The 57,671-nt window shown below is 53.6% G+C and carries 49 protein-coding genes (2 of these 49 only partly in view); 21 read left to right on the forward strand and 28 right to left on the reverse strand.

Annotated elements, in window-relative coordinates; genetic code table 11:
* Positions 1-432: the 5' portion of a peptidoglycan editing factor PgeF gene (pgeF, locus tag ABJI30_RS16215; protein WP_348017847.1), read on the reverse strand. 327 nt of this gene lie to the left of the window's left edge; only the first 432 of its 759 coding nucleotides appear in the window; its start codon is at positions 430-432; its stop codon lies beyond the left edge, outside the window.
* A 16-nt stretch (positions 433-448) separates the two neighbouring features.
* Positions 449-3,061, reverse strand: a complete 2,613-nt coding sequence (pepN, locus tag ABJI30_RS16220) for an aminopeptidase N (protein WP_348017848.1) — start codon at positions 3,059-3,061, stop codon at positions 449-451.
* Between the two features lie 79 nt (positions 3,062-3,140).
* On the opposite strand from pepN, the gene ABJI30_RS16225 reads away from it, so the two are divergent.
* Entirely contained in the window at positions 3,141-4,445 is a 1,305-nt protein-coding gene (locus tag ABJI30_RS16225) for a M48 family metallopeptidase (protein ID WP_348017725.1), read from the forward strand.
* Positions 4,445-5,248, forward strand: a complete 804-nt coding sequence (locus ABJI30_RS16230) for an SDR family oxidoreductase (RefSeq protein ID WP_348017726.1) — start codon at positions 4,445-4,447, stop codon at positions 5,246-5,248. The genes ABJI30_RS16225 and ABJI30_RS16230 overlap by 1 nt, the downstream gene beginning before the upstream one ends.
* Here ABJI30_RS16230 and ABJI30_RS16235 read toward each other — a convergent pair.
* Together ABJI30_RS16235 and ABJI30_RS16240 are read right to left on the reverse strand one after the other, a co-directional pair.
* Positions 5,215-6,177, reverse strand: a complete 963-nt coding sequence (locus tag ABJI30_RS16235; protein WP_348017727.1) for an EamA family transporter — start codon at positions 6,175-6,177, stop codon at positions 5,215-5,217. The genes ABJI30_RS16230 and ABJI30_RS16235 overlap by 34 nt on opposite strands.
* Positions 6,174-7,175: a beta-eliminating lyase-related protein gene (locus tag ABJI30_RS16240; RefSeq protein WP_348017728.1), complete on the reverse strand. Its 1,002-nt coding sequence runs from the start codon at positions 7,173-7,175 to the stop codon at positions 6,174-6,176. Before ABJI30_RS16240 ends, ABJI30_RS16235 begins: the two co-directional genes overlap by 4 nt.
* Positions 7,176-7,341: 166 nt before the next feature.
* On the opposite strand from ABJI30_RS16240, the gene ABJI30_RS16245 reads away from it, so the two are divergent.
* Complete coding sequence (locus ABJI30_RS16245; protein ID WP_348017729.1) at positions 7,342-7,737, forward strand: hypothetical protein; 396 nt, start codon at positions 7,342-7,344, stop codon at positions 7,735-7,737.
* Positions 7,738-7,897: 160 nt separating this feature from the next.
* Here the strand turns inward: ABJI30_RS16245 and ABJI30_RS16250 are convergent, their stop codons facing one another.
* The 3 genes from ABJI30_RS16250 to ABJI30_RS16260 all read right to left on the reverse strand — a co-directional run bounded on the left by ABJI30_RS16250 (position 7,898) and on the right by ABJI30_RS16260 (position 10,282).
* On the reverse strand, positions 7,898-8,467 hold the full coding sequence (locus tag ABJI30_RS16250; RefSeq protein ID WP_348017730.1) for a hypothetical protein: 570 nt from the start codon (positions 8,465-8,467) through the stop codon (positions 7,898-7,900).
* Between the two features lie 109 nt (positions 8,468-8,576).
* The gene (locus tag ABJI30_RS16255; RefSeq protein WP_348017731.1) at positions 8,577-9,692 is read right to left on the reverse strand and encodes a hypothetical protein; all 1,116 of its coding nucleotides are present in this window, start codon (positions 9,690-9,692) and stop codon (positions 8,577-8,579) included.
* Positions 9,689-10,282, reverse strand: a complete 594-nt coding sequence (locus ABJI30_RS16260) for a sigma-70 family RNA polymerase sigma factor (protein WP_348017732.1) — start codon at positions 10,280-10,282, stop codon at positions 9,689-9,691. Before ABJI30_RS16260 ends, ABJI30_RS16255 begins: the two co-directional genes overlap by 4 nt.
* A gap of 151 nt (positions 10,283-10,433) precedes the next feature.
* Between ABJI30_RS16260 and ABJI30_RS16265 the strand changes: the two genes are divergently transcribed.
* The 5 genes from ABJI30_RS16265 (at position 10,434) to ABJI30_RS16285 (ending at position 15,906) form a co-directional block, all read left to right on the forward strand.
* Positions 10,434-11,312 carry an autotransporter domain-containing protein gene (locus ABJI30_RS16265; protein WP_348017733.1) on the forward strand — a complete coding sequence of 293 codons (879 nt, stop codon included), beginning with the start codon at positions 10,434-10,436 and terminating at the stop codon, positions 11,310-11,312.
* A gap of 138 nt (positions 11,313-11,450) precedes the next feature.
* Positions 11,451-12,917 carry a sodium/solute symporter gene (locus tag ABJI30_RS16270; RefSeq protein ID WP_348017734.1) on the forward strand — a complete coding sequence of 489 codons (1,467 nt, stop codon included), beginning with the start codon at positions 11,451-11,453 and terminating at the stop codon, positions 12,915-12,917.
* Between the two features lie 4 nt (positions 12,918-12,921).
* The gene (locus tag ABJI30_RS16275; protein ID WP_348017735.1) at positions 12,922-13,965 is read left to right on the forward strand and encodes a UDP-glucose--hexose-1-phosphate uridylyltransferase; all 1,044 of its coding nucleotides are present in this window, start codon (positions 12,922-12,924) and stop codon (positions 13,963-13,965) included.
* Complete coding sequence (gene galK, locus ABJI30_RS16280) at positions 13,962-15,128, forward strand: galactokinase (RefSeq protein ID WP_348017736.1); 1,167 nt, start codon at positions 13,962-13,964, stop codon at positions 15,126-15,128. The genes ABJI30_RS16275 and galK overlap by 4 nt, the downstream gene beginning before the upstream one ends.
* 4 nt (positions 15,129-15,132) lie before the next feature.
* Entirely contained in the window at positions 15,133-15,906 is a 774-nt protein-coding gene (locus ABJI30_RS16285) for an NRDE family protein (protein WP_348017737.1), read from the forward strand.
* A gap of 25 nt (positions 15,907-15,931) precedes the next feature.
* Here the strand turns inward: ABJI30_RS16285 and ABJI30_RS16290 are convergent, their stop codons facing one another.
* The 5 genes from ABJI30_RS16290 to ABJI30_RS16310 form a co-directional block, all read right to left on the reverse strand.
* Complete coding sequence (locus ABJI30_RS16290; RefSeq protein WP_348017738.1) at positions 15,932-16,618, reverse strand: SOS response-associated peptidase; 687 nt, start codon at positions 16,616-16,618, stop codon at positions 15,932-15,934.
* 75 nt (positions 16,619-16,693) lie between these two features.
* Positions 16,694-17,200 (reverse strand): DUF3617 family protein, encoded by a 507-nt coding sequence (locus ABJI30_RS16295; protein ID WP_348017739.1) that lies wholly within the window; start codon positions 17,198-17,200, stop codon positions 16,694-16,696.
* 67 nt (positions 17,201-17,267) lie between these two features.
* Positions 17,268-18,080, reverse strand: coding sequence for a hypothetical protein (locus ABJI30_RS16300; protein ID WP_348017740.1), 813 nt, complete (start codon positions 18,078-18,080; stop codon positions 17,268-17,270).
* A gap of 25 nt (positions 18,081-18,105) precedes the next feature.
* Positions 18,106-18,852, reverse strand: coding sequence for an alpha/beta hydrolase (locus tag ABJI30_RS16305; protein ID WP_348017741.1), 747 nt, complete (start codon positions 18,850-18,852; stop codon positions 18,106-18,108).
* A gap of 36 nt (positions 18,853-18,888) precedes the next feature.
* A complete protein-coding gene (locus tag ABJI30_RS16310; RefSeq protein ID WP_348017742.1) occupies positions 18,889-19,236 on the reverse strand; it encodes a hypothetical protein in 348 nt (115 codons plus the stop codon).
* A 207-nt stretch (positions 19,237-19,443) separates the two neighbouring features.
* On the opposite strand from ABJI30_RS16310, the gene thrS reads away from it, so the two are divergent.
* From thrS to infC, 3 genes are read left to right on the forward strand one after another with little or no spacing between them, the layout of a single operon-like run.
* Positions 19,444-21,444 (forward strand): threonine--tRNA ligase, encoded by a 2,001-nt coding sequence (thrS, locus tag ABJI30_RS16315; RefSeq protein ID WP_348017743.1) that lies wholly within the window; start codon positions 19,444-19,446, stop codon positions 21,442-21,444.
* A gap of 1 nt (position 21,445) precedes the next feature.
* Positions 21,446-21,922, forward strand: a complete 477-nt coding sequence (locus ABJI30_RS16320) for a DUF305 domain-containing protein (protein ID WP_348025463.1) — start codon at positions 21,446-21,448, stop codon at positions 21,920-21,922.
* Positions 21,923-21,966: 44 nt separating this feature from the next.
* On the forward strand, positions 21,967-22,560 hold the full coding sequence (gene infC, locus ABJI30_RS16325; RefSeq protein ID WP_348017745.1) for a translation initiation factor IF-3: 594 nt from the start codon (positions 21,967-21,969) through the stop codon (positions 22,558-22,560).
* Positions 22,561-22,622: 62 nt separating this feature from the next.
* Here the strand turns inward: infC and ABJI30_RS16330 are convergent, their stop codons facing one another.
* The 7 genes from ABJI30_RS16330 to pabB all read right to left on the reverse strand — a co-directional run bounded on the left by ABJI30_RS16330 (position 22,623) and on the right by pabB (position 32,607).
* Positions 22,623-24,677, reverse strand: coding sequence for a S9 family peptidase (locus ABJI30_RS16330; RefSeq protein ID WP_348017746.1), 2,055 nt, complete (start codon positions 24,675-24,677; stop codon positions 22,623-22,625).
* 444 nt (positions 24,678-25,121) lie between these two features.
* Entirely contained in the window at positions 25,122-25,859 is a 738-nt protein-coding gene (gene msrA, locus ABJI30_RS16335; RefSeq protein WP_348017747.1) for a peptide-methionine (S)-S-oxide reductase MsrA, read from the reverse strand.
* Positions 25,860-25,866: 7 nt separating this feature from the next.
* A complete protein-coding gene (locus ABJI30_RS16340; protein WP_348017748.1) occupies positions 25,867-26,025 on the reverse strand; it encodes a hypothetical protein in 159 nt (52 codons plus the stop codon).
* 162 nt (positions 26,026-26,187) lie between these two features.
* Entirely contained in the window at positions 26,188-27,390 is a 1,203-nt protein-coding gene (locus ABJI30_RS16345) for a pyridoxal phosphate-dependent aminotransferase (RefSeq protein ID WP_348017749.1), read from the reverse strand.
* Between the two features lie 233 nt (positions 27,391-27,623).
* Positions 27,624-29,417, reverse strand: a complete 1,794-nt coding sequence (locus tag ABJI30_RS16350; RefSeq protein ID WP_348017750.1) for an NAD(P)/FAD-dependent oxidoreductase — start codon at positions 29,415-29,417, stop codon at positions 27,624-27,626.
* A 100-nt stretch (positions 29,418-29,517) separates the two neighbouring features.
* Positions 29,518-30,807 carry an O-acetylhomoserine aminocarboxypropyltransferase gene (locus tag ABJI30_RS16355; RefSeq protein WP_348017751.1) on the reverse strand — a complete coding sequence of 430 codons (1,290 nt, stop codon included), beginning with the start codon at positions 30,805-30,807 and terminating at the stop codon, positions 29,518-29,520.
* 30 nt (positions 30,808-30,837) lie between these two features.
* Positions 30,838-32,607 carry an aminodeoxychorismate synthase component I gene (pabB, locus tag ABJI30_RS16360; RefSeq protein WP_348017752.1) on the reverse strand — a complete coding sequence of 590 codons (1,770 nt, stop codon included), beginning with the start codon at positions 32,605-32,607 and terminating at the stop codon, positions 30,838-30,840.
* A 74-nt stretch (positions 32,608-32,681) separates the two neighbouring features.
* On the opposite strand from pabB, the gene ABJI30_RS16365 reads away from it, so the two are divergent.
* The 5 genes from ABJI30_RS16365 (at position 32,682) to ABJI30_RS16385 (ending at position 38,788) form a co-directional block, all read left to right on the forward strand.
* Positions 32,682-34,640 (forward strand): prolyl oligopeptidase family serine peptidase, encoded by a 1,959-nt coding sequence (locus ABJI30_RS16365; RefSeq protein ID WP_348017753.1) that lies wholly within the window; start codon positions 32,682-32,684, stop codon positions 34,638-34,640.
* Positions 34,637-37,258, forward strand: a complete 2,622-nt coding sequence (locus ABJI30_RS16370; protein ID WP_348017754.1) for a DUF2339 domain-containing protein — start codon at positions 34,637-34,639, stop codon at positions 37,256-37,258. The genes ABJI30_RS16365 and ABJI30_RS16370 overlap by 4 nt, the downstream gene beginning before the upstream one ends.
* Positions 37,259-37,310: 52 nt before the next feature.
* Complete coding sequence (locus ABJI30_RS16375) at positions 37,311-37,742, forward strand: LuxR C-terminal-related transcriptional regulator (protein ID WP_348017755.1); 432 nt, start codon at positions 37,311-37,313, stop codon at positions 37,740-37,742.
* A 100-nt stretch (positions 37,743-37,842) separates the two neighbouring features.
* Positions 37,843-38,373 carry a DUF4199 domain-containing protein gene (locus ABJI30_RS16380; RefSeq protein ID WP_348017756.1) on the forward strand — a complete coding sequence of 177 codons (531 nt, stop codon included), beginning with the start codon at positions 37,843-37,845 and terminating at the stop codon, positions 38,371-38,373.
* A gap of 37 nt (positions 38,374-38,410) precedes the next feature.
* The gene (locus tag ABJI30_RS16385; protein WP_348017757.1) at positions 38,411-38,788 is read left to right on the forward strand and encodes a VOC family protein; all 378 of its coding nucleotides are present in this window, start codon (positions 38,411-38,413) and stop codon (positions 38,786-38,788) included.
* Positions 38,789-38,803: 15 nt separating this feature from the next.
* Here ABJI30_RS16385 and ABJI30_RS16390 read toward each other — a convergent pair whose 3' ends face one another.
* Entirely contained in the window at positions 38,804-39,307 is a 504-nt protein-coding gene (locus tag ABJI30_RS16390; protein WP_348017758.1) for an Lrp/AsnC family transcriptional regulator, read from the reverse strand.
* A 47-nt stretch (positions 39,308-39,354) separates the two neighbouring features.
* Here ABJI30_RS16390 and ABJI30_RS16395 point away from each other — a divergent pair, with 47 nt between their 5' ends.
* Positions 39,355-40,527: an indoleamine 2,3-dioxygenase gene (locus ABJI30_RS16395; RefSeq protein WP_348017759.1), complete on the forward strand. Its 1,173-nt coding sequence runs from the start codon at positions 39,355-39,357 to the stop codon at positions 40,525-40,527.
* Positions 40,528-40,598: 71 nt separating this feature from the next.
* On the opposite strand, the gene ABJI30_RS16400 is transcribed toward ABJI30_RS16395, so the two are convergent.
* Positions 40,599-41,288 carry a PEPxxWA-CTERM sorting domain-containing protein gene (locus tag ABJI30_RS16400; protein WP_348017760.1) on the reverse strand — a complete coding sequence of 230 codons (690 nt, stop codon included), beginning with the start codon at positions 41,286-41,288 and terminating at the stop codon, positions 40,599-40,601.
* A 389-nt stretch (positions 41,289-41,677) separates the two neighbouring features.
* Between ABJI30_RS16400 and ABJI30_RS16405 the strand changes: the two genes are divergently transcribed.
* Positions 41,678-41,995 (forward strand): DUF4212 domain-containing protein, encoded by a 318-nt coding sequence (locus ABJI30_RS16405; RefSeq protein WP_348017761.1) that lies wholly within the window; start codon positions 41,678-41,680, stop codon positions 41,993-41,995.
* A gap of 11 nt (positions 41,996-42,006) precedes the next feature.
* Entirely contained in the window at positions 42,007-43,782 is a 1,776-nt protein-coding gene (locus ABJI30_RS16410) for a sodium:solute symporter family protein (protein WP_348017762.1), read from the forward strand.
* Between the two features lie 27 nt (positions 43,783-43,809).
* On the opposite strand, the gene ABJI30_RS16415 is transcribed toward ABJI30_RS16410, so the two are convergent.
* On the reverse strand, positions 43,810-44,979 hold the full coding sequence (locus tag ABJI30_RS16415; RefSeq protein ID WP_348025341.1) for an alanine racemase: 1,170 nt from the start codon (positions 44,977-44,979) through the stop codon (positions 43,810-43,812).
* 169 nt (positions 44,980-45,148) lie between these two features.
* Positions 45,149-48,199 (reverse strand): TonB-dependent receptor, encoded by a 3,051-nt coding sequence (locus tag ABJI30_RS16420; RefSeq protein WP_348017764.1) that lies wholly within the window; start codon positions 48,197-48,199, stop codon positions 45,149-45,151.
* A gap of 226 nt (positions 48,200-48,425) precedes the next feature.
* On the opposite strand from ABJI30_RS16420, the gene ABJI30_RS16425 reads away from it, so the two are divergent.
* On the forward strand, positions 48,426-49,343 hold the full coding sequence (locus ABJI30_RS16425; protein ID WP_348017765.1) for a LysR family transcriptional regulator: 918 nt from the start codon (positions 48,426-48,428) through the stop codon (positions 49,341-49,343).
* Positions 49,344-49,364: 21 nt separating this feature from the next.
* Here the strand turns inward: ABJI30_RS16425 and ABJI30_RS16430 are convergent, their stop codons facing one another.
* From ABJI30_RS16430 to ABJI30_RS16450, 5 genes are all read right to left on the reverse strand, one after another.
* Positions 49,365-50,783: an aspartate ammonia-lyase gene (locus ABJI30_RS16430; protein WP_348017766.1), complete on the reverse strand. Its 1,419-nt coding sequence runs from the start codon at positions 50,781-50,783 to the stop codon at positions 49,365-49,367.
* Positions 50,784-50,826: 43 nt separating this feature from the next.
* Positions 50,827-51,543, reverse strand: coding sequence for a Type 1 glutamine amidotransferase-like domain-containing protein (locus ABJI30_RS16435; protein WP_348017767.1), 717 nt, complete (start codon positions 51,541-51,543; stop codon positions 50,827-50,829).
* A 62-nt stretch (positions 51,544-51,605) separates the two neighbouring features.
* Positions 51,606-52,838: a DUF819 family protein gene (locus ABJI30_RS16440; RefSeq protein ID WP_348017768.1), complete on the reverse strand. Its 1,233-nt coding sequence runs from the start codon at positions 52,836-52,838 to the stop codon at positions 51,606-51,608.
* A 2-nt stretch (positions 52,839-52,840) separates the two neighbouring features.
* Positions 52,841-54,955 carry a S9 family peptidase gene (locus ABJI30_RS16445; protein ID WP_348017769.1) on the reverse strand — a complete coding sequence of 705 codons (2,115 nt, stop codon included), beginning with the start codon at positions 54,953-54,955 and terminating at the stop codon, positions 52,841-52,843.
* A gap of 222 nt (positions 54,956-55,177) precedes the next feature.
* The gene (locus ABJI30_RS16450) at positions 55,178-56,230 is read right to left on the reverse strand and encodes an alpha/beta hydrolase (protein WP_348025464.1); all 1,053 of its coding nucleotides are present in this window, start codon (positions 56,228-56,230) and stop codon (positions 55,178-55,180) included.
* A gap of 141 nt (positions 56,231-56,371) precedes the next feature.
* Here ABJI30_RS16450 and ABJI30_RS16455 point away from each other — a divergent pair, with 141 nt between their 5' ends.
* Positions 56,372-57,671, forward strand: partial view of a PQQ-binding-like beta-propeller repeat protein gene (locus tag ABJI30_RS16455; RefSeq protein ID WP_348025465.1) — the 5' portion only. It continues 584 nt past the right edge of the window; the window shows 1,300 of its 1,884 coding nt (coding positions 1-1,300); it begins with the start codon at positions 56,372-56,374; its stop codon lies off the right edge, out of view.

Consider the following 57,671-nt stretch of genomic DNA (forward strand, 5'->3'; position numbering starts at 1 on the left):
CAGCGCTTCCATGGCTGCGATCACATTGTCCGTGACGCCTGCGATCGCGCCTTTCCAGCCCGCATGAGCGGCACCGGCAACATGCGCATCATCGTCAAACAACAGCACCGGAACACAATCGGCTGTCAATATTCCCAGCAACAGTCCGGGCTCTGCCGTGACCATGGCATCCGCATGGGGACGCTGGTCGAGATCAAACGGATGATCAACCGTGACAACATCCGCGCTGTGCACCTGATGCAAGGTCACCAGTTCGCTGTCCGGCAATATCGTCTGTTTCGCCCGTTGACGGTTTTTCAAAATGGCTTCGCGATCATCATCACTGCCCAGGCCGACATTCAGTCCAAAATAGATGCCGTCAGAAAACCCGCCGTCGCGACCCAAAAAACCGTGTGCAGCCCCATCCAGCAGCGGCGATGTGACCACATCCACCGCAAGTTCCGTGCGGTCAGGCAAGGCTTTTGCTCACTTGTTCGCTGACGTCTCTCGACAAATCGGGAGAAGCGGCGATTTTTTCGAGTGCCGCACGCATCAGATCAGCCCGGCCACGTTCATATCGCCGCCAGCGCCCCAGTGGAGGGATGAACCGGGCCGCAGTCTGGGGATTTTGACCATCGAGTGCGATCACCATATCCGCGATTATCTGATAGCCCATCCCGGATGGATCGTGAAAACGTACAGGGTTCGCTGTAAAACTGCCGTATAGCGCGCGTACCCGATTGGGGTTGGACAAGGTAAAGTCCGGATGTCCGGCAAGCTTTCCGATCCGCTTCAATGTATCTGACCGCTGAGACAGCCCTTGCAGTGTGAACCATTTGTCCAGCACCAGCGCATTGTCCTTGTAACCCTTGTAGAAATCGTCAAGCGCCCAGTCGCGTTCTGCCGCATCCATATGGGACAGCACCGACAGCGCGCCCTGCTTGGCTGTCATATTGTCCGCTTCGCGATATTGTTCATATGCCAGTTCCGCGGCGTCTTCGGCATGCGAGGCCGCAATATATCCCAGCATGACATTGCGCAATTTGCGCGCGGCCCTCGCCTCTGGAGCGAGCGAGAATTCACCGGGCACACATTGTTTGTAGCGCCGCCGAAACTGCCGTTCGAATTGAACAGCGATTTTACCACGCAGCTTTTCACGCGCATCATGAATGGCTTGCGGGTCAACCGAGATCATCTGGTCTCCCAGAAATGCCTCGCTGGGCAACAGGATCAGTTCGGCGAGAAACGCGTTGTCGATAGACTTGTCCGCAAGAACGGCACCGATGGCATGCAAGATGGTATCCCGATCAGCCGGGGTTCCGTTCACCTGAGCCATCAGATAATGTGTCATCAGTTGCTGCATGGCCTCAAACCTTGCAAACGGGTCATCATCATGTGCCGACAAAAATGCCAGTTCTTCGGACGTTCGACTGCTTTTTATGATGATTGGTGCAGAAAACCCGCGATTGACCGAAAGGATCGGGTGCTCCTTTTGCCCTTCAAAAACAAAGCTCTGTTCTGGTTGATCAAATTGAAGCAACTGCTCTCCGTCATGTTCGCCGCTGTCGGGATTCAGCAATGCGATCTTTAGCGGGATCACCAGATTTGACGGCTCCGGCTTTGCGCCGCCCTGCCCGACCTGCTGGGACAGATGCAAACTGGCTTTGCCGGTTTGCGGATCGTGGTCGAGCTTTGCCGAAACATGGGGCGTACCCGCCGTTTCATACCAACCGCGAAATTGATTCAGATCAATCTTGCCGCCGTCTTCCATCGCGGCGACGAAATCTTCGCAGGTTACAGCTTCCCCATCGTGGCGTTCAAAATAGAGGTCCGTGCCTGCCCGAAATCGATCTGCTCCCATCATGCTGTGCATCATGCGGATCACTTCTGCACCCTTGTTGTATACGGTCGCTGTATAGAAGTTGGAGATTTCCTGATAGCTTTCCGGCCGGATCGGATGCGCCAGCGGTCCCGCATCTTCCGGGAATTGGGCCGCACGCAAGATGCGGACGTCTTCAATACGCTTCAGCGCGGGCGAGCCCATGTCTGCAGAAAAGCTCTGGTCACGAAATACTGTGAATCCTTCTTTCAGAGATAGTTGAAACCAATCCCTGCAAGTAACTCTGTTTCCAGACCAATTGTGAAAATATTCATGGGCCACCACGCCCTCAATACCATCAAAATCCGCGTCGGTAGCCACTTCAGAATCCGCCAGAATATAGCGGGAATTGAAGATATTCAGGCCCTTGTTTTCCATCGCCCCCATGTTGAAATCACTGACTGCAACAATGTTGAACAATTGCAGATCATATTCCCGGCCATAGGTTTCTTCATCCCATTGCATCGAGTCTTTCAATGCCTTCATCGCATGACCGGTTCGGGACAAATCTCCATCCCGCACCCAGATATTCAGCTCGACTTCTTTGCCGGAACGCGTGGTAAAACTGTCCGTATTGGCCACCAGGTCGCCAGCGACCAATGCAAACAAATAGCTCGGTTTGGGCCAGGGATCGTTCCATTCTGCCCAGTGCCGGTTATCGCCGGTATCTCCGATTGCGACCTTGTCGCCATTGCAGAGCAGGATCGGAAAAGCGGTTTTATCGCCTTCCATCCGGACTTGATAACGGCTTAAAATGTCTGGGCGATCTGGGAAAAAAGTGATCCGGCGAAATCCTTCGGCTTCACATTGGGTACACAGCATTCCGCCCGAAGCGTATAGTCCCATAAGCTGGGTGTTGGTCGAAGGATCCAGCTCGACGACAATTTCGACAATATGGGCTGCACCGGTCAGCGGCAGGGTGAGAGAACCGTCAACCAGTGTCCAGTCTGTCCAGGGTTCTCCGTCAACCTGGACTGAAACGGGAAGTAAATCGTCGCCATCCAGCACCAGTGGCTCCTGGAATTTTGCACTTTTGGAACGCCGGACGTCGAGCCGGGAATGAACCACGGTCTTCTCAAGACCAAGCCTGAAATCAAGTGAGATTTCCGGGATAAACCAGGCTGGAGGACGATAGTCTTCCCGGCGGATGGTCACAGGGTCGCTGGACGCCATCGCAGCGTCTGTGTTTTGGATATCGAGCATGATCACAGCCATAAGAGCCATTTGCACCCGGTGCAATTGTGATTATGGATGTAGGCCAAGGTTTCAGGGGGAACGGGTTGTGACACGGATTATTATGATGGCAGTGGCAATGCTCTTGGCATTGGGGCTGCCCATGGATACCGGCTTTGCGCAAGAGGGCACTGCAAGCGCTTTTGATGTTGAACAGGCCAGCCGCGCCTATATCGACACGCTCAAAGGTGAGGATCTCGAAAAATCAAACAGCTATTTCGAGGGAGGATACTGGCTCACTCTATGGGGGGCGGTCGTCGGATTCCTTATCGACTTTTTCCTTTTGAAATCACGACTTACATCCAAATTCAGACAGTGGGCGGAAAGAAAATCCAAGCGTAACTGGGCCGTAACATGGCTGACAGCCATGCCCTACCTGGTCGCCAGCTTTGTTCTGAGCATGCCCTGGTCAATCTACACCGGATTTGTACGGGAAAAACAATATGATCTTGTCAGCCAGGGATTTGGTACGTGGGCCGGCGAACAGCTCATCGGCTTTGTGATCAGCCTGTTCATCTTCCCGCTATTGATCATTGCCATTTTTGCGGTGATCCGGCGAGCTCCGAAAATCTGGTGGCTGTGGGGCACGGGCATTGTCGCAATTTTCCTGTTTATCGGGCTGCTCCTCGCGCCGGTATTTATCTCTCCGCTGTTCAACGACTATACCGAAATGGAAGAAGGTCCGGTCCGCGATCGTATCGTTGCCATGGCCAAATCCCATGATGTGCCTTCGGAAAACATCTACGTGTTCAACCAGTCCAAACAGCACAAGCGGATTTCCGCCAACGTATCCGGTGTCGGTCCGACAATCCGCATTTCCCTGAACGACAATTTGCTCGAACGGACGGCCCCGGAAGAGGTGGCGGCGGTTATGGGGCATGAACTGGGACATTATGTACTCGGGCACACTTGGCGTACGATTCTGATCATTGGGCTGATCATCGCCATCGGCCTGTTTCTTATTTCGCGCATCGCGCCGCGGTTGATCCAGCGTCATGGTGAAAAATGGGGCGTGCGGTCAGTGTCGGATCCCGCGGCCCTGCCGCTGTTTGGCATGCTCCTGACCATCTATTTTCTGGCCGCAACTCCCGCTTTGAACACCCTGATCCGTGTAAACGAAAGCGACGCGGACCTGTTCGGGTTGAATGCCGCCAAGGAACCCGACGGTTTTGCAAAAGTTGCGATGCGCCTTTCCGAATATCGCAAGATCGAGCCAGGCCCGATCGAGGAAATGCTCTTTTTCGATCATCCCAGCGGGGCAACACGGGTCCGCATGGCCATGCAATGGAAAGCCGACAATGTCGAAAACCCTTCCATGGTCGAGCCGGGCGATCTGGAAGCCGGCACAGAATAGTGCCCCATATGTTGATCTTTGGACTGGGATATACCGCCACCCGGTTAGCGGACCGGCTGCGATCCGACGGATGGCAAGTCACCGGCACCCGCCGCGAGGCTATTGACGGCGCCGTCGCGTTTGATGACAGCGAAGCCGTTTGCAAGGCGATTGCCGAAACTACCCACGTCATCTCGTCCGTTCCGCCTGCGCGTGACGGCACAGAACCCGTTCTGGCAAAATATGGCGATGCAATTGGTCAGGCAACGCTGCAATGGAGCGGATATCTGTCTTCCACCGGCGTTTACGGGGATGCCCAGGGTGCCTGGGTCGACGAAACTGCTCCCATCGGTAATGGCCGCAGAAAAGCCCGAAGCGAGGCAGATTTGCAATGGCAGAGCTTGCGCCAGGACATGCGTATATTCCGGCTTCCCGGCATCTATGGCCCCAGACGAAGTCCGATTGATCGCGTGCGCAAAGGCACGGCAAAACGTATTTATGTACCCGGTCAGGTGTTCAGTCGGATTCATGTCGATGATATTGTCGAAGCGGTTATGGCTTCCTTCACGGCGCCATCCGGTGTCTACAATATCGCCGATGACCTGCCTGCGCCGCAATCAGACGTGCTGGCCCATGCAGCGCGGTTGATAGCTGTCGAACCTCCGCCGCTAATGTCACTGGACGATGCGGGTCTGTCTGCGGCTGCACGGTCATTTTATGACGAGAACCGGCGGGTTGCCAATGGCAAAGCCAAGCGCGAGCTCAATTGGAAACCGCGTTATCCTGACTATCAATCCGGTCTCGCATCCTTGGCAGACGCCTGAACCGGCGGCAATTTTGGCTTGCCGGAACGTAGTGCGACCAGCAACCCGGCCATTGCCAGCGCCGCCCCACCAGCGGCCAATGTCGTCCATTGATAACCTTCAAACAAGGTCGATAATATCATCGCCACAACCGGAACCAAAACGCTGGAATAGGCAGCCTTGCCCGCTCCCATTTCCCGAACCAGCGCGAAATAGAGCGGAAAAGTCACAACGGACCCGATAATCGCCAAATACACAATTCCACCAATATAGGACGGACGCGTCTCGAATACCGGCGGCCCAACCGTGACAAATGAAACCAGCATGTTGATCAGCGCGCCCCACAGCATGGCCCATGCGAGCAACGTGATGATCGGATAGGATTTCGGTTTGGGCAAGGCCTGCATCACATTGGCTGCGGACGCCGACAATATGCCCCCGATGGTCAGCAATATACCAAGTATCACCTGCCCTGAAGCGATCGGAGAAGTGCGATATTCATGGAGAAACAACAACCCGACACCCACCGTCGCGATTGCGGAACCAATCAGAAACCCGCCATTGATACGCTGGCCCAAAAACACACGGCCAAAGATCGCATTGGGGATCATCAACAAGGCGAAGAGCACTGCAACCAGTCCCGACGTTATGTATAATTCGGCATTGTAGACAAAGTTGAAATTGAACGAGAACTGGAACACGCCAAGCAGGATCGCCCAGAAATGGCCGCCCCTGTCTAGGGTGAAGGGCAATCTCCGAAGCATAACCAGCATGAACATGGCAGCGGCAGCTATGATGAAGCGATAGGTCACCGACCAGATCGGAGGAACTTCGGATATTTGATCCCGGATAACCAGCCAGGTCGACCCCCAGATCAGGGAGACGAGCAGAAAAGGGATCAAAATCCGCGGGTTCAGAAAACTGGGCTCCCCGCCAGGCGAGCTGGTCATAGCGCTGCGATCGCCTCAGCCAACGGCCGGATATCATCTGCACTTTGGTTCCAGCTGGTCACCAGCCTTGCCTGACCTTCGCCCCAGTCATAAAAATCGAAACCGGACGCCCGAAGTTTCGCCGCCTCTTCTGCAGTCAATCGAATGAAATTCTCGTTTGCTTCAACGGAATGCATCAGCCGCCCCTGCGCGGCTTCCGCGATAATCCGAGCACCTGCATTGGCAGCGCGGGCATTTTCCAGCCAGAGATCATTGTCCAGCATCGCAAGTATCTGAGCCGCGAGATACCGGCCCTTGGATTGCAAATGCCCGGCCTGCTTGCGCCGATAATGAGTCTCTCTTGCCAGATCCTTGTCAAAAAAGACCAGAGCTTCTGCGCCCATCCCGCCATTTTTGACGAACCCGAAACTCAGCACATCAACGCCCGCTTTCCATGTCAGATCTGCTGGCTGGCAATCCAGTCTGGCCACGGCATTTGCAAACCGCGCCCCATCCATATGCAATCGCAATTTCCGCTGACGGCACACGTCAGCAAGGCTGGCGACTTCCGCGGGGGAATAGACAAGCCCATATTCGGACGCATTGGTGATCGACAAAGCCGCAGGCTGCACCTGATGCACGTCGTCGCGAATTGCGGCGCAATGCGCTTCGATAGCGCTTGCTTCAAGCTTCGCGCCCTCACCTTCGAGCAGCATCAATTTCGCGCCGCCGGTATAAAATCCGGGCGCTCCGGCTTCGTCCTGTTCGATATGTGCTTCACGGTGGCAAATGACGCCTTGGTGAGACTGGCACAATGCTGCGAGCGCCAAAGAATTTGCTGCTGTTCCCGTCGCCACCCACATGGCTTCGACTTCAGTTCCGAAAACATCAGAAAGTGCGCCATTCAAACGGGCGCTCAAGGCGTCCCCGTCATAGGCTGTGTCCTGATGGTTGGCCTGGATTAGTGCATCCATCACCCGGGGATGAACAGACGCTGCATTGTCGGAAAAAAATCGCATGCCCAGCGCATGGATTGCGCGCTGAGTTTCGTCAAGATACTTGCTGGCCTTTTGCGCGGACAAGTCTGCTGGAGGGTTCGGTTACAGTTTGCGACATTTTTTCAGGTGCCAGAATGTCAATTTGAGTCTAGTTTGAAGTTGGGGCTAGTATTTTATGAGGTGATTCATGATTCCTGCCCGTTTGATTCTCTCGTTGACATTGCCCTTCGCACTTTTGGGTTCTCCGGTATTCGCAGCCGCAGAAGCAGCAGACGCACCCGAAAGATTTTCAGTCCTGCTCACTTATGGCGATGATGAATGTCCCGAGCCGGTGGGCGACGAAATCGTGGTTTGCGCCAATCAGCCGGAATCAGAACGTTATCGTATTCCCAAAGACCTGCGTAGAACCGAGGATGAGCGCGCTGCCGAGCAATCCTGGACCTCACGCGTTGAGACACAGGATGAAATAGCGCGATCCAGCCGTCCGGGCAGCTGCTCGGTGATCGGCACGAACGGGTTTTCCGGCTGTCAGTCTGCCGCAATCCGCAGATGGTTTGAAGAAAGAAGAGAGGCCGGCAACTAGGCCTTGAGCCTCCCCTACAAAACAATGGGGAAGCTGTGTCGTTGAGAGTACACAGCTTCCCAGTTAGACCATCATGTCACGCAAAACCGTTTCATGACGGGTCGGGATATGTCCGTACGGGGGGAGGACGGACATATGGCTTGGGCCAGGCGCGCCGGATTTAACGGCGGCGGGGCCGTATGGTTTTAGGGCGCAAAGGCTTTACGCGCCTCGGCTTGAAATTGGCATCGCGGCGCACTTTGACCTTGCGGCTGACACCTCCGTCAGTGCGTTTCACCCGAACCTTTTTGCCATAAACAGTTTTGCCATCACTGTCGGTTACCCGGCGACCGGCAACATAGCCATTTTCCGTCCGACGCCGACCAGCGTCATAGTCATAGGTTTCCCCGCGTCTGGTCGTGGCCGAGCCATTGGCACGAAATCCGTTCTCGGTGCGCTCGCGCTGATAATCAAAGCTGCGGGTACGTCCCTGAAAGTCGGTCTGTGCTCCATTGGCAACCCAGCCGTTTTCGGTGCGGGAGCGATTATAGTCACTGGTGGCGACGGCACCATCCCGTTTTCTCGTAAGTTCCGCACTGTTGCTGTAATCACCTGCGGCACGATCGCGCGTGATGGTTTTTTCACCTTCAAATCGCGGTGTGTCAATCGTGACGGTTTTGGATTGTTCCTGTGCCAGAAGCGGGCTGCTGACAGCCAGTCCCAGAAGCGGCAAAATTATAAGATGTTTCATGTCATTCTCCTTTACGCATTTACTTTTCGGAACGCTTTTCTTCGTTCTCCAACAAGTAAACGCGCCAGGAGGAAAAACCCTTCGCATTAAGGTCGATTAATCGCGGATACTATCTTCCAGAACGCCGCATATCACGCAGCCGCTGGCGTGCATCGCGCATGGTCTGGCCGTTCTGCCTGCGTAATTTGAATTTGCGCAGCATTTGCCGACGCTCGGCCGGACTGGCTTTTCGCAATCGTTCTTTCAGGGCCGGTGGCAACCTGTCTTTCAAATCAGCAATATCGGCGGCGGCGATGGCGGTTCTTGCGATGTCATTCTCGACACTGTTCTGATTGCTTGCCGGCTCTGCATTTGTAATCGGTTCAATTTCGGGATCAGATGCTATTGGTTGTTCAGATGTCGTAACAGACGAAGTTTCAGCGACGGTCATGTCATCCGGCGGATTGACTACCCCTTGCTCGGGCGCATCTGCAATGCCTGATGCCGCCGCCTCTCCGATATCGCCTGTATCCGGTCGCGCGGCTAGTGACGGACCGGCGGTATTTCTGCCTGCTCCAGCCTCGTTCCGCTTGCGTGCAATTGCAGAACGTCGCAACGCACGCCGGACTGATTGTCTTGAAATATCGCCATTTCTAACTGCGTTTCGGATCGCCGCACGGCGTTTTCGCAATTGGACCTCGGTCAGCGGAGGCAAGCCTCTGTCCGCACGGCGTTGCTGAACTCGCGCCTCATTTTCCTGCACGTGCTCTTTGATCACCGCAATCTTGCCCTCACGATCCAGATCTCTCCAGCGCGGCCGCTCGCCGTCCACATTTAACCCCGCATCTTCGAGTGTGTCGGAAACATCAACCGTCGAGGTATCAACCGGTTGAGCAGTTTTCACTGGCACTACCGCTACCGCAGAACGGGGAAGAACTGTTTCCACCAAGTCGCTGACAACCGGAATGCGATACGGAATTTCCGCTATGGAAAGAGCAGCTGCGGCAGCTGTGCTGAGCATTACCAGCCCGGCAACACCGGACACCAGCAATCGACTGCGTTTCCAGGGACTGTTGCTGCCACCGGGCCGGCTTCCGCTCCAGGGAACGAATTTTGGATTTGGTGCGCCCGTTTCAGCCTGCGCAGTTGCAGCCGACACGATGCGATCCGTGAAACCTGCTGGCAACGCCGGAACGGTGTAAGCATCGAGAACGGGTTCAATATGGGATGGAAATCCGCTGCTCATGAGCTTGTTTCCCTTGTAACATTAACAAGATACGGACTCGACTCCAGACAGTCTTTCAATGCCCCGCGCGCCCGGTACAACAGGGATTCAAATCCTTTGACTTTCATATCCAGCACGCCTGCAGCATCTTTGTTGGACTGCTCTTCATAATAAGTCAGAACCACAGCAGCACGCTGTCTGTCTCCCAGTTTTCCGATACAATCCTTCACAGCCATTTCCTGTCGCGATCCATCTACCAGTTCATCTGCCGCCGGGGCATCGTCCATCTGTTCGGGCACCTCGTCATCTGCCATCCGCTTTCTTTTGCGCAAGCGGTCGAGGCATAAATTGGTGGCGACCCGGCGCAACCAAGCTTCCACTCCAGAACTGCCCGTGATCCAGTTTTCGGCATTGTTCCAGAGCCGCAACAGACTTTCCTGCGCAATATCTTCTGCCTCCACCGGGTCTTTCATCATCCGGCAGCCAATCGCGAACGGGATCGCCGCATGACGATCCACCAGCATGCGAAAGGCATCCGCATCCCGATCGCCCACGCGCAGCATCAGGGCGTCATCATCGCCTATCCCCGCTGCTTTTTCTGGCTCTACCATTTGCATACCAGGCCTGTCTGTGCCTCCCCCGACACTGTTACTCGTCACTGATCCTATAACGCAGCAAAATGAACAACCCTTCGCCTCCAACGAAGGTTTTTTCCGAGCCGCACGTTATATCAGTGTAACAGACTAGAAACGGGGCTGGAATATGCGACTTAAACCATTGTTTTTTATAATTTTATCTCTTTCCACATCGAATAAGGCCTATGCGCAGGAACAGATCAAAAAAAATCCGGAGACCAACTGGACGATAGGAATATCCGGCGGCGCTACGGCTATTGAAGGCAATAGTGACCAGCATTTTGGCAGTTTTTCCGTGTCCCGTGATTTTGGCGATGCCTATGCAGGCATATCATTGACCCACGTGGACAGCGGCGATGTTCCGGGTCTGATCAATGCAGTTCCCGCATCGACTACCGAAGTGGGACTGAATGCCGGCACCAGTTTCGAGGCGCTTTCATTTGATGTCTACCTGTCTGTCGGCAAACGGAATTTCGACGTAGAGTCCATAGAACGCAACGGGTTGATGGCGAGTATATCATCCAGCGGAAATGCGTTTGGTATCGGCGGAGCGGTAAATTATGACATTCCGCTTTCAACCAGCATCTTTCTGACGCCAAGTATTGCGGTCGACTATAATGAGCTCGATACCGCGCGAATTGTCCAGGGACCGACCGGGCAGCAAGTGGCGATCGAAAACAATGAAAATGGTGTAACCGGGACATTTGGTCTGGCTGCACAAAAGATTTTTGGAAATGACAGTGACCATGTGGGTGCAATTCTGGCGAATGTCGTGACGACATCAAACACAACATCGTTCAATCCGGGGACCAGTCAGTCGGCAGTTCTGCGCGCATTGGCTACACGAGATCAGCCTGGACAAAAAGACAGCTGGGCCGAAATCGGGGGCGCGGTGTCGCTCGCTGTTGCGCCGCAGCTCCGGCTCGATATCTCTGCGCTTCAAACCATCGGATTTCTTGATACCGATGCGACCTCTGTCTCGGTGGGGCTGCGCTACTCGTTCTGACTGACACCCTATCCCCGCCCCGCTGCGGTCTGCTATCAACAGTTTGTTCAATGACCATGCTTGCGTTTGCAACGAAGCGGGTTAGGCTGCATTTCGAGGCCAACAGGCATTGTTACAATTTCGCATCGGGGTGCACAAATGCTAGCGAATTTACCGACGGCCAGTGGCATACAAATTCTGGTCTGTATCGCGCTGACCGCCATCATTGGCGTCGCGACCTGGGCAAAGGTTCGCCAGGCCAAGTCCCATGACGGATCAAGCAAAGATGTTTTCCTGGCCGGTGGCGGACTTAGCTGGCTGTTTGTGGCCGGTTCCATCACGCTCACCAACTTGTCGACCGATCAACTGGTCGGGATGAATGGCAATCAGATGTTGCTGCTGGCCTGGTGGGAAATATGCGGCTTTGCGGGATTGCTGATACTGGCGTTCGTTTTCGTACCCATCTATTACAGGAATAACTGCACCACAGTCACCGAACTCCTGGAAAAGCGCTATAAAGGCAAGAGCATCCGGACGCTGATTTCGGCCTTGTTCCTGTTCGGCAACATTCTCATCTATCTTCCCGCTGCGCTCTATTCAGGCGGACTGTTCATGCAATCCCTGTTCGGTAGCAATCTGCCGATTATCTATTTTGCCGGAATACTTGCGGCGATATCTGCAGCCTATACGATATTCGGCGGTTTGCGCGCAGTTGCGGTCATGGACACCTATTCCGGCATCGGAGTGCTGGGACTCGCCATGTTGATCGTCATTCTTGCTGTCGCTGCCGTAGATTATGACATTGTCACCGATGTTCCGATGGAACGTCTGTCCATGATTGGTGGTCCGGATTCGCCGATCCCGTTCCACACGCTGTTCACCGGGATGATATTCATCCAGATATTCTACTGGTCGACCAACCAGAATATTACCCAGCGTGCCATGGCGGCTCCGACTGTGAAAGAAGCACAAAAAGGCGTTATGGTCGCCGCATTGATCCGGATATTGATCGTTCCTCCGATTGTCGTGATACCAGGCATTGTGGCCTACAAAATGTTCGGCGATATTGGTGACGCGGCTTATGGTCGTCTGGTCGCAGAAGTTTTGCCTGGTTGGCTATCGGGCGCCTTTGCCGCCATGGTCGCTGCCGCGGTTATCACAACCTTCAGCGCGGTTTTGAACAGTTCTGTTGCGCTCTATTCCGTCGACTTTCACGAACAATTTGTCGGTCCGGTCAAGGATCACTGGAAACTCGCCGCAGCGATGTCAGTGCTGCTCACCATTGTCGCGATCATGCTCGTGCCGCTTTATCAGAATGCGGAAAGTATCATCAATCTGCTCCAGCAGCTCAACGGGTTGCTGTCGATGCCGATCCTGTCCGCGTTCATTGCCGGTCTGCTGTTCCGGGGCGTCGCTGCGCCTGCAGCAGTATGCGGTGTGATCTGGGGTGTATTGCTCTACGGCATTTACAGCTTCCGACTCGAACCGGCAGGCATTATCACCATGCACTATATCGACTTCATGGTGGTTACTCTCGTGACCTCCGTTGTCGCAGCTTTGTTCGTAAACCGGTTCATTTTGGGCAATCGGGCCAGGTTTGCCGGCTTCAAAGAAGCGCTGACATAAATCGATGTTCGACAAGCCGCATCGCCGATATAATCCGCTGAACGGCCAATGGATACTGATATCCCCACAGCGCCTGTCACGTCCCTGGCAAGGTCAGGCGGACGAGGTTGAAGAGCGCCCGCCGAGTTATGATCCGGATTGCTATCTCTGCCCCGGCAACAAGCGGATCACAGGTGCAGTCAACCCGGAATATGACAATGTGTATCTGTTTCAGAATGACTTTGCGGCGCTGTTGACCGACATGCCGGAGGAACGGTCAATCGACCCGCTCTTTCAAGCCGAAACGACATCGGGTGAATGTCACGTCATCTGTTTCTCACCCGATCACGGAAAATCGCTCCCGGAATTGCGTCCCGACCAGATCCGCGCGGTGATCGATCAATGGTGTGAAACCAGCGCAAAGCTGGGTCTCAAATATCAATCGGTCCAGATATTCGAGAATAAGGGTGCGATGATGGGATGCTCCAATCCACATCCCCACGGACAAATCTGGGCAACCCGTCACCTGCCTGATGAAGTGGCAATCGAACAGGCTCCGCAACAGGTTTATTTCGAAGAGCACGGCAGAGCCATGCTGACAGATGTCGCTGAGCGGGAACGCGAACTGGGTGAACGCGTGGTCGTCGAGACCAAGCAGTGGCTGGCGATCGTGCCTTATTGGGCCAGCTGGCCGTTTGAGACGTTGTTGCTGCCGCGCTTTGCGGTTCAGCGCATCCCGGACCTGACCGACGACCAGCGCGATGATCTTGCGATCGCGCTCAGCAAATTGACCGCACGCTATGACAATCTGTTTCAGTGCAGTTTCCCCTATTCCATGGGATGGCACGGCGCCCCGTTCACGCCGGAAACCGCGGCCAGCGATGCACCCTATTGGCAGTTACACGCGCATTTCTATCCGCCTTTACTGCGATCAGCGACGATTAGAAAATTCATGGTTGGTTATGAAATGCTGGCCGAAGCCCAGCGCGATCTGACGCCGGAAAAAGCCGCAGAAATGTTGCGCGCCGTGAGTGACGTTCACTTCCGCACAGCTGATGCGCAACCATGACGCGTCGTGATCAGCTTGAAGTTCGTGTGCTCGATGCTTTCCGCGCCGCTTATGGAAGCGAACCGGAAATGCTGGCAGTCGCTCCGGGCCGGGTTAATCTCATCGGCGAACATACAGACTATAATGACGGTTTCGTTCTGCCTTGCGCGATCGACTATGAAACCATCATAGCGGCAAGACGCAGTAATGGCGGGCAGATTTCCATACTCGCCTGTGACCAGAATGCGGAAACAGATCAGTTTGACCCGGCACAGCCGTTCGTTGCTCAAAAGCAGGAATGGAAAAACCACGTCCGCGGTGTTTTGGCCAGTTTTCGGCAGAGAAGCCTGCCGGTCAGCGGCATGGAAATTGCGGTGTCGGGCAATGTTCCGCAAGGCGCGGGACTGTCATCATCCGCATCACTCAGCGTCGCACTCGCAAAGCTGTGTTCCGAACAACTTGCGCCCGGCACTCTAAGTCCGACGGATCTGGCGCAAATTGCGCAACAGTCGGAGAATGATTTTGTCGGAACTGCTTGCGGGATCATGGATCAATTGGCCTCGGCCCGGGCAACATCAGGAAACGCACTTCAGATTGATTGCCGATCACTCGACGTAAAAGCTGTCGCTGTTCCGACCGACCTCGGTTTGCTTGTGATCCATTCGGGTATCACGCGCGGTCTGGTGGACAGCGCTTATAATGAACGTCGCGCGCAATGCGAACTGGCTGCGCAGCATTACGGCGTGTCTGCGTTGCGCGACCTGACAATCGATCAGCTAAAAGCGAACCGCGCGGGCCTGGATGACGTGAGCTACCGTCGGGCCCGTCATGTCGTGACGGAAAATGCTCGTGTTCTGGAGGCAAGCAAAGCCCTGGAAAATGGCGATATCGCAAAACTCTCGCAGCTTATGGCTCAATCACACGCATCAATGCGCGATGATTTTGAAATCACACTCCCGGCGATTGATGAACTCGTTGCCATGGTCGCTGCGGTTCTGGAGGAATCCGGCGGTGTACGAATGACCGGTGGCGGGTTTGGAGGATGTATTGTCGTGCTGGCGAAAAGGGACCGCCTTGACGACGTGCATGCGGTGGCGGAACGTGACTATCGTGCGCCAGACGGCACTAAAGCCCAGATTTTTGCCTGCCAGCCATCATCTGGCGCGGCGCTGCTGGAACTGTAAGGCCATGTGTGTTGTAGCTCTCGCCTGGCATGCCCATCCCCGCTGGAAGCTGGTGGCCATCGGCAATCGTGATGAACTGCATGCCAGACCCGCTGCTCCTCTCGCAAGATGGCAACAACATCCCCATTTGCTCGCAGGCAAGGACATGCAAGCCGGCGGAACATGGCTGGGAGTGTCAGACGATCCGGGGACGGGAGGGCGTTTTGCGGTAGTGACCAACGTGACCGGATTTGGCGCGCCCGATCCCGGCCTGGCATCGCGCGGTGCATTGCTTCAGGAATTTCTGGCCGGTCAGGGCTGGAACAGCGATCTTTCAGATATGAACCTGGGTTCATTTAATCCATTCAGCCTGTTCACGGTCACCGGCGATGACGCATGGGTGCACACCAACCGGCCTGACGCGTTTCGTCAGAAGCTCGCGCCCGGCATCCATAGCCTGTCAAACGGCACACTCGACAATCCCTGGCCAAAAACCCGGCCGCTCAACCAGGCGTTGCAAAGCTGGATGGACGAAGACAGCGGCGATCTTTCAGATCTGACCGCAGTCTTGCAAGATGAGCAAGCACCACCTCCTGTCCCTGGTTTTCAGCCGGTCGCCAATCTTCCCCGCAACCCCGCAGACGTTCCGATTTTTATCCGCAATCCGGTCTACGGAACGCGTTGCAGTACGATCGTCGCAATCGACAGGGCCGGACAAGGTCGGATCGTCGAATGCAGCTATCACGAGAATGGAGAGCCTGCCGGAGAAACTGCCCTCACCTTTTCATGGCCAGCCTGATTCATGACCAGCCTGATCCCTGCGATCAACTGAGCGGTTTCAGCAGTCCCGGATGATTGTTGCGAACATTCCCGACATCGTTCGAAATCCGCGTGGCCGAAATGGTGCATTTAGTCGGAGCAAGCAGAGAACTTGCCAAAATCCAGTCATCATCGAGCCAGCAATTGATTTCCCGCTTTTCCAGAATCAGCGGCAATCGATGATGAATGGGTGCAAAAGTCTCGGTCGCCGCGGTGGTAACAACAGTATAGCTGCAGATGTCAAAGCCCGGATGAAACGTCCATAATCCGCCAAGAAACATCGGTTTGTTGTCAGATCGAGCGACCTTATACGCCTGTTTCCGGGCTGTCTTGCCGCTACCTTTGCGCTGCCACTCATAGAATCCCGAAACCGGGATGACACATCGATTGGCTTTGACAAGCGGCGCAAAACTTGGCTTTTCAGTCAAGGTTTCGCTGCGGGCATTGGTCATTTTTGATCCAATTTTGATATCCTTCGCCCAGTGCGGGATCAGCCCCCATCGCATGCGTTCCAGTGTTCGGAAGCGGTTCCCGCTATCATCTGTGCGGGACAGGCCCACCGGAACGTTGAGCGTCGGCGCAATATTATAATGGGGCGGAAAATTATCCGGCGGAGCTGGTGTGACGATATTCAGTGCATCGCGATATTCCGCCCAGTTCAGTTCCTCGTCCGCATATTTTCGCCCGCACATGGCCGGTTGCCCCCAAAAGCCGTGAAGAACGACTTATGGATCAATCTGTCCGCTAATGTCAAAGCAGCGCGAGCTTCAGTTTGGACAGTCGCCTATGCGTTTTCCGCTGCTGGTCATCGCCAGGCTGGCTGTCTGATCGCTGGCCGGATCGCTCATCGAAAATGACATGGTGCTTTCATAACCCTGGGTGTGAGATGCACCGGTCATGACAATTTCAACATTGCCCTGTTCCGTGCCCTTGCATTGCAGTTTCAGATCAAGACGGGTTGCCGAACCGGCATCCTTTACCGTTTCACATTGTCCGCCCATGGCGCTCGCCATTTGCGATGCAGCCTCTTTCCACTGGGCGCCATGATCCGTTTGATCGATGCAGAACTGGCCATTTTCCTGACTGTTGGCAGCCTCTTCCATCTGACTGATCGAGGCCTTTTTCTGCGGTTCGGTCATACCGGGAAAATCGAGATCCGTGATCGTAACAGATTGCTGATACTGACCGGCTTGCGGGCTCCCTTCTTCGGTTCCACTGCAAGCGGACAAACCCAATGCAAGGATGGACACGGACAACATGGGACGAATTTTCATAGTGGAACTTCCGATTTTGACTGTCAGTCCTGACTAGCTTTTGGCATTGTCAAAGCAAAGTACAATATCATCTGGGTCTTGGCGTTACCTGTATCTTTGACTCATTGGTATCGTTACTAGCTTCGGCTTCGGCTTCGGCTTCGGCCAGTTTGCCCAGATAGATCGTGGCACCTTTGGCCGCTCTGCTCTCGCTATCAATGGCAATGACCTGCTTCCACTGTGTTTTCGCGCTTTCGATATCGCCCAGCTTATAGGCGATATTACCAGCTTCCAGCGCAATGGATGGGTCACCCGGCGCGAGTTTTGCAGCGACGGCGATATCATCCTGTGCCTTCGAGAGTTCTTCCATGCGGCGGGCCAGAGTTGCTGACAGCAACCAACCAAGCGGATCTTGCGGTGCGAGCGAGTGCACCAGAACAAATTCCTGTTTTGCCGCAGGATAGTCACCCAGCGCCACATGGGCGCGCCCGCGATCCAGATGTACTTCGCCTTTTTCCAGACCAATGAGCGTGCCTTGCACCAGAGCTGCATTTAGATATTCGAGGGCTTTGACGGCCTGATTACCCGCCAGGGCGGCATTGCCCGCTTGTGCCCAGAAATTGGCCGTTCGTGGATATTTGGCAATTTCAGCCTCCTTGGCAGCTTCCGCAAAAGCCTGTGTGGCCCGCTCCCACTGGAATTGCTCGGCATAGGCGAAACCGAGACAATGACGCGCCAGAAAACCACCGCCCTCAATGCGCCAGGCATTGGCAGATACAATTCCGCTCTTGGGGTCATCAATAGCCAGATCAACGCATTCGTTGAACCGCACTTCACTCAACGTCAAAGGAGCTGCGAGCTCTGTGGGAGTGGCTGAGGCAAGTAACAGGGACACTAGCATATCGAGATTCCGGAATATTGTTCGCTCAGGGCAGTCGCGATACCACATCGACGAGCAATGCAATATCCTGATCCCGCGAAAGACGGTGATCGCCGTCCTTTACCAAATGGACCTGCACATCTGCTGAACGCATCTTTTTTGCGATCTCCAGGCTATATGCCCACGGCACATCCTGGTCGTTCTGGCCGTGCAAAAGCCTTACTGTACCATCAAACGGAATATCCTTGTGCAGCAAACGATTGGCCTCGCCGGACTGCCAGAAAACACGCGTTGTCACATAAGGGTCATCGCTATATTCGCTTGATTCTTCGAGCTTGCCATCGCGCAGGATGGTCATTTTCTGATCCTGAGAAAAACCCCAGTCGGTAAAATCGGGTGCAGCTGCAATACCGACCATGGCCTTGATGCGCATGGGCCGGGACAGCGCCACCAGCAACATCAACCAGCCGCCCATTGACGATCCAACAAGGGTGACCGACCCGCTGGTTACCTTGTCGATCAGAAACAGCACATCATCACGCCAGTCAATCAGGCTCTGCTCCTCGAATTCACCGCTGCTCGCACCGCATCCGGCATAGTCCAGTCGCAGCATCGCCCTGCCCTTGGCCTTCGCCCAGCTGTCGAGCGCCAGTGCTTTTCCACCTTCCATGTCCGACATATAGCCTGGCAAAAATACCAAAGTTGTGCCTTTTATGCCGGGTTTAGCCGGCGTATAGCAATAGGCCAGTGACGATCCGCCGGGGCGATCGAGATATAAAATTTCATCTTCCATTTACCGGGTCTTTCTCACCTGAAGTCCGCTTTGTCTTCAAGTACCCACCATGTAGACGATGGCAAGGCAAATCGCGGCAATAATGATCATCCCGACATTACTGATCAGCGGCGGACGGTATTCAGGTAGAGATTCCGACAGCTCGCGCGGCAAGTCTCCCCGAAAACCGATCTGCCATTTCGGACGTTCCTTGATCCCGTCATCGATCCCAAAAACGTGAGATTCACCTTTCTTGCCATGGTAGACAAGATCGCCAAAATAATAGACTTCGCTGCGCCACTGCTGCTCATATAACGCGAAGGTCTTGCCGATGATTTCAATCCGGACACGCCGCTTCAGCGCGCTGTCCCCGTCAATATGCCAGATTGAATGTGGATTGCTCATGCGTGCAGGCTAAAACATGACGGAGTTAATTGCACCCCGCAAAACATGATTAATCTTCAAAGACTTCAATTTACTACATCTGTGCGGGGTGTTGACTTGGCAAGCCAATGGACTAAGTCACTCGAAGTCGCATTTTCGCCTTTTTTCGGGGCGTTCGGCGGCAAAAAATTTTATCTTGTTGCGAATTTTAGAAATGAACCCGAACCCATGACCGAGATGATCAAGATCACCCTTCCCGACGGTAGCGCGCGTGAAGTGGCATCGGGCACTACACCGGCGCAGATTGCCGCAGATATTGGGCCGGGCCTCGCCAAAGCCGCCCTCGCCGCGCGAATCGATGGCGAAGTCCGCGATATCATGCGTCCCTTGAACGAAGATACCGAGCTTGCGTTAATCACGTCACGCGACGAAGAAGAAGCGCTGGAACTGGCACGCCATGATTATGCGCACGTGCTGGCCGAGGCGGTGCAAAACATCTTTCCCGGAACGCAAATTACCTTTGGTCCTTCGACCGATGACGGGTTTTATTATGACTTCGCGCCCGCAGGCGATCCTTTCACGGATGAAGATCTGCCAAAGATCGAAGAAGAGATGAAGCAAATTATCGCTGCGGACAAATCCTTGAGACGCGAAGTCTGGGATCGCAACGATCTGATCGCACGCTGGGAAAAAGACGGCGAGAAGTTCAAGGCCGAATGGGCGGCAGAGCTGCCCGAGGGGGATGAAATCACGGTCTATTGGTCTGGTGAGGACTGGATGGATATGTGCCGCGGACCGCACCTTGCCTCCACCGGCAAGCTTGATCCCAAAGCTTTTAAACTCATGCGCGTTTCCGGTGCCTATTGGCGCGGAGACCAGCGCAATCCCCAACTTTCGCGTATTTACGGCACCGGCTGGCTCAACAAGAAACAGCTCAATGCCCATCTGGTTCGGCTGGAAGAAGCGGCCAAGCGTGACCATCGCAAACTGGGTCAGGAAATGGACCTGTTCCACATTCAGTCCGAAGCCATGGGCAGCATTTTCTGGCATCCCAAGGGTTATATGATGTGGCGTGAGCTCGAAGCCTATATGCGCCGCGCCATCGACAATGCCGGTTATGACGAAGTCAAAACGCCACAGATCATGGATGCCCGGCAATGGGAGCAATCCGGCCACTGGGGTAAATATCGCGAGAATATGTTCGTTGTTCCGGACGAGATACCGAGCACCGATGATGATGCGCCCCTGGTATCAACCGAAGCCGACATGATGGCGATCAAGCCGATGAACTGCCCTGCCCATGTCCTGATCTTCAAACAGGGTATCAAAAGCTATCGCGATTTGCCGCAGCGTATTTATGAAAATGGCTGCTGTCACCGCAACGAGCCGCACGGCGCGCTGCACGGCCTGATGCGGGTGCGTCAGTTCACGCAGGATGACGCCCATATATTTTGCCGCGAAGATCAGATTGTCGAAGAAGTGAAGCGTTTCTGCGAACTGGCAGACGGTATCTACAAGCAAATGGGTTTCGCGAGCTACGCGATCAAACTGGCCCTACGTCCGGATGAACGCTTTGGTTCCGACGAAATCTGGGACAAGGCTGAATCGGAATTGCGCGATGCTGTCCATGCCGCCGGAATGGCAACGGAAGAATATGGCTGGGAAGAATTGCCCGGCGAAGGTGCTTTTTATGCGCCGAAGCTCGAATGGCATCTGACCGATGCCATTGGCCGGACGTGGCAGGTGGGCACCATCCAGTCGGACAGGGTTTTGCCCGAGCGTCTGGATGCCAGTTACATCGCGGAAGATGGTGCACGCCATCGCCCGGTGATGCTCCATCGCGCCATTTTCGGATCATATGAACGCTTCATCGGAATATTGATCGAGAACTACGCAGGCAAAATGCCGCTGTGGCTCGCGCCAACCCAAGCCGTGGTGGCCACGATCGTCACGGATGCCAATGATTATGCCAAGGGTGTCGCTGACAAGTTGAAAGCCGCCGGTATTCGGGTGGAAACAGATTTGCGAAACGAGAAGATCAACTACAAGGTACGCGAGCATAGTGTCGGCAAGGTACCGAATATTCTGGTTGTCGGAATGCGCGAAGCGGAAGAAGGCAAGGTTGCACTGCGACGGCTGGGACAGAAGGAACAGGAGTTTCTGACGGTTGATGAGGTTGTGGCAACGCTGAAAAAAGAAGCGCTTGCGCCGGATTTGATGGAGAATTGAAATGAGAATGAGATCTTTTGTACTTCCCCTGATCGCCGTCGCCATGACCGGATGCAGCGCGGAGAATCCGGCCGACGAGCCTGACACGGAAACAGTCGGTGAGATGTTAGCGCAGACAAAGGGTGAAGCACAGATAGCCTATGAAAAGGCCAATCAGAAGATGCATGCCGGAATGGGTAACGTTCATCCCGACCCGGATATCGCGTTCATGCAAGGCATGATCCCGCATCATGAAGGCGCGGTTGAAATGGCTGAAATTGTGCTAAAATATGGTAAGGATCCTGAAGTTCGCGCCCTTGCTGAAACGGTTATTGCCGCACAAACCACCGAGATTGCGCAAATGCAGGCCTGGCTGGAAAAGCACGGTTCTTCCGCACCAGCGACTGACCCGGAATCCAAAAATACGGATGAAAAAGGCGGGCTTGTCATTGAACCGACCATTACCAAGGCCGCAGAAGGCGATCATTCCGGCCATTGATCGCAACCGCCAGACGCACTAAATGGATATAAGAATTTGCGACCATGGCGAATCCCCGCTATTGGCCGTCTTTATTTTGCAAATCAGGAGTATTTAACATAGCTGCACCACCACGCCGTCCCACACCGCCGATCAAAGGCGGTCCGCGTTTCAATGAACTGATTATTTCCGACACCGTGCGGGTCATCGACGACAAGGGCGAAAACCTTGGCGTAATGAACACGGGTGAAGCGATAGATCGCGCCAAGGAAGTGGGCCTCGACCTCGTCGAAGTCTCCCCCAACGCTCAGCCACCGGTTGCCAAATATCTGGATGTCGGCAAGTTCAAATATGAAGCGCAGAAAAAGGCGAATGCCGCGCGGAAAACCCAGAAGGTGCAAGACGTTAAAGAAATCAAGATGCGTCCCAACATCGACAACCATGATTATATGGTGAAGATGAAGAACGTCACCAAGTTCATCGACAATGGCGACAAGGTGAAGGTCACCTTGCGTTTTCGTGGCCGTGAAATGTCACACCAGCAACTCGGCATGCAATTGCTGCAGCGGGTGCAGGAAGACATGAAGGAAACGGCCAAGGTTGAAGCCTATCCGAAGCTGGAAGGCCGCCAGATGCTGATGGTACTTTGCCCTAAATAGCAAAAATCACAGACAAGATTTTAATGGGGCCGGGTCAGACAATGACCTGGCCCCTTTTTCTGTCAGTCTTCGGTTTTCGCTTCGCTTGCGCCGGAAAAACCCTGTGGCAGATCGAAACGCGGCGCCGGCATCTCGCCGCCGTCACCTTTGAGATACGTGTCCATCCAGCGCATCATCCGGATATTATAGTCATATTGCGCCGCCGCCTTGCGGTTGCCATGACCCTCTCCGGGATAAAGCACCAGTCGCACCGGTGTGTCGGTGCGAACCTTGATGTTGCGATAGAGTTCATAACTCTGGCTGGGTGCCACGCGCGTGTCATTCTCGCCGTGCAGGATCAAGATCGGCGTTTTGGCTTTGTCGACATGATAAATCGGGCTGACATCAAGCATCCCCTGCCAGTTTTCCCATGGCCATTTGCGCGAATGAACAAGATACATTTCATTGGGAATGTCCGTCGTTCCGAATTTCGATATCTGGTTGGATATTCCCACAAACATCACAGATGCGGCAAAATGCTCGCTCAACGCTGTTGCGCCCCACGCCGAAGCATAGCCGCCATAGGATCCGCCGGTGATCCCGACTTTGTCCTTTCGGGTCAGACCTTCGGCTTCCAGCGCCCCGATCGCATCAACAAGATCGTTAAATTCCTTACCGGCATAATCATTCTGATGCTGTTTGGAAAACGCGGTGCCATAGGCCGTGGAACCGCGATAATTGGGGTAGAAAAGAGTATATCCGGCGCCGGCACCAACCTGCCCCGGGGCTCCATAGCTGGTCAGCCAGCCATTGGAGTCATGTGCTTCCGGTCCGCCATGAACCCTGAAAATGGTTGGAGCGCCGCCATTTGGTGCGCCGCCCACCGGTTCAATAACAATGCCTTCGACCTGCTGCCCATCGCGCGCCGCGTAACGGATCGTCCGCTGCGTGCCCATATCGATATCTTTCAGCCAGTCATTGTGATTGGACCAGCGAACGAAATTCCTTCCGTTCAGAACAAATAATTCACGCGGATGTTTCGGCGCATCCGCAATGACCGCCAATCGACCGCCACTTGTTTCGAGATTGCGCAAAATCAAACCTCCGGGATTGATCGTACTGCTCAATCTTCCGGTCCGGTCATAGAAACGTAATTCGCTTTGCGCGCCGACATGCATCGCGACCGCCAGTCGGCCGTCTGCCATCCATTCGGTATCCACGGCGGCATTAGCCTGCCCTTCGGTCACGGGCCGGAATGCGCCGTTCGACGCATCAACCAGATACAACGTCGTCGCAGCCGGATCATGTTTGTCCACACCAGCAATCAGCGAAAGCGTTTTGCCCGTGCGATCGAATTCGAAATCACCAATTTTACCTGGTGTTTTGACAATAGTCTTGAGAGCGCCGGTTGCTGCATCGACAATGTGGACGCGGGTGGATGTCAGGCTGTCATCGACCTGGGTCGTGGGTGCTGCAGCCACCGCGAGCCAGCGGCCGTCCTGCGAGACCCGCATGGCGCTGGGTTCGCCTTTGAACCCAATCTCTCTTGGTTCCGCATCGTCGCCCGCGTTGATATCGACTGCAAAAAGGCGTTTGAATTTCTGTTCTTCTTCATAAATGCGCGCGTTGAATCCGGCTTTGCTCTCTTTTTTTCGCGCCTTGTCCGTTGCGGCTGCCGCCATCAGATACACGGTTTGCGAATCTGGTCCCCAGACATAGCCGGTGATGTTGCTGTCTTCGATTGATGCCAGTTTCCGGTGACCGCCGCCATCTACTGGAATGGCGTAGAGCCCACGTTTTTCGTCATCTCCCTCAGGTTTCCAGAGAAAGCTGATCAGACGGCCATCGGGAGAATATTCAATCCCCCTGATGTTCATGTCGTCCGGCAGAAAGTCTCTCATATTTCCTGCTGCGAAAGCCACACGCAAATTTCGTTCGGAGGTTCCGTTTTTCGCTCCGTCGGCAATGTCAGGCATTTGGGAAACGCCAACCGCAATCCCGTTCCCCTTCGAAGAAACGGCGATGTCCGTCACGTGTTTTATTTTCAAAATGTCCTCAGGGGTCATCGGCCGCGCATTTGCGGATGCGGAAGCTACGATCGCGATCAATGTCGCCCCGGCGAGCAGTTGAGTTTTCATGTCGGTTAATCCCCTCATTGGTCTGGCAACTTTTTCAGCGCCCAGTTTTACACAAGCGAATCGATTGCAGAATCAGAGCCTGATCGCTTCATCGATAGATGACGCTAACCGATAGCGGCGCAGGTGGAAAAGCTATTTTTTGGCTCGAGGATGATGGAGGAATTCTATTGGCCAGCGGGATATCACTATGTGCGGATCAAACACCGCCCGCATGGTTCATGTGCGGTGTGGCAGAATCGTCAAATAGGGCTTGACCTAGTCTGGCTGGGTGCGGGCAACCCACAGGAATGCGATGCCGACTGCCAGTGCGGCGAGTGCTATCACAATTTCAAATTCGTGGCTTACCATGTTCCTGCCCTGTTCGATTAACAAGGTTGTATCAGGGTAAAGCTAATAGCCGGTTAAACAGCGCAACTTCTGGCGCAACTTTATCGATAAATACCGCTAGGTAACTGGCCGGGCACGATATTGTTTGGGGAAGTGCCGCTTCAGATTGGCGATCTTGGGCTTGTCCCAGCGAACAATATAACCCTGACGCGGGTTTTTCTGCATGAAATCCTGATGGTATGTTTCCGCAAGATAAAAGGCCTGCTGCTTTTCAATCCGCGTCACGATCGGGCGTTTCCAGTATCTGCCTTTGCCAAGCTGGGCGATGTAAGCCTTGGCGGCCTTGGCCTGTGCTGCATTTGTCGGAACAAGTGCGCTGCGATAATGTTTCCCGCGATCCGGACCCTGCGCATTGAGCATAGTGGGGTCGGCCACGACCGAAAAGAATATCTGCATCAACTTGCCGTAACTGATCTGGGTAGGATCATAGACAACGCGCACCGCTTCGGCATGGCTGGTCAAGCCGGCGCTTACCAGTTTGTAGGTCGCACTGCGTTTTGTTCCACCATGATATCCCGAAGAAGCTGTGATGACGCCTTTGGTATGTTCAAAAACACCTTCCACACCCCAGAAGCATCCACCCGCGAAAATCGCAACGGCGCGTCTTCCTTTTTCCGACGCGTCGATGCGCGGCGCGGGAATGATCATTGCCTTTTCCGCAGCATGCGCTTCGTTCACGAAGGGAATTCCTGAACTCTGCTGTTCGGGAGAACCCATGCTGATACCCGTCCAAATTGCACCAAAACAGGCCAGGCTGGCACCAAAGACGACGGTTTTGGAAAGAAGCGGGCTCATGATTATATTACCCGCGACTCTGGGTCGAAAAACTTGCGGAAGCGGTCAGGTTGTCGTCGATATTCTGGCGATCCTCGACCGGTTGCATGAAGAACAGTGCGAGTGCTCCCATCAGGAAGCCGGCTCCCAAGCTGTAGGTCAAATCTGATTTCAAAATTCTGGTCATATCAATTTCCTGCTGGGGGTTACCCTGTTGTTCGCAGCACCCTCTGGATTGGTTACACCCAGTAATATAGAAAGCCTGTCATCGATGTGAACAACATCACAAGGTGAAATTAATTTTGGCCGGGAAAAGGATTTCTTGGGGGAAGGAGTTTTTTTAAAACTCCTATTTCAGCGCGGCACTCGCCCGTTGAATCCGCGTACATGCCTCCAGCAGAACCTCTTCCGATGTCGCATAGCTGACCCGGAATGCCGGCGACAGTCCGAAAGCACCTCCATGGACGGCGGCGACCTGCGCTTCATCGAGATAATAGTTGATCAGATCCTGGTCATTTTCGATTACCTGCCCTTTGGGCGAGGTACGTCCCATCAGGGCCGAAGCGTCCGGATAAACATAAAAAGCGCCTTCCGGTGTTGGACAATCAAGACCGGGCGTATCGTTCATCATCGAAACCACCAGATCCCGACGCTTCATGAAGGCGGCATTGCGTTCTGCCAGAAAATCCTGCGGCCCGTTCAGCGCGGCTACCGCTGCCGCTTGAGAAATCGAACTGGGATTGGATGTCGACTGAGACTGCAATTTCCGCATCGCGCTGATCAGCCATTCAGGTCCGCCGGAAAAACCAATTCGCCAGCCGGTCATTGCATAAGCCTTGGAACAGCCATTCACCGTCAATGTGCGATCAAAAAGGTCGGGACAGACCTGGGCGATTGTCGCAAATGGAAAATCGGCATACCAGATATGTTCATACATATCATCGGTCATCACCATCATCTGTTCATGCGGAACAATGACATCACCCAGTGCTTTTAGCTCTTCACCGCTATAGGCGGCTCCGGTGGGGTTGGACGGTGAGTTTAGAATCAGCCATTTTGTTTTTGGCGTGATCGCCGCTTCCAGCTGTTCCGGCGTGATCTTGTAATTCTGGTCTGCACCGGCTTCGACAACCACAGGAGTTCCGCCTGCAAAATTGACCATGTCCGGATAACTGACCCAGTAGGGAGCCGGGATAATTACTTCATCTCCAGCATCCAGTGTCGCAACCAAAGCATTGAAAAGCGTATGCTTTCCGCCGCTATTGACGGAAATTTGTGACGGTGAGTAGGCAAGATCATTGTCGCGCAGAAACTTCGCGGCCACGGCTTCTTTCACCGCCGCAGTGCCATCCACCGGCGTATAATTTGTATCCCCGTCGCGGATCGCCTTGATTGCGGCCTCCTTGACAAAATCGGGTGTATCGAAATCAGGTTCACCGGCGGACAGGCCGATAATGTCAATACCTTGGGCTTTTAATTCGGTGACACGGCCAGACATTGCCATGGTGGCAGAGGGCTGGATACGACCTAATGCGTTAGAAAGTTGGGGCATGGGAGAATCCTGTTTCAAGGAGGTTACATCCAGCGCATAATAGTGTTCCAGTTGCAGTGCAACGTGAGAATTGTTCAATCCTGCAGACCGATTGTTTTCTTCATCGGGCCACTGCCCATCACGCAGCTATCTTTAACAAAGCCGATGCTGTTTTCATCGCTCAAACCGACTGGTTCAGTTTCCCAAATTCGGGCCAAACCCCTGGGCGTGTCACCGACCACCTGCGGATATCGTCACGCAAACTTCAACCCGTCAAATGTACCGGATTTTCGCCAGCCATCGATATAGTTGAAATAGGCTGAAGCACCTTGCGGGTGCCCCTGCATGAAACGGTCCTGATCACTCCAGCCTTCGCCTTCGTTATTATAGTAGCCGGGTGTGCATTCGGTATTCCCGATATTTGCGCCCAGCCCGGTCTGAAGGAAATCTACCCATGCCTGTTCGGCTTCAGGCGTAACCTCGACCATATCGTGCCCCTCAACTTCGGCATGCGCAACGATCGCTGCGATTGTGTCGGCATGATCGACGATATTGTGCGGAACATTGGCAATAAAATTGGCGGCTTGTGCCGGTTGAACCATGAAGGCGTTGGGGAAACCGGCAATGTGGAGACCGTGTTTGGTGCGCATGCCTTCCGCCCAATGCTCGGACAATTTTCGCCCACCCTTGCCCGCGACATCAAAGCCCGACCGCGAGACATAATCAACGGAGACTTCAAAGCCGGACGCATAGACAATGCAGTCGACTTCATATTCCTTGCCATTGGCATAAATGCCATTTTCGGTAATCCGCTCGACCCCCTTGCCGTCTGTGTCAATCAGACGGGTCGAAGGTTCATTGAATGCCTGAAGATATTCATCGTGGAAACAAGGGCGTTTGCATAACTGTCGGTACCAGGCTTTCAGATTTTCGCCGGTATCCGGATCATCAACAATCGCGGCGGCACGCCGCCGGATTTCTTCCATTTTCTGGAAATCAGAATCTTCAAACGATGCAAGAATTTTTTCAGGCGTCCATTCGCTGGGCGGGATTTCACGCATATTGGCACGGACACGTTTGGCGAGATCGGTCCAGCCATCATTGACAAGATCTTCTTCCGGAAAACCAATACCCAGATTGGCGGCAAAATTCTCTTGCCACTTTTTCTGCCAGCCTGCCTCCGCAACATCGGAAAACCAATCATCGTCAATTGGCGCATTGTCGCGCCGGTCGACGCTGGAAGGCGTCCGCTGAAACACCAGCAGCTCTTTCGCCGCCCTGGCCAGATGCGGAATACATTGGACAGCAGTTGCACCGGTTCCGATGATCGCAACACGTTTATCCACCAGCTTGTCGAGCGACGCACCTTCCGGATTACCACCCGTATATTCATAATCCCAGCGACTGGTGTGGAAACTCTTGCCCTTGAAATCCTCGATTCCGGCAAGGCGTGGCAGTTTCGCTACGTGAAGTGGTCCGGTACCCATGCCGATATATTTTGCGGTAAAGGCATCGCCGCGAGAGGTACGGATAATCCAGCGCTTGGCCTCTTCATCCCACTCAATGTCATTGACCTCGGTATGGAACAGCGCATTTTCATACAGTCCGAAATGCTTGCCAATTCGTGAGCAGTGGTTCCGGATTTCCGGCGCATGAGCATATTTCTCGCTCGGCATATGGCCGGTTTCTTCAAGCAGCGGCATGTAAATCATCGACGCGGTGTCGCACTGTGCACCCGGATAGCGATTCCAATACCAGGTCCCACCAAAATCGCCGCCCTTCTCGATGATACGCACATCATCAATGCCCGCCTCTTTCAGGCGCGCACCTGCAACGAGGCCAGCAAAGCCGCCACCAATAAAAGCAAAGGTGACATGATCGGTGACCGGCTCGCGATCCTTTTGCGGCGTGTAGGGATCAGTGGCGAGATCGGAAAACTCGCCCTCCAGTCGAACATATTGGGCCGAGCCATCCTGACGAAGGCGCTTGCCCCGCTCCTGGGCATATTTTGCTTTGAGGGCATCCTTATCGATGGTGATTGCGTTCAAGAGCTGATCCAATCCATTTTTGAAAGCTTTAACTGATTAGTTAAATTCTTCCGACTGGATGGTCAACTCAAGAATATGACGACGGTTTACCGAGAACCAATCAAATCGCCGCCAAGGCCTGCTCCATATCCGCAATGATATCGTCAATATGCTCGATACCGACCGAAACGCGAACCACATCTGGTCCAGCACCTGCGGCGATCAGTTCATCTTCGGATAATTGGCTGTGCGTGGTAGAAGCCGGATGGATGATCAATGATCTGGTATCGCCGATATTGGCGAGATGGCTGAACAGGCTAACCGCGGACACAAGTTTGGTTCCCGCATCATATCCGTCTTTCAGGCCAAAGGTGAAAACCGCACCTCCTTTGCCGCCAAGATATTTCTGAGCAAGCCTATGATAGGGATCATCGGGCAGCCCGGCGAACGATACCCAGGCAACTTCGTCCCTGCCCTGCAGCCATTTGGCAAGTGTCAGCGCGTTTTCGCAATGGCGCTCCATGCGCAGGGCCAGTGTCTCCATTCCGGTGAGTATCTGAAAGGCATTGAACGGGGCCAGTGCCGGACCCAGATCGCGCAGCGACAAGGCCCGCGCAGCCAATATAAACGCCAGCTCTCCAAAGGCATCGGTAAAGATCTTGCCATGATAGGACGGGTTGGGTTGATTGAGGAATGCGAATTTCTCGCTTTTCGTCCAGTCGAATTTTCCGCTGTCGACGATCAGACCGCCGATGCTGTTTCCGTGCCCACCCAGAAACTTGGTTCCGCTGTGGACGATGATGTCCGCACCATGTTCAAATGGACGGCAAAGCACCGGCGAGGCCATGGTATTGTCAACGACAAGCGGTATGCCTGCGCCATGCGCAACTCCCGCGATACCTTCGATATCCTGCACAACGCCGCCCGGATTGGCCAGGCTCTCGATAAACACACAGCGCGTATCGTCGGTAATCGCTGCCTGAAGCTCGTCGAGATTGTCTGCATCCACAAAGGTCACGTTCCAGCCAAATTTCTTGACCGCATGCCCCAGTTGATTGAGCGAACCGCCATAGAGTTTCTTAGCCGCCACAATATGCGCACCGGGGTCCATCAGGACATGGAACACGATCAACTGCGCCGCATGACCGGATGAAACAGCCAGGGCCGCCGCGCCGCCTTCCATCGCTGCAATCTTGCCCTCAAGCGCGCCGTTGGTGGGATTCATGATCCGGGTATAGATATTGCCAAACGCATCCAGATTGAACAGATCGGCCGCATGATCGACGTCGTCGAACACATAGGAGGCCGTCTGATAAATTGGAGTGATCCGGGCATTGGTCGTGGGGTCCGGCTCGGTACCGGCGTGAACAGCCATTGTTTCAAGACGGGTGGTTTCTGGATTGTCGATCATTTTTGTCTCCAATAGTATGGTTGAGCAATTTTATCGAAGTTGCGCCTTGATCAGTCCTCGTAAACTGTTTCCTACCCAGAGTCCGCTATCCAAATCTGCAGCGGTCAAGTCAGCCTCAACGGCGTCTCCATTCTCCAGCAGCTCTGCCCGCAACACACCCGGCAGAACTCCGCGCGTCAAAGGCGGAGTCAGCAACTTTCCGTCCCGCTCGACGAACACATTCCAGATCGCGCCTTCGGTTACAAAGCCGTCTGCATCGACAAATATCGGGTGCTCGCCCTGCTCCAACCCAGACACATTATAAATCCGTCGGTCACTGGTTTTGTGATGCAGACGGTAATCTGCTTTGTCGGCCTCCATCGGGACCAGCTTGCAGTTTGCCGGTTCGGTCAGCGGTGCTGGCATCGGCTGCAACTCGATCGCGAGCGCGCCGGATTTTGATAGCATCATCCGGACTTTCGCAGATTGTTCCTGATGAAAAGTCACTGCGTGCAACGTGTTCCGGGCGGCATGCCGGTCGAACTCGAATTCGAGAGCCGCAGCACTCGTTTTCATTCGCTCAAGATGCGCTTCGAGACGTGCGATGCCGTTTGCAGGATCAAATGCCATGGTTTCCATCAGATCGACATTGATATCATGCACTGCCGCAAATCTCCCCTTGGCGAGGCATTCCTGCCATTCGTCATCGCACTTTGAGTCCGCCACTATGCCAGAGCCGAGACCGATGGAAAGCTTTTCCTGCCCCGCCTGCTGATCTGCACTCAGAAAGAACGTCCGGATCGCCACATTGAATGCAGCATCACCGTTGGCATCTATCCGCCCGATCGAACCGCAATAGATGCCGCGTTGTGTGGCTTCGAGCTGATCGATAATTTCCATAGCCCGGATTTTCGGCGCTCCCGTGATCGAACCACATGGGAACATCTGCCGGAGCAAACCAGACACATCCTGCATGTCATCGAGATCCGCTGTAACCGTCGATGTCATCTGATGGATCGTCGGATAGGATTCGACATGGAACAATTCGGGGACTTGCACGGTTCCGGGTTTTGCAATGCGCGAAAGGTCGTTGCGCAGCAAATCGACAATCATCAGATTCTCGGCGCGCTGTTTGGGATCCTTGCGCAACTGTTCCCGCACTTTCGCATCTTCACTTTCAACGCGGTGCCGCGCCGCTGTCCCCTTCATCGGCCTGGCCGTGATACGGTTTCCCTTGCGCGCAAAAAACAGCTCGGGCGAAAAGGACAGCATCCAGTTGCGGCCATCAAATACCACGCCGCCATAACCGGCCCTGGCCCGATCGCGGATCGCGGCATAAAGGGCCATTGGATGGCCGGAAAACCGCGCAATGGCCGAAAATGTCAAGTTGGCCTGATAAATGTCTCCCGCCTGAATATATTCCTGCACGGCATCAAAAGCGACGTCATAGTCGGCCCTTGAAATCTGCGGTTCCAACGGCCCCAGCCAGGCACCTTCAGGATCAGGACAGGCTTTGGCAAGGGTTTGCGGATCCATCTCTTGATAGTCTTTGAAGACCCCAAACCAAAGCAGCGGACAGGCCAGATCATCCGTTAAACGTGATGTCAGTTTTTGTTCGAGAGCAAGCCCCGCTTCGTAGGATATATATCCGGCAACATGATGGCCGCTTTGCCGGGCTTCAGAAATCTGGGCCAGACCAGCGTCCAATGTGTCCAGCGAAGACGCTTCTATCGTCGCAATCGGGTCGCGATACAGCCGAGAGGGAGCCGCGTCTTTTTCGCGTGCATCGTCCAGCAAGATAAAAGGGTCATTTCCAAACATCGTCCCTCCCCTAATTGCTTTTATGCCCATTCGTCCATAAGCATGACGAGCAGGTAATTGAGGGGAAGCGCGCAATGCGCAGAAATTTTACGGCCGCTGTTCTGGCTACCTTTGTTTTCATTGTCAGTTCTACGCCGGTGACGGCACAAAGTTTTGCTCCCCGACCGTCTGCGCTGGTGGCGGATCAGGTTCCGGATATCCCGCTGGAAATTATTGAAAAAACGCGTGCCTATATGGAATTCCGGACCGCCAGCTTCGTGGACTGGGATCCGAAATCAAAGTCGATGCTGATTAGCACACGATTCGGAGACACGCGCCAGCTGCATCTGGTTCGCAAACCATTGGCCAACAGGGAACAGCTCACATTTGCCAGCGAGCCCGTTCGATCAGCCAGCTATGCGCCCGATGGTTCTGCACTTCTTTTCCAAAAGGATAGCGGCGGCAATGAAGTCAATCAGATCTTTGCGCTGCAGGACGGTAGGCCATTGATGCTGACCGACGGAGAAAGCCGGAACCGCCTGGGCCCATGGTCGCGCGACGGCAAGATACTGGCATTTGGGTCAAACAAGCGCACCGGACTGTATAACGATATTTATCTGATGGATGCCAGCAACCCCAAAGGCGCGGTCATGCTGGTCGCCTCAACCGGCGGTGGATGGTTCCCGATTGATTTTTCACCGGATGGCAAACAGCTTCTGGTGTTCAACTATGTTTCGGTGACTGACAATCAGCTCTATCTGATCGATATCGCCAACGGAACATCAGCCAAGCTGACCAATAGCAGCCTTCCTGTAGCGTATAGCGGACTGACATTTGCGCCAGATGGCAAATTATGGGCTGCTTCAGATTTCGGCAGCGATGTCCACCGACTGGGGGAAGTCGACCAGACAACCGGTGCTTTCACACCTGTTATTGATGAAAAGGCCTGGGACATATCTGATTTCAGTATCAGCAAAGACGGGCGCTGGATGGCCTATGAAGTCAACCAAGCAGGCCGTTCGATGCTCAAGATTTATGACATGAAAACCGGACAGGCGCGAACGGTAGACAGTCTGCCGGCCGGGGTTATCAGCGGTATAAAATTCGCACCCTGGGGAGAACTGGGCTTCACATTGAATTCCAATCGGACCGGTACCGACGCGTACAGCCTGGATCCGGAAACATTGCAGATTACACGCTGGACGAAAAGTGAAACCGGGGGTCTGGACAGCACCCGCAATACCATGCCGGAACTGATCGAGATTGAGAGTTTCGATGGTGAAAAAATGTCGGGATATCTCTATCGGCCTGACCCGGCGAAACATTCCGGGAAACGACCGTTGATCATCAATGTTCACGGCGGACCGGAAGGCCAGGCCACACCGCGGTTTCTTGGGCGCAACAACTATCTGGTCAATGAACTTGGCGTAGCGATATTCTATCCCAACGTTCGCGGATCGACCGGGTTTGGCAAACGTTTTGTTGCACTCGACAATGGACCATATTTGCGAGAAAACAGCGTACTCGATATCGGCGCATTTCTAGGAAAATTGCGAAAAGATCGAAAGATTGACAAACGCCGGATTGCGATAACCGGAGGCAGCTATGGCGGGTACATGACACTGGCCGCAATGTTGCGCTACGGAAAACAGCTCAAGGCCGGTCTGGAGGTTGTCGGCATTACCAATTTCGTCACCTTCCTCGAAAACACACAAGCTTATCGCCGCGACTTGCGCCGGATTGAATATGGCGACGAGCGCGATCCGGAACAGCGCATCAAACTGGAGGCGATCAGTCCGCTAAATCGGGCTGAAGAAATTGACTTGCCCTTGATGGTAGTCACCGGTGCGAATGACCCCCGCGTCCCGGCAAGCGAGGCAGATCAGCTGATTGAAGCGGTTCGGGCGAATGGACGCCCTGCCTGGCACTTGCTTGCAAAAAACGAAGGCCATGGTTTTCGCAAAAAAGCCAATGCCGACTATCAGTTCTGGGCCAGCCTGCTGTTCTGGCAGAAATACCTGCTCGATGAAAAACCGGACCGGGGCAGCAAATGATAGAACAGTTGCTGATCGGGGTGATACTCGTACTTATAATATTGGTGGTTGATACGCGGCAGAAGCTGGCCGCGATGAAGAACGACCTCTTGGAGATGAGGAATGATGGCTTGTTCCAGCAACCCTCCGCATCGCCTCCCGAAACCGAGAGAACTGTTACGCCAGTTGAGAACACTCGCCCAGCGACCGTTGCCAAATCTGTGGCAGAACCGGATCCTCCGGCTGAGCGACAAGCACCGCCTGAACCAAGGCCTGATCCCAGCCCCGTTCCTGAACCAGACCCAATGGCAGAAGAAGCTCGCCCCAGCGCTGCAAAGCGGTTTGAAGACCTGATCGGCGGAAAACTTCCGATCTGGATTGGCGGCATCGCGCTGATCTTTGCCGGATTTTTTCTCGTCCGCTTCTCTATCGAAGCTGGTTTTTTTGGCCCCGGTGCACGCAGTATCACCGCAACCTTGTTCGGATTGCTGCTGATCGGCTTGAGCGAATTCGGTCAAAAAATTCCGCGCTTTGGCAAGATATTCGCCGACGACGTGCGAATTGGCCACAGTATCGCCGGAGCCGGAATAGCGGTTCTCTATGCCACGCTCTACATGGCGAGCGAATTATATGGATTACTGGGTCTGACCAGTGCGCTGATCGGAGTCATTGGCGTTACCATCCTGGCATTTGTGCTGTCCCAGAGACACGGACCGCCAACAGCACTCATGGGCCTCATCGGCGGCTTTGCCGCGCCCTATGTCGCGGGCCTGGGGGCAGAATCAGTCGCTCCGTTACTCATCTATCTTGGCGTATTCACAGCCGGTCTGTTCGGGCTGGCCATTCATCGCGGCTGGGCCTGGCTAGCGCTGCTGGCAACTGGTGGGAGCGTCATCTGGACAACTGCACTATTGTTCTTTGATGTCACAGGCGACGCACCATTTATCGGGGTGTTCGTGGTCTTGATCGCGATAGGCGGAGTGCTGACCCTCTCTCGCACCGGAACAAGTTTTGGAATTCCCAAATCAGTCATGCAGGCCATCCCGCTTGGCCTTGGCTTGTTGCAGCTGATCCTTCTCGCACCGCTGATTGAATTTTCGGTGATGAGCTGGATATTCTTTGGAATCCTCTCGATATTCAGCATCGCTCTTGCATGGAAAGACGAAGACCTGACGCCTGCGGCGGCTGCGGCACTTGGCCTTTCGCTTACCTTGATTACCAGTGCATTTGGGGATGCGGGTGCAAACCGGACCGAGCTTGTTGCTGCCATCGCTCTTGTAGCGCTGTTCACGGCCTGCGGTCACTTGTTTGCCTTGCGTGAAAAAAGCGGCTGGATGTGGGCACTCATTGGATTGGCAGCTCCCACAGGCCTTGTGTTGGTCGCGTTTCTTTTCGGTGATCTGGATTGGAATGACAATATATGGGCAGGACTATGCGTCCTTGTCGCAGCAACGAGCGCGGTCATGGCCTGGCGGCTCAAAGACGCGCCATGGCTGGTCCCCTTGCCTCTCGCCAGCATTATCACCGCTACCCTGCTCTCGGTCGCTCTCTGGATCTGGCTACCTGATAGTTTCGCGGTGCTGGTACCGGCGGCAATTGCAGGCGGTCTGATTGCATGGGCAAAGTTGATCGAACGCAAGGCGATCGTCGTCGAAGCCAGTCTGTTCGCGGCCCTGACTGGCTTGATGATGATGATCTTTGGTGCAGATCTGATCGAGACATTGTTCGGATCGCTCTCCGGTGAGATCGATCTCTACGGCTACTTGCCCGATGTCGACGACGTCTTGCTCAAGGTATTTGTCCCGGGACTGGCTTTGACCGGACTGGCTTTTGCGTTCCGTGAAACCTGGGGAACAGCGCTTTCCCGGATCATTGCGGTCATTGGCCTCGCGGGCTTTAGCGGGTTTGTCTATTTGCTTGCAAAACAACCGTTGGCCATCGGCCCGATTGAAGATTTTGTGCAATATGGCTTTGTCGAGCGGATGGTGTTTACTCATATATTGCTGCTGACCGGCTGGTTGCTTGTCAGCCGGACCTGGCAGGAAAAATGGCAGGCACCACTGACAGCCCTGGGCATCGCATTGGCGAGCATCGGTTTGTTCCGGTTTCTCTACTTCGATATTTTCCTGCTCAGCCCGACTGCGGTTAAACAGTTGCTTGGCCCCGCCCCGATTGCGAATTTTGGAACCTTGCATTACGGAGCGGCGGCAATGTGGTTCTGGCTGTTTGCGAGAACAACATCCATTCCGCAGATGACTTCCCACGCCAGGCGCGTGCTGCATATTGGAAGCCTGCTCGCCGCGATCGCGGCGGTCATGATCACGGTTCGACAGGCTGTACACGGCACGGATATCGCAACACCGCCTTTCAGCTCTACCGAAACATATCTATACAGTGCGGCCCTGCTCGCTCTGGCAATCGCCTGGCTCGTCCGCGGGGTACAGACGACCAATGCACTTCTGCGCATATCAGGACTGCTGCTGCTGACCCTGGTCACATTCAAGGTCTTCCTGCTGGATGCCCGTCAATTGGAAGGCATCTTGCGCATTCTCTCGTTCCTCGGCCTGGGAATCGGATTGATGGGCATTGGCTGGATGTACGGAAAAATCATGCGGTCAGAACAGGCTGAATCGGACTAGACCGGAATGTCCGGGCCAGCATTTCAATTCGATCACCAATCATGGTAACGCTATGAAAATGACCCGAACGGTTCTGAAAATGGCGATCCTCTACGGCGCAGTTCTGGCGATTGCGCTGTTCGCTCTCCAATGGCTCGAATATCGATATTTTCTAAAAAATGTTTCTACCAATGTCTATGTTGCGATGCTGGCGACGTTGTTCATTTCCCTTGGCATTTGGGTGGGGCACAAGTTGACGACCCGGCCGGCCATTGAACCGTTTGTGCGCAACGACCCGGCCCTGCAGTCTCTGGGGATATCGGCGCGCGAACTCGAAGTGCTCGAAGCGATTGCAGCGGGACAATCCAACAAGGAAATCGCACGAGAATTGGGAATCTCTCCCAACACAATCAAAACTCACATCGCGCATATTTTTGAAAAACTGTCTGTGGATCGGCGGGTTCTGGCGATCGAGAAGGCCCGGTCGCTTTATCTCATACCCTGAATATCATACACCCATAAGGGTGAAGCTGGCCAAATCACCCATCCGGGTGATTTCCAAGTTGCAGGACACCGCCCATAAGAAGGATAGCAGGGGGAAGAATATGAACAAAATTGCAATTGTGTACGGCATGCTGTCCGGATTGATTGTTATTATCTCGATGATTACGGGAATAGTCACCAGCGGTGGCCAGGGATTTTTTGGTTCGGAGCTTTTCGGCTATCTGATGATGCTGATTGCCCTGTCGATGATTTTTATCGGTCTGAAAAAATATCGGGATCAGGAAAAAGGCGGTGTCATAAAGTTCATGCCGGCATTTGGTTTTGGCCTGACGATCGCTGTGATTGCGGCCGTCATGTATGTTGTGGTTTGGGAAGCCTATCTTTATTCGACAGATTATGTGTTCATCGAGGAATATACTGCTGGTTTGATCGAAGCTGCAAAAACGCAGGGAACCGAAGGCCCGGCGCTTGAGAAAATTATCGCGGATGCCAACGCGATGAAGACCAGCTATGCCAAACCTTATATTCGCTGGCCGATGACATTTCTCGAAATCTTCCCGGTCGGTTTGATAATCTCGCTGCTGTCAGCTTTGCTGTTGCGCAATCCAAAATTGCTGCCTGCAAAGGCATGACACCGGTTCACTCCAAGACAGAAAAGGAAACATCATTATGAAACTTGGTACTTTTTCATTGAGTCTCGCCGTAAAAGACCTCGCCGCATCCAAGGCCTTTTACACCAAACTGGGCTTCTCGAAATTTCATGGCGATGAAGATCAAAATTGGGTGATCATGAAAAATGGAGATACCGTCATCGGTCTGTTTCAGGGCATGTTTCCCGACAATATGCTGACCTTCAATCCCGGTTGGGACAGCAACGCACAGACGCTGGAAGGCTTTACCGACGTTCGCGACATACAGCAAACGTTGAAGGCGGAAGGTATCACCATGGTTCAGGAAGTCGCACCAGATAGCACCGGACCGGGCAGCTGCATGATTGTCGATCCTGACGGAAATCCGATCCTGCTGGATCAGCACGTTGGCGGCTGAAACACGGTTCGACGTTCAGGCGCGTTTGTCCACCGGCGATCCCAGGCTGATATGGGAAGTAATACTGCCGACTTGCGGCAATTGCCCCAGAATGTCGGCATGGAAGGCTTTGTAGGCTGCCAGATCTGCGACTTCGACACGGAGCAGATACTCGACGGAGCCGGTAATATTGTGACATTCCCGAACCTCGGGAGCCTTTGCAACAGCCCGTTCAAATGCCTGGGCATCCTTTTTGAGATGTTCGGACAACCCGACCATCACAAATATGGTGATCGCCGCGCCCCGGACGGCGGGGTCAACAATCGCGCGATAGCCCTTGATCAGATCCGACCGCTCCATTTCCTGCACACGCCGCAGGCAGGCAGATGCTGATAACCCGACCTTGCGCGCAAGGTCCGAATTGCTGATCCGGCCGTTCCGCTCCAGCTCGCGCAATATATTGTGGTTTATTCGATCCAATTCGATCATTTGTTGATCAAAAACTCCATATTGGCTGGCATAAGCAAGATATTTATCCATTATCTCAGGTATTATTGCTCATCAGTCAACAATTGATGGAGCATGACATGCTATCTCTTGATCTCACCACTTATGGTGTTTCAGCGGAACGCGGCTTTCTCGCCGCGTCTGATCCCCAGGATATTCAGCTGCCGGAACAGCTGCAGCCGGTTGTCGATACGGCGATGAATTTGCCAAGGACAATAGTGTCCGGCGAAGTACGTCGACACATCGAAACCCTGCCCATATTGGACCTGACCGAATTTTGCGCCTCTGCCAGCCTCGAAGAGCGTCGGGCCGCAATGGTCCATTATTCGTTTCTGGTGCAATCATATGTTTGGGGCGAACCGGATGCACCCAAGTCTCTGCCCGCATGTATTGCCAGTCCAATCTGGATGCTAAGCGAATCTATCGAGCAACCTCCATTGCTCACATATTCATCCTACGTGCTTGACAACTGGGGACGAATTGACCGCAATGGTCCTCTCAGTCTTTCCAATACGTATATGAAACAACCGTTTCTGGGTGGCCAGGATGAAGCCTGGTTCGTCCTCATTCATGTTGCAATAGAAGCACGTGCGGGCGCCATGTTGGCGTCAATTCCCACACTGGTCGATGCCTGCCGACACCAGGATTTCGATACTCTCGAACAGGGCCTTTCTGCCATGACCGAAGTCTGGGATGACATGAATGACATATTTGACCGGATGCCTGAACGCTGTGATCCTTATGTCTATTTCCACCGTGTCAGGCCGTGGATCCATGGCTGGAAAGATAACCCGGCTCTCGAAGATGGGTTGATTTATGAAGGCGTCACCAATCTCGATGGACAGCCGCAGAGTTTTCGCGGGCAAACAGGTTCGCAATCATCCATCGTTCCGGCAATGGATGCGTTTTTGGGAATTGATCATGCCGGTGACCCGTTGCGCGCCTATCTTGATCAGCTGCATATTTATCGTCCGCCAGAGCATCGTCGGTTTATCGACGATATTCGCGCCAACGGCATATTGCGGCAGACCATAGAACAAGCAGGGTCATCGACGCTCAAATCACTATATAATGACTGTGTGGAAAATCTGACGCGGTTCCGGACCCGGCACCTGGAATATGCGGCCAGCTACATCAACAAGCAGTCCAAAGGCGGAACGGGCAATAACTCGGACGTCGGCACAGGTGGTACGCCGTTTATGAAGTATCTCAAGAAGCATCGAGATGAAGCCAACGCCCATCTACTCGGGTAGAAATGATCGAGCATAAAAAAGGGCGGGAAAGCATTGCTTCCCGCCCTTTTTTGATAATTTTTGCTAACAGCTTAAGCGAAGCTGAGCGTCTTTTGGCTCTTCTTGCGCCGCAACGATCCACCGACAGCTCCGAAGCCGATGATCATCATCGCCCATGTTGCTGGCTCTGGAACCGCATGCATGCTGAAGTTAAGATCCCAACGATCATAGTCCCGACCGTTCTGATCCTGAAGGAGCAGCCACGACGAACCGCCGAACTGGCCGTTTTTCGCATTTGCACCCGTGCCATATTGAAAAGCAAAGTTTTCAACAAACGGGTTAGCCTTCAGATCGAACTGCTCGCCATCCACGGTGATGGTACCAGCCGCCATTGTGAAAAAGTCGATATCAGGTGTATCGAATTCGGCATCATAGGCTCCGCCAGATTCCTGCTTATATTCATAAGCGGAACCAAAGGTTGATTCCAGAAATCCGCTAAAGTTGATGTTAATTTCAGCGACAACATTTGATGGATTGATCGCCGTGCCTTCAAGAACAGCCGTACCTGCATCGGTATCGATCGTCAAAAACACATCGTTTTGAAATGCATAATAGCGGTCTGGACCGGTATCATAAGTATTTGTCCACAGCCCGTGGCCGCCTACCCGATCATCATAGTTTGTTGCCTGATACATCAGTATCGCGGCAGATGCAGCAGATGACATCGCAACTGTCGCAACGGCTGCAGCAGACACTGCCAAAACTCTCTTAAGTGTATTCATTACTATACCCCCGGTTAGTTCGACCGGAAAAAAGCTTCAGATTGTCGCAGGCAGGCCCAGACGTACTTCAACGTTTTGTTCCGGAAGAACGAATCTCCCGTATTTTTGACCCACATCTTTCTTAACGCGAAGTTAACGTTGGAATCAAACCCTGATTGGACGAAACGGAAGATTTTACGTTTAGTGACCTGCGTTGGAAGGGTTTTACGTTAAACCCGATAAAACTGTTTCATTTCGGGACAAATAAAATTAACCGAGATTCAGAAAAGAGTGCAGCGACTCGGGGCCATCCGAAATGTTTGACAAATGGCCGACAACCTTGTGTAATCTCACGCGAAAGATGCCGTTATTCGGGCACTGGCTTGAAAGCGGTTCAAGGGATGGGTGGCATGTCAGACAAACAAGATGAAGGCTCTCCGGAGAATGTTCCGGCGACCGAAGCCGCCGATAGCGAAACGGCCGAAAATGAAGCCGCTTACTGGTCGGCAAATGTGAAGCTGCTCTGGACATTGATGACGATCTGGTTCGCCGTGTCCTTCGGTGCCGGAATTATTTTCCGCGAGTTCCTCGATCAGTTCTCAGTGGGGGGCTATCCGCTCGGCTTCTGGTTTGCGCAGCAAGGTTCCATTTATGTCTTCATCATTTTGATTATCTTTTACACGATTCGGATGCGGCAGATCGAACGTCAATATGATCTTGATGACTGAGGGCTGCTGAGGTGGAAACACAAACTCTGATCTACATCTTTGTCGGCCTGTCTTTTGCGCTCTATATCGGGATAGCAATCTGGTCGCGTGCGGGTTCAACAAAAGAATTCTATGTTGCCGGCGGCGGCGTCAATCCGGTCGTCAATGGCATGGCGACAGCCGCTGACTGGATGTCCGCGGCAAGTTTCATCTCGATGGCAGGGATAATCGCTTTTTCAGGATATGACGGATCAGTTTATCTTATGGGATGGACCGGTGGTTATGTGATGCTCGCGTTGTTGCTCGCCCCTTATTTGCGCAAATTCGGACAGTTCACTGTCCCCGACTTCATCGGCACACGATATTATTCCAGCGCCGCGCGGGTCGTCGCGGTCATCTGCCTTATCTTCATCAGCTTCACTTATATTGCCGGTCAAATGCGCGGAGTTGGTATTGTTTTCTCGCGTTTTCTCGATGTCCCGATAGACCTTGGCGTCATTATCGGGATGGGTATTGTTTTCATCTATGCCGTCATGGGCGGAATGAAAGGCATTACCTATACGCAAGTCGCGCAATATTGCGTGTTGATCTTTGCCTATATGGTGCCGGCCTTTTTCATCAGTTTTCTCGTGACCGGCAATGCCATCCCACAAATCGGCCTGGGGTCCACCGTGAACGATGGCTCTGGCCTCTATGTGCTCCAGAAGCTTGACCTGGTGCTCCAGGACCTTGGTTTTGGCGCCTATACGGATGGCTCGAAATCGATGGTGGACGTTTTTTGCATCACCGCTGCGCTGATGATTGGAACCGCAGGATTGCCGCATGTCATTGTGCGTTTCTTCACTGTTCCCAAAGCCTCGGACGCCCGGAAATCTGCAGGTTGGGCTCTGGTTTTCATAGCATTGCTCTACACCACGGCTCCCGCCGTTGGCGCGTTTGCCCGGATCAATTTTATCGAGACGATCAACGAGCAGGATTATTCAGAAGCCCCCGCATGGTTCAAGAACTGGGAAGCCAATGATCTCATCGCCTGGTCCGACAAAAACGGGGACGGGAAAATGTCGTATCGCGCGGGCGACGCCTTTGAAGGAAAACCTGAATTTACAGGCACGACAGGTGCCAGCGGCGAACGTTCAATTGCGAACATGCCCAGCACAGACAGCGACAATGAAATCTATGTCGATCGCGACATCATGGTCCTCGCCAATCCCGAAATTGCACGCCTGCCCGGCTGGGTGATCGCGCTTGTTGCCGCTGGCGGACTCGCAGCTGCCTTGTCTACCGCCGCAGGATTGCTGCTCGTCATATCATCATCGATAAGTCACGATTTGCTGAAAAGTACCTTCCGACCGCAAATCACGGAAAAAGGGGAATTGATGGCGGCCCGTATCGCAGCGACAGCAGCCATTGTCGTCGCGGGTTATCTCGGTATCTATCCCCCGGGGTGGGTGGCGCAGGTCGTCGCATTCGCATTTGGATTGGCAGCTGCATCTCTGTTTCCGGCAATTTTCATGGGCATCTTCTCCAAGACAATGAACCGCGAAGGCGCCATTGCCGGTATGGTAACGGGGTTGCTGTTCACCTTCGCCTATATTGCCTGGTTCAAACTACTCAGCCCGGAAACAAATAATGCAGCGCACTGGTTGCTTGGAATTTCGCCCGAAGGCATCGGCGTTGTTGGAATGCTGCTGAATTTTGCAGTAGCCATCGCCATCTCCAGAGTGACCGCCTCGCCTCCGGTCGAGATCAGCCGTCTGGTCAACTCCATAAGGGTGCCGCGCGGCGCCGGAGATGCTCCAACCCACTAGATCCGGCCGGTCTGCGGATTTTTGCCGTTACCAGCCGTTAAATCGCGGCCAGATGGCTTTGACCCCGTTATCGGTATCAAGCACATGATAACGATCATGCTGCGCAGCGGTTGAACAGGCATGATTTGGCAGAATCCGCAATTGATCACCGACAGCTATATCCGGCAAACTTGCAGTTGAACCGGGTCGGGCCGTGATGATACCGTGCTCCTGATTGGCGCTGATCATGATCAAATCATCACATGGTTTTCCGGACTGGTCGCATACTAGTCCATAGCCCTGGTCCAGTTCCTGGCTTGCCGTTCCGCGATCCCGCGACATTGCCATCCAGCCGGCATCCACAATTATCCAGCCTTTGTCCGGTTGGTGGCCGATCACCGTCGTCAGCACCGACAAAGCAATGGCCTCCACCGGACAAACCCTCAGGCCCGACATGACCAGATCGAAAAACATATAGACGCCCGCGCGCACTTCCGTCACGCCGGACAGGTCCTGAACCGACAGGGCAGTTGGCGTAGAGCCAAGGCTGACAATGGGAACCTCAAAACCCGCATCCCGCAAGATCCTGGCCGATCGCGTGATTTCTGTCACTTCACTGGTCGCTGCCCGGGCGATCTGTGCGGCGGAACTCGCATCATAGGATCCACCCGCGTGGGTCATGACACCCGCCATTTCCGCTCCGTCCTCAAGAGATGCGGCGATAGCTGCAATCATCGCCGCATCCGAAGATTTTACCCCGGACCGATGGCCGTCACAGTCGATTTCGATCAACGTTGGAATTGGCGAGGATTTCTCCCGCGAGAATCTCGCAATTTCTTTCGCCATCGCAACGTTATCGACAATGATTTTTAGGTCGATACCGGCTTCCCGCAATGCCAGCACCCGTTCCAGTTTTGACGGTACGATCCCGACCGCAAACAGGATATCGTTGATCCCGATCGCCGCGAATTCTTCTGCTTCCCGCAATGTCGAAACGGTGATCGCCCGCCGTTGGCCGGCAAGGACATGCTCTGCGATATCCGTTGATTTCGCTGTCTTTAAATGGGGCCGATGAAGAATATCGGGAGCAACCCGAGCGAGGTGCTGGCGCAGACGTGCGGTATTGGCGTCCACAATCGACAGATCGAGCAAAAGCGCCGGTGTTTGCAGGTCTGCAAAATCTGCTAGATTCTGGGGATTGATTGGTTCTGTCATCATTGCCGTATCAGACCATACTATAGTGAATGGCTGAAACCTCGGCAAACTTTATTCAATATCCTGGTCACTCGGTATTCTGGTCACAATGCAAAAACGAAAGGCTGGCAATGATCTTGGAGATCGATCATCGCCAGCCCTTATCCCCCGAATACCCCCGGGATGGAGTGAACTAGAATCTTACGCTTGCGCCAAGGAAGAATTCCCGGCCCACTGCATCGTTGAGGTCAGTCGTGATATTGAGACTGCTACCTACGTCGGTGCCCGATGGAACAAGCGGCCCAAAATTGTTGAAGATATTGTTGACGCCCGCCGAAATCGTATACCGGTCATCGGGTCCAAACCGATAGCGTGCGTAAATATCATGATAGGTTTCATCGCTAACCCGGAAAAAACGGTCATCATCAGGATTTGCTGCGTCATTGCTGTCAACACCTCCTGCTTCGTAGTTGAGCGTATAGGTCAATCGGAATCCATCAATTCTATACCCAAGACGCAATCGGAGTTCGTCTTCTCCATTTTCGATTTCACCCAGCGGTGAGGTGGTCAAGGCGACACCACCCAATCCCACAAATTCGGTTTGCTGCTTGAAATAATGAGAATAGCGGAAATCAATATCAAATCTTCCAGGGATGACCGGCAGCTCAATTCGGCTCCAGCGTAGCGTTGCATCAACGCCTTCGACCAGTTCGTTGTTCAGGTTTTCCTGAAAGTTGATGACCTGATCAACGCTACCGTCTGTCCGGCTTCGCGTAATAACATCGCAGAACCTGTTGTTGGGAAAATCATCAGCAGCATAGCAGAGATCAACTGTATCCTGAGTTGAAATCGAGTCGATCGCATCGTCGATACTGATCCGGTAATAGTCTGCAACAAAAGACAAATTTGGAATGGCGGTCGGCGTTAGGACAAAACCAGCCGTAAATGTTTGAGCGGTTTCCTCTCGCAAATTTTGATTGCCGGCATTTGGCCCCTGAGTGGAGCCGGGAGCATCGAATGGATCAATGCTTCCGTCGGCATTCAAATTGTCGGGATCGGCAAAATAGGCTTGTATACCTACTTCTGTCAGGCAATTTGCCGAAATATTGGCAAGATTGGCGTTCGCGCCGCCGGGACTGGATGGTGCAGTAATTCCTGTTCCATCTATATTCAAACCCTCACACGGATCTTGGAGATCATCGCCATCCGGGCGCGGCGGCGAGAAAAATTCGGTGATCGTCGGTGCACGCTGCGACCTGGCATATTGTGCACGAAACCTCAGATCATCATTCATCTGCCAGACGACGCCGGCGTTGAAACTGACAATAGTCCCGATGGTTGAATAATTGGCAATACGTCCGGCAGCACTGAAATTCAGTGTGTCGACGATGATCGGAATATCAATCTCGGCAAAACCTTCAATCACATCATAATTCGCTCTGAGGCTCGGAAAGGTCGAATGGGTTGTGACAAAGACATCATTTGTTGTGGGATCACCGTCAACACCGCCCACCAGATCACCATCGCGATCACCTCGGGTGTTCTGGGTTTCGCGGCGATATTCGACACCGGCTGCGAATTTGATGTCGCGGTCGCCCCAGGAAAAAAGATCCCCGTTGATCGATGCACCTGTTGTAAACTGCGTTCGGTTTTGAGCAGCATCACCAGTGTAACTTATAAAATCTGCTGCGGCGGCGGAGACACTGCCTTCACCAAACAGATTGATCGGCACACAACCGTTGGCCCGTGCAGTTGCATCCTCGCATTGGAAACCGCCAGCGCCATCATCTTCGATATCCAGCGCAAAATCCAAGTTGCGAAGATTGATTTCGCCAACATTGATCGCACGCTGGTCCCATTCACCATATGTGGCGAAGGCATTCCATTTCAACGCGTCGGTAAGCTGCCCATCCAGATCGCCCATGAGGCGTATCGTTTCGCGGCTATTTATGCGCCGTTCTTCACCCAGTTCCGGAAACGAACGAACCCAGGAAACGCTGCCGCTGCGGGTTTCTTCCACTTCAGGAGGGATGAACGGATGGCTTGACGACATTCTGCGAACTTCAAATACATCCGGTACACCATCCAATATTCCGAACGTTTCTCCGCTGCCCCCGTCCTCAATACCTGTCTTGGTAACCGTATCGACATCCGAATACAGCGCCGTGAATGAAGCAGTGATAGCATCGGAAAATTCGTATTTACCGTGAAAACCAAGATTGAGCACTTCGCGCTGCGAGCGAAGCGACTGACCCAGACGATCATTGATGCCGTCTACATCGCCGAAAAAGTCCTGCCCTTCTGCGCGATCAAACGAACCATCAGCCAACGTCGGCCGAAGGCTCATGTCGTTAAACCAGCGACCGTCTCTGAACCAGGCATCACCCTCAAAAACACCACCGGGCAAATCCGAATCCAGCGATGAAACTATACAGTGGCGTTCTTCATTTGGGCCATCACAGCCGGGACGGGCCCGTTCATTCGCAAAACTGTCTCCGCTCGAAGTAGATGGGTCATCAAACTCCAACGCCGCAGCAGCCAGAGGACGACTTGAATCTATCAGGATTTCATCTTCATCGCGATAACTGGCACCCAAAAGAATGTAGCCTCGATCATCGGAAAACCTCGTGCCATATAGTCCTTCAAGACGCAGCTCTTCGCCTCCGCTGGCATCAGGAGCAGAAAAACGTACATCAAGATCAACACCCTCGAACGAATCCTCAAGAATGAAGTTGGCAACACCGGCGATAGCATCTGAACCGTAGATAGCGGAGCTGCCACCAGTGGTGATTTCCGCCCGCTTCACAAAACCTGCGGGAATAGTGCTCAGACTAACGCGATCACCATTGCCCGAGTTGGAAACAGCGCGTTTGCCGTTGATCAAAACCAGCGTTCGGTTGTCACCCAAGCGGCGAAGACTGATGGTAGACAATCCTGCGTTCTGAATCTGGTTGTTACTATTCTGGACCGAGACACCATCGCCCACACCGGGAAGCTGGGTGATAATTTCGGCCAAATCGGTTTTGCCGGTTTCTTCAATATCCTCAGCTCCAAAAACCTGGAGCGGTATCGAGGATTCCTCAGCCCTTCGCTCAATTCGCGATCCGGTCACGACAATCAGTTCATCTGTATTGGCCTGAGTTGTTTCAGCAGGCTGCGTATCCTGCGCCTGCGCGGTTCCAGTCGCGATTGTGAGTGCACAAATCGATGCGCCTATCAACAATGTTCCGTTTCTGATCGTCATTCCAAATTCCCCCTTGGTGTCTCTGTTAAGACCGGTGATGCGCCATGCGCGCGACGCGCTTAAAATAGTTCGCTCTCATGACCCGGTTTGTAATTATGTAACGATGACCTCGTCAGATTCGGCATCATTGGTCGCGCCCGGTTTCAACCCGCGTTTGATTGACTTCAAATTCATAATTGGAATAGAGTGATGCGAGAAACGCAACTCATTGAAAAGGGTACATATTTTGGAACTGAAGTGGATCGAAGACTTCATATGTGTTGCAGAGAAGGGACATTTTGCTCAGGCGGCAGATATTCGCTTCGTCACGCAATCTGCCTTAAGCCGTCGTATTCAGTCCCTGGAGCTATGGATTGGCACTCCGCTTTTTGACCGTTCCGAGCACCCGATCAAGCTGACTGCCGCCGGTCGCGAGTTCATAAAAACAGCGCGCCATATCGTCGATCAATCCTACGAAGCGAGAGAGATTGCCAATGAATATTCAAAAATTGGCGACAACAGCATAAAAATTTCATGCCTTCATACATTGGCGCTCAAGTTCATTCCAAATCTGATCAGCGATCTTCATCAGCAGGCAGGTCCCTTCGCCGCAACGATTGTGGCCGACGCGCGTACCGTGGAAGAATACCTGAACTCGCTCTATACTGGGGCGTGCGACTTTTTCATAAGCTACGATCATGTATCCATTCCGTTTGATGTTGATCCGCTCCAGTTTCCAAGCATCGAAATCGCTGCTCATCATTTGCGCCCCTATCAAAGCGATCAGATCGATCCGATACCTCTTCTGGATTCGCAGGGAGGCAGCGTTCCCTATATCGAATATTCCGGAACGTCATTCATGTCCCGCGTCTTCGAACAGCTGCTGGCCAAAGCGCCATTCAAGAAAAGGCTGCGCACCGTCTACAGGGCTTCTCTGGTGGAGAGCATGCTGACCGCAACACAACAGGGCTTTGGCATTGCCTGGTTGCCCGAAACAGTTGTTCCCGGTGATCCTGCCGATCAGCAATTGCGATTGGTCTCAGACCAGTTCTCCACCATCCTGACCATCCGGGTGTACCGTTCGGCGAGCAACGACAATCCTTTGATCAACGCGATCTGGGAAGAACTGGAAAAATCCGAAGTGCGCACGTCCGGTCAACCCTAGATCAGTCGGGCCGCCTGTCGCTCAGTTATCCATATTGGCGAGAAACGCAGCGAGTTCATCTGCGCGTTCAGGCATCGAATGATCAATGGCCTCTTCCAATGTTGCTCCGTTTGCAACAATTTGCTGCGCAAGTTTTGCAGCAGCAGAATAACCAATAATCGGTGCCAGCGACGTAACCCGAGCAGTGCTCCGGTTCATCGTGTCGGCGATACGCGTTTCATCAACTGTTATCCCCTGCACGCAATTTGTGACCAGCGTTTCGATCGCTGATATCAGCGACGTACAGCTCTCATAGATTGACCAGATGATCACAGGTTCCATGGCATTGAGTTGCAGCTGTCCCGATTCTGCTGCGAATGTAATGGTCGTATCCGCACCAAACACGCGAAAACAAACCTGGTTCACAACTTCGGGTATCACTGGATTGACCTTGCCCGGCATGATCGAAGAACCCGGTTGCATGCGGGGCAGACAAAGTTCGCCAAGGCCGCCCGCGGGTCCACTCGAGAGCAGCCGCAAATCATTGGATATCTTGCTGAGTTTCGTCGCAAACCGTTTCAAAAGCCCGCTATAGTAGACAAAAAGCCCGGTATCCCATGTCGCTTCGATGCGATTGACAGCAGCGGTCAAAGGCAGGCCACAAATATCGGAGAGATTTCTGACGATTTGTTGCAGATAATAATCACTGACCCCGACAGCCGTTCCGATTGCGCTGCCGCCCAGGTTCACTTCCATGAACAGTTTGCGGATTTCCGCAATTCGTTCGACATCTTCGCGCAGGACGTCGGCAAAGGCCTGCATTTCCTGACCCACGGTCATTGGCACTGCATCTTGTAGCTGGGTGCGCCCCAGTTTCGATATATTCTGAAACTCCTGGGCCTTTGCCGAAAACGCATCAGCGCAAAACAGCACGGCTTCGGAAAGCCGGTTGTTGATTTGTACGACCGTCAACCGGATTGCGGTCGCATAGACATCATTGGTCGACTGGCATCTGTTGACGTGATCCTTGGGGTGCAAATACTGATACTCGCCGCGTTCGTGCCCCATGATCTCCAGCGCCCGATTGGCAATCACTTCGTTCACGTTCATATTGGTCGAAGTCCCCGCTCCGCCTTGAATGACATCAACGCAAAATTCGTCATGCAGTTTTCCTGCGATGATTTCATCACAGGCCGCCATTATGGCGCCGGCTTGCTCCGGAGTGATGTCTCCGGCTTCCTTGTTGGTCTTCGCCGCGGCCTTTTTGATCCAGGCCATGGCCATGATCAGATCCGGCATTTTGGAGATCGGGATCCCGGTAATCGGAAAATTATCGATCGCCCGCATCGTTTCGGCACCATAATAGTGATTGCAGGGCACTTCTACTGCACCCAGGAAATCCTGTTCCACTCGAAATTGCTGTGACTTTGGTTGCACAGAATCTGCCTTGTTTATCGACATGACGATAGATTGATCCTTTGGATTGTGAGGGGGCAACCAGGCGTTACACCGGGTTGAGAAGTGCAGCCGGGATGTCGCGTGTTACCAGCGCGCCATCTTTTTCAGAGAACGCTCTCAGACCAGCCGCCGGAGCTGCAGAAAAACTGTCACACAGCTGTTCGTTCTCAAAATAGACAACAATACCATCGTCGAGCGCATAGGCCGGAAAAACAGCGTTTTCCCCGCGCAAATATTCCCGGAAGCTTTTTTGGCGCTCCGTGCTGCTATCATGATGGACGCAAATGGCGCCCTGGACCACGCCAAGTCCCGCCATGCTATCCATTTCTGATTTGACGGAGTCGGTTATGCACCACTCAAACAATATATTCAGACCTGCACTGGCGCCCGACAAAAGCACACCTTGCTGATAGGCTTGCAAGAGCGGTTCAATGACATTCCATTCCTTCAGCAAAGCCAGCAAATTTCGCGTCGATCCGCCGTCTACATAAATCGCATCAACGCCTTCAAAAAAACTATCCGCGTTTCTGGTCGGTGGATCGTAAAGGCTCAATATTCTGGGTTCAGCCCCCACCCGCTCGGCCAGATTGCAAAAGTCCGCAATCCTCTCCGGCTGATCTCCTTTTGCTGCACCTATGTAAGACACAACCGGTTTGTTTTTGCCGGACAGCTCGACCAGCTTGTGGCCAAAAACAGGAAACACATTTTCGGGCACGAAAAAGGACGCAGAATCACACAGGCCAAAAATTCTTCTGACAGCCATAGCGGTTCAACGACCTCTGCCGTGCAATGCCGTCGCACCAATTTCTGCTCCGCATCGCCGTTTCATGAGGCCACCATTTGCATCAGCTCGGCCGTCAGGATCGCCCCATATGTTCCCATCGCATATCCAAGCACGGCCAATAGCACGCCAACAGGAGCCAGTGCCGGATGGAATGCGCCGGCAACCACCGGCGCCGATGCAGCACCCCCGACATTTGCCTTGCTTCCTACGGCGACAAAGAAAAACGGAGCCCGAATGATTTTGGCGACGATGAACAGCAAGATGGTGTGCGTCAGCATCCAGATAATGCCCACCAGCATCAGCATGGGCTGCTCAGCCATTTGAAAAACATCCATCTTGGTGCCGATTATGGCGACCAGCAGAAAGATCATCACTGTTCCAAATTTTGATGCCCCTGCCCCTTCGAGGTCCCGCGCCCTGGTGAAACTCAACCCCAGGCCAAGTGTCGTGGCAATGACGACGATCCAGAAAAAACTGCTGGCCAACACGCCTTCGTCACTTCCGAACCAGGAAGCAAATGCCGGTCCGATGATCCCGGCCCCAAAGTGCGACAATCCAACACCGCCAAAAGCAATCGCCAAAAGCAGCATCAATTCTTCAACCGTCGATTTGCGTTCAACGGCCAGGCTGAAATCCGCCATTTTGTCACGCAATGTTGCGATTGCCGTCGCATCTGCTTTCAGCCATTTGTCGATCTTGTCAGCATTGCCGGCGCCATAGAGCAGGAACGCCATCCAGATATTCGCGACCACGATATCAATGGCGACCATCGCCGAATATTTTTCCGGATTATACCCATAGACTTCCAGCATGGCGGTTTGATTGGCACCCCCGCCGATCCAGCTTCCGGCCAATGTTGCCAGCCCGCGCCAGGTCGCGTCCGCTCCTGCACCGCCAACCGTCTCGGGGCTGAACGATCCGACGATCAACATTGCCAGCGGCCCGCCGATAACGATGCCGACAGTTGCCGTGAAAAACATGATGAGGGCTTTGGGTCCCAGCCCCCAGACTGCCTTCAGATCGATACTGAGCGTCAACAGAATCAATGCCGCCGGAAGGAAGTAGTTTTTTGCAACGTCCCACAACCCGCTGTCTTTTGACGAAATCACCCCGAAGCTATTGAGCAATGACGGGATCAGATAGCAAAGCAATACAATCGGAACGAATGTGAAAAATCGCGTCCATCCTCCGCCCAGGCTTTTGGCATAAAACAAGGCGCCAAGCATCGTTGCCAAAATTCCAAAAGTAACGATATCATTCGTAATCAGCGGCATACTCACCCTCCTGAAGTTTGTTTTTGCGGAACGGCGGATTCCGTTGGTTCTTCCGATATCTCTGGTACGTCATCAACCGGTTTGCCGTCTTCCTTGATATCGACATCGGGCAGGACCGGTTCATAACCGACGCCGGTCACATATTTGGCGTACCAGGCCAGTTCCTTGTTCATTTTGAACAATTGATGTTTTGGCTTGCGATAATTATGCGGTTCTCCCGGCGCGAGATATAATTCCGTCGGGGTGCCAGCGGCCCTGACACCTCGATACATCATGATTTCCTGCGTTGGCGGCACGCGCACATCCCTTCCTCCATTAAAGAACAGGGTAGGTGTTTTGACCTTCCAGGCATCCTTGAGCAGCGACTGTCTGGTGTAGCTTTCCAGGGGTGCTTCTTCCTCCCATGGCGAACCGCCAAACCAAGGTGTGCGATTATGCCGGACATCACTCTCCCCGTAGAGAGACACCCAGTCGGAAACGCCTGCTCCGGAGGAAGCTGCCTTGAAACGATCGGTGAAGGTAATCAGCTTGTTGGTCATGTGACCACCTGCACTCCAGCCCATTTTCACCAGCCGGTCCGGATCAGCCAGTCCCTGCTCTACCAGGGCATCAATACCATCCAGGACATCGAGATGCGCGTTGTTGAAATACTCCCCAACCATGTCGCGCATGAATGCATCGCCATATCCGGTTCCGCCGCGGTGATTTGGAAGAAAAACGCCATAGCCCTGCCCAGCCAGCACGGAAATATAACGCGACATGTTCCACGAACCAAATTGCGAAGAAGATCGCGGACCACCATGGGTAATCGTTACAAGCGGAAACCGCCCGCCTGGCTCCTGGTTCACAGGATAGACAAGCAAGCCTTCGAGACTGGTGCCATCTCGGCCTTCATAGGAGAAAACCGTCTGGCGAGGTAATTTGAATCGCTCGCCGAGCGTGTCAAATTCACGCGTGACCTGTCTGAAAGATTCATCTGGTCCTCGCTTTACCGAAATGTCGCCGGGACTATTTGCATGGACAAGCTTGGCGGTATGCGTTCCGTTCTTGCGATCAAAGTGCCAGCTTCGGACAACATGATCACCGCTTGTCAGCTGCTCGAGCTTACCGGATTCTATCGTGAGCCGATATAACTGGGTCCGGACTCCGCTATTGCCCAGAAGGAATATGTCTTCTCCGGATTGATCCCATGCAAAGTCGACAACCTCCAGCGCGGTGTTGGGCATCATCAGGCGTGGCTCGGATGATCCCACATCCTGAATGAACAGATTGTCCTCATAATAGCCTTCACCCTTTTCGTTCACCGTGGCGATGTAGGCAAATTTCTGGTTGTCCGGTGACAAACTTGGACTGGCTTCCTGATAATCATTGTTGGTCAACCGGATATCGGTTCCGTCGGCCAGACGGTGGAGCCAGATTTCATTGTGCTGGCTGGCATAACCGGCGCCTTCCGGTCGGCGGATATGGATTATCGAGCTTCCGTCCTGCGCGACTGAATAGTCCCGGACCGAATAGTTCCCCGCCAAAACAGGTTGAGCTTTCGTTTCCGTCAGGTCCTGGAACCATAGCTCGCGCGGGGTCGAGACATCATAGGGTTTGATATCCCATTTTTCTCGCTCTTCTGCATCAGGATCATGCCGTCTCGCCAGGAAAAAGAAACTGCCGCCAGCGGGCATCATTTGCACTTGTGAAACACTGCTCGGGTGATCGGTCAGTTTAGTTAGATCACCGCTTGCGATATCATAATAATAGGCCTGGTCCCTTTCAGCCTTTTTCCTGCGTAAAGTTGTAATGAATCCCGCGCTATCCGGCGTCCAGACACCTTCGTCCCGATCTGCGTCAAACCCTCTCCATTGGGGCATATCCCGGATCTTGCCCGTTTCCACATCCACCATCTGAAACTGCTGATCATACCTGTTCTTCTTCCAATTGACCTCGGAGCGGATCAGGATCATTTTTTCGCCGTCGGGCGAAAGCGCAGGCTGGCCGAGCGCGGGCAATTCAACAAACTCAACGGGCGATATGGGCTTTGCCGGTTCGGCGGGCTGTGCGTCCGCAACTGCGGCTTGAACAGTGATGCAGGCGAGACCGCCGATCCAACAAAAACGTACAGACATTTTACCCCCGAACAACAAATCTTGCCGAAAAAGCGTGACTCAAATGGTTCTACGCACTTTCTCTCCCCCTTCAATGCGTTCGCGTCGAGCCGTGAGCCAATTCGTAATTGGGAATTCTCAATGAATTATATGCATGATGTTGATAATAATGATTTTTATTCAGAACTGGCGAGAGATTTTCTTCAAAACGGGGTGAAATCGATACTCATCAATCCGGTGATTTCACTTGTCCAAAAAACTGATTATTGCCTGATTTGCACGTTCAGGCTGCTCCATCGTCGTCCAGTGATTGATCCCCGGCAACCGCACGACCTTTACATCCGGCCCGGCTTCACCGATCAGGTCAATGAGTTCAGGCAGGAATATCTGATCCTCATCTCCCCAGATAAACAGAGCTGGAACCATGATCTTGTGATCGGGACCGGGCCACAGATCAGAATCGGTTACCGCATCGAACGATGGAACATTGGCGCGGTACCAATTCATCGCGCTATTGATCGTATCCGCCTCGGCCAGAGCCGTGTGAAACAATTTCACTTCCCCTTGGGTCAGATCGCCCCGGCGAGCGAGGTTTTGATATGAACTCTGCCCGACGCGTTTTCCCGCATCGGATGTCCGCAACTGTTCCAGTGTAGTCTGACGGATATCCTGCATATACTGGTTCCGTCGCTGCTGCTCGGGGTTACCCGATACAAAGTCCAGGAAGACATTGAGCGGCGGAGCACTCATTCCGATCACCTTGTGCAGACGATGCGGGTAAGCCTGAGCGTATGACAGAGCCAGAACCGATCCCCAGTCATGACCGGCGAGAACATATTTATCGTCCCCGCCCAGATGGCGCGAAAAATCGTCGAGTTGAGCTGCCAGCGCAGCGATGCGATAGGGTTCTGGCTCCTGGGGTTTGGCTGAGAGGCCAGATCCCAGCGCATCGACGGCCACAACGCGATAGCTCCCCTTCAGCGCCTCCATCTGATCAAACCAGCTATACCAGAAGGACGGAAAGCCGTGATATAATATGATCAGCGGGCCTTCGCCAACTTCGACATAGTGCAAGCGGGAATCGCCCGAACCGAAATATCCTTCCTTGTAGGCAGGTTCGCCTTTTCGATTGGCATTTGCGAAAATCACCGCCGGATCGGCGCGCTCTTTGGCGTCATTCTGAGTGAGAGTGTCGGCAAAATCCTTGCCGGACGCATTGCTTTCAGAGGTGACAGTTTCGCAGCCAGACAAACAGATTATGGCAGCTAAAACGGTTCCCAACTTCCAAAAAGGCACAGCATCTCCTTTGTCCACACGATTGCCGTTGATTTATCGACCTGCGTCGTTATTGTACTAATAGTCAACAAAAAAATAATGACAGCGACTGTGTATGTTGAACGGAAATCAGCTATAATCAGGGGAGTGCTTGGAGCAATCATGCCGAAATCAGTGACTATTCTACTGGCATCCGTCATGACGGCAATCCTGCTTTCGGCCTGTTCAAAATCCGAAGAAAACGGAGCCGAAACCGCAGCAACATCTACAGCGAAATTCGGGATTCCCGGCGAGATATTATACAAAAAGCACTGCGCAGCCTGCCATGACAATTCTGGCACCGAGGCACCCAACAGAGCTGCCATCCAAATGGGTGGAATTGAAGCAATTCGCTCCGCGTTGACCTCGGGCGTCATGAAACAGCAAGCATCCATGCTGACCCCAATCGAAATCCGAATTCTCGCGGACCATCTGGCCAGCCCGCGCAGCGAAGACGCCCTGGCCAATGCAAAATCCCATCAGTGCGCGGGCAAGCTGACGCTGTCTGCGCCTCCGCTCTGGAACCGCTGGGGCAATAATGTCCGCAACACACGGTATCAATCACCGGACAATGGCGGGATTTCCAGAACGGCTGCTCCGCGGCTCAAATTGCAGTGGGCATTTGGGTTCCCCGGCGCGGCGCGCGCGCGTTCGCAACCAGCCGTGACTCCTGAAGCGATTTTCACGGGCAGTCAGAGCGGGCTTTTCTACGCGCTGGACACAGAGTCCGGATGTGTCTGGTGGACATTTGATGCAAAAGCGGAAGTGAGAAGTGCCCCGACCATTTCAACCGATGAAAACGGCATTGCCGAAACGCTGTATTTTGGTGATTTCGAAGCCAATGTCTATGCCGTGGAAGCTGAAACCGGCAAACTGCTGTGGACACGTTCGATCAAGGATCACCCGGCCGGCACAATCACAGGTTCTCTGACATTGCACGATGGCCGGCTCTTCGTACCCATGTCCTCAACCGAAATTGTCAACGCCTATAGTTCGGAATATGAATGCTGCACATTCCGGGGCGGGGTAATGGCGCTGGATGCCAAAACAGGTGAACCCGTTTGGCGTTTCCATACTGTTCCGGAGCCCCAAAAAGCGGGCAAGAATAGTGAAGGCGTTAATTTTTACGCGCCGTCGGGTGCGCCGGTCTGGTCCAGCCCGACTATCGATGCGGAGCGCGGCCTCCTCTACGTCGGTACCGGGGAAAATTATTCCTCCCCAGCCAATGACAAGAGCGATGCGATCATAGCACTGAAACTATCGACTGGTGCGGTGGAATGGGTCCGTCAAACCATATCCGGTGACGCATGGAACGGCGCATGTAGCAGACATGGCTCGTTACCAAATTGTCCCGCCGAGGATGGCCCTGATTTTGATTTTGGGGCGCCGCCGATATTGACAAAGCTGGCCGGTGGCAAGGATA

This window comes from Parasphingorhabdus sp., assembly GCF_039968395.1.
In the GTDB taxonomy this organism is placed as follows: Bacteria; Pseudomonadota; Alphaproteobacteria; order Sphingomonadales; family Sphingomonadaceae; genus Parasphingorhabdus.

What these genes read in the sequence shown, in the direction of transcription:
- pepN (WP_348017848.1), bottom strand. Translation starts at nt 3,061, where the DNA reads ATGCTCGATATCCAAAACACAGACGCTGCGATGGCGTCCAGCGACCCT.
- ABJI30_RS16235 (WP_348017727.1), bottom strand. Translation starts at nt 6,177, where the DNA reads ATGACCAGCTCGCCTGGCGGGGAGCCCAGTTTTCTGAACCCGCGGATT.
- ABJI30_RS16240 (WP_348017728.1), bottom strand. Translation starts at nt 7,175, where the DNA reads ATGCGATTTTTTTCCGACAATGCAGCGTCTGTTCATCCCCGGGTGATG.
- ABJI30_RS16245 (WP_348017729.1), top strand. Translation starts at nt 7,342, where the DNA reads ATGATTCCTGCCCGTTTGATTCTCTCGTTGACATTGCCCTTCGCACTT.
- ABJI30_RS16250 (WP_348017730.1), bottom strand. Translation starts at nt 8,467, where the DNA reads ATGAAACATCTTATAATTTTGCCGCTTCTGGGACTGGCTGTCAGCAGC.
- ABJI30_RS16255 (WP_348017731.1), bottom strand. Translation starts at nt 9,692, where the DNA reads ATGAGCAGCGGATTTCCATCCCATATTGAACCCGTTCTCGATGCTTAC.
- ABJI30_RS16260 (WP_348017732.1), bottom strand. Translation starts at nt 10,282, where the DNA reads ATGGTAGAGCCAGAAAAAGCAGCGGGGATAGGCGATGATGACGCCCTG.
- ABJI30_RS16265 (WP_348017733.1), top strand. Translation starts at nt 10,434, where the DNA reads ATGCGACTTAAACCATTGTTTTTTATAATTTTATCTCTTTCCACATCG.
- ABJI30_RS16270 (WP_348017734.1), top strand. Translation starts at nt 11,451, where the DNA reads ATGCTAGCGAATTTACCGACGGCCAGTGGCATACAAATTCTGGTCTGT.
- ABJI30_RS16275 (WP_348017735.1), top strand. Translation starts at nt 12,922, where the DNA reads ATGTTCGACAAGCCGCATCGCCGATATAATCCGCTGAACGGCCAATGG.
- galK (WP_348017736.1), top strand. Translation starts at nt 13,962, where the DNA reads ATGACGCGTCGTGATCAGCTTGAAGTTCGTGTGCTCGATGCTTTCCGC.
- ABJI30_RS16285 (WP_348017737.1), top strand. Translation starts at nt 15,133, where the DNA reads ATGTGTGTTGTAGCTCTCGCCTGGCATGCCCATCCCCGCTGGAAGCTG.
- ABJI30_RS16290 (WP_348017738.1), bottom strand. Translation starts at nt 16,618, where the DNA reads ATGTGCGGGCGAAAATATGCGGACGAGGAACTGAACTGGGCGGAATAT.
- ABJI30_RS16295 (WP_348017739.1), bottom strand. Translation starts at nt 17,200, where the DNA reads ATGAAAATTCGTCCCATGTTGTCCGTGTCCATCCTTGCATTGGGTTTG.
- ABJI30_RS16300 (WP_348017740.1), bottom strand. Translation starts at nt 18,080, where the DNA reads ATGCTAGTGTCCCTGTTACTTGCCTCAGCCACTCCCACAGAGCTCGCA.
- ABJI30_RS16305 (WP_348017741.1), bottom strand. Translation starts at nt 18,852, where the DNA reads ATGGAAGATGAAATTTTATATCTCGATCGCCCCGGCGGATCGTCACTG.
- ABJI30_RS16310 (WP_348017742.1), bottom strand. Translation starts at nt 19,236, where the DNA reads ATGAGCAATCCACATTCAATCTGGCATATTGACGGGGACAGCGCGCTG.
- thrS (WP_348017743.1), top strand. Translation starts at nt 19,444, where the DNA reads ATGACCGAGATGATCAAGATCACCCTTCCCGACGGTAGCGCGCGTGAA.
- ABJI30_RS16320 (WP_348025463.1), top strand. Translation starts at nt 21,446, where the DNA reads ATGAGAATGAGATCTTTTGTACTTCCCCTGATCGCCGTCGCCATGACC.
- infC (WP_348017745.1), top strand. Translation starts at nt 21,967, where the DNA reads ATGGCGAATCCCCGCTATTGGCCGTCTTTATTTTGCAAATCAGGAGTA.
- ABJI30_RS16330 (WP_348017746.1), bottom strand. Translation starts at nt 24,677, where the DNA reads ATGAAAACTCAACTGCTCGCCGGGGCGACATTGATCGCGATCGTAGCT.
- msrA (WP_348017747.1), bottom strand. Translation starts at nt 25,859, where the DNA reads ATGAGCCCGCTTCTTTCCAAAACCGTCGTCTTTGGTGCCAGCCTGGCC.
- ABJI30_RS16340 (WP_348017748.1), bottom strand. Translation starts at nt 26,025, where the DNA reads ATGACCAGAATTTTGAAATCAGATTTGACCTACAGCTTGGGAGCCGGC.
- ABJI30_RS16345 (WP_348017749.1), bottom strand. Translation starts at nt 27,390, where the DNA reads ATGCCCCAACTTTCTAACGCATTAGGTCGTATCCAGCCCTCTGCCACC.
- ABJI30_RS16355 (WP_348017751.1), bottom strand. Translation starts at nt 30,807, where the DNA reads ATGATCGACAATCCAGAAACCACCCGTCTTGAAACAATGGCTGTTCAC.
- pabB (WP_348017752.1), bottom strand. Translation starts at nt 32,607, where the DNA reads ATGTTTGGAAATGACCCTTTTATCTTGCTGGACGATGCACGCGAAAAA.
- ABJI30_RS16365 (WP_348017753.1), top strand. Translation starts at nt 32,682, where the DNA reads ATGCGCAGAAATTTTACGGCCGCTGTTCTGGCTACCTTTGTTTTCATT.
- ABJI30_RS16370 (WP_348017754.1), top strand. Translation starts at nt 34,637, where the DNA reads ATGATAGAACAGTTGCTGATCGGGGTGATACTCGTACTTATAATATTG.
- ABJI30_RS16375 (WP_348017755.1), top strand. Translation starts at nt 37,311, where the DNA reads ATGAAAATGACCCGAACGGTTCTGAAAATGGCGATCCTCTACGGCGCA.
- ABJI30_RS16380 (WP_348017756.1), top strand. Translation starts at nt 37,843, where the DNA reads ATGAACAAAATTGCAATTGTGTACGGCATGCTGTCCGGATTGATTGTT.
- ABJI30_RS16385 (WP_348017757.1), top strand. Translation starts at nt 38,411, where the DNA reads ATGAAACTTGGTACTTTTTCATTGAGTCTCGCCGTAAAAGACCTCGCC.
- ABJI30_RS16390 (WP_348017758.1), bottom strand. Translation starts at nt 39,307, where the DNA reads ATGGATAAATATCTTGCTTATGCCAGCCAATATGGAGTTTTTGATCAA.
- ABJI30_RS16395 (WP_348017759.1), top strand. Translation starts at nt 39,355, where the DNA reads ATGCTATCTCTTGATCTCACCACTTATGGTGTTTCAGCGGAACGCGGC.
- ABJI30_RS16400 (WP_348017760.1), bottom strand. Translation starts at nt 41,288, where the DNA reads ATGAATACACTTAAGAGAGTTTTGGCAGTGTCTGCTGCAGCCGTTGCG.
- ABJI30_RS16405 (WP_348017761.1), top strand. Translation starts at nt 41,678, where the DNA reads ATGTCAGACAAACAAGATGAAGGCTCTCCGGAGAATGTTCCGGCGACC.
- ABJI30_RS16415 (WP_348025341.1), bottom strand. Translation starts at nt 44,979, where the DNA reads ATGATGACAGAACCAATCAATCCCCAGAATCTAGCAGATTTTGCAGAC.
- ABJI30_RS16420 (WP_348017764.1), bottom strand. Translation starts at nt 48,199, where the DNA reads ATGACGATCAGAAACGGAACATTGTTGATAGGCGCATCGATTTGTGCA.
- ABJI30_RS16430 (WP_348017766.1), bottom strand. Translation starts at nt 50,783, where the DNA reads ATGTCGATAAACAAGGCAGATTCTGTGCAACCAAAGTCACAGCAATTT.
- ABJI30_RS16435 (WP_348017767.1), bottom strand. Translation starts at nt 51,543, where the DNA reads ATGGCTGTCAGAAGAATTTTTGGCCTGTGTGATTCTGCGTCCTTTTTC.
- ABJI30_RS16440 (WP_348017768.1), bottom strand. Translation starts at nt 52,838, where the DNA reads ATGCCGCTGATTACGAATGATATCGTTACTTTTGGAATTTTGGCAACG.
- ABJI30_RS16445 (WP_348017769.1), bottom strand. Translation starts at nt 54,955, where the DNA reads ATGTCTGTACGTTTTTGTTGGATCGGCGGTCTCGCCTGCATCACTGTT.